This window comes from Cellulomonas sp. 73-92, assembly GCF_001898175.1.
Taxonomy (GTDB): domain Bacteria; phylum Actinomycetota; class Actinomycetes; order Actinomycetales; family Cellulomonadaceae; genus Cellulomonas.
Map to the genome: position 1 here is coordinate 127,542 of NZ_MKTH01000018.1, position 55,911 is coordinate 183,452.

Annotated in this window: 56 protein-coding genes, 1 other RNA gene and 1 pseudogene; 26 read left to right on the forward strand and 32 right to left on the reverse strand. The window is 72.4% G+C overall.

Annotated features, from left to right (window positions below):
- Window positions 1–378 precede the first annotated feature (378 nt).
- Window positions 379–1,026 carry a TetR/AcrR family transcriptional regulator gene (locus BGO37_RS13340; RefSeq protein ID WP_291755603.1) on the reverse strand — a complete coding sequence of 216 codons (648 nt, stop codon included), beginning with the start codon at window positions 1,024–1,026 and terminating at the stop codon, window positions 379–381.
- 106 nt (window positions 1,027–1,132) lie between these two features.
- On the opposite strand from BGO37_RS13340, the gene BGO37_RS13345 reads away from it, so the two are divergent.
- From BGO37_RS13345 to BGO37_RS13370, 6 genes are all read left to right on the forward strand, one after another.
- Window positions 1,133–2,608, forward strand: coding sequence for an MFS transporter (locus tag BGO37_RS13345; RefSeq protein WP_291755604.1), 1,476 nt, complete (start codon window positions 1,133–1,135; stop codon window positions 2,606–2,608).
- A 226-nt stretch (window positions 2,609–2,834) separates the two neighbouring features.
- Window positions 2,835–4,985: an alkaline phosphatase family protein gene (locus BGO37_RS13350; protein ID WP_291755605.1), complete on the forward strand. Its 2,151-nt coding sequence runs from the start codon at window positions 2,835–2,837 to the stop codon at window positions 4,983–4,985.
- Between the two features lie 70 nt (window positions 4,986–5,055).
- A complete protein-coding gene (locus tag BGO37_RS13355) occupies window positions 5,056–5,607 on the forward strand; it encodes a hypothetical protein (RefSeq protein WP_291755606.1) in 552 nt (183 codons plus the stop codon).
- An 87-nt stretch (window positions 5,608–5,694) separates the two neighbouring features.
- Window positions 5,695–6,933 carry a hypothetical protein gene (locus BGO37_RS13360; protein WP_291755607.1) on the forward strand — a complete coding sequence of 413 codons (1,239 nt, stop codon included), beginning with the start codon at window positions 5,695–5,697 and terminating at the stop codon, window positions 6,931–6,933.
- Window positions 6,930–7,859 (forward strand): ATP-binding cassette domain-containing protein, encoded by a 930-nt coding sequence (locus BGO37_RS13365; protein WP_291755608.1) that lies wholly within the window; start codon window positions 6,930–6,932, stop codon window positions 7,857–7,859. The genes BGO37_RS13360 and BGO37_RS13365 overlap by 4 nt, the downstream gene beginning before the upstream one ends.
- The gene (locus BGO37_RS13370; protein ID WP_291755609.1) at window positions 7,846–8,787 is read left to right on the forward strand and encodes an ABC transporter permease; all 942 of its coding nucleotides are present in this window, start codon (window positions 7,846–7,848) and stop codon (window positions 8,785–8,787) included. Before BGO37_RS13365 ends, BGO37_RS13370 begins: the two co-directional genes overlap by 14 nt.
- Here BGO37_RS13370 and BGO37_RS13375 read toward each other — a convergent pair.
- The 10 genes from BGO37_RS13375 to BGO37_RS13420 all read right to left on the reverse strand — a co-directional run bounded on the left by BGO37_RS13375 (window position 8,724) and on the right by BGO37_RS13420 (window position 18,760).
- Window positions 8,724–10,016 (reverse strand): sigma-70 family RNA polymerase sigma factor, encoded by a 1,293-nt coding sequence (locus tag BGO37_RS13375; protein ID WP_291755610.1) that lies wholly within the window; start codon window positions 10,014–10,016, stop codon window positions 8,724–8,726. The two genes, BGO37_RS13370 and BGO37_RS13375, sit on opposite strands and share 64 nt — an antisense overlap.
- The gene (locus BGO37_RS13380) at window positions 10,017–10,367 is read right to left on the reverse strand and encodes a YciI family protein (protein WP_291755611.1); all 351 of its coding nucleotides are present in this window, start codon (window positions 10,365–10,367) and stop codon (window positions 10,017–10,019) included.
- Window position 10,368: 1 nt separating this feature from the next.
- Window positions 10,369–10,710, reverse strand: a complete 342-nt coding sequence (locus BGO37_RS13385) for a YciI family protein (RefSeq protein ID WP_291755612.1) — start codon at window positions 10,708–10,710, stop codon at window positions 10,369–10,371.
- Window positions 10,711–10,788: 78 nt separating this feature from the next.
- Window positions 10,789–11,739, reverse strand: coding sequence for a DMT family transporter (locus BGO37_RS13390; protein WP_291755613.1), 951 nt, complete (start codon window positions 11,737–11,739; stop codon window positions 10,789–10,791).
- A gap of 33 nt (window positions 11,740–11,772) precedes the next feature.
- A complete protein-coding gene (locus tag BGO37_RS13395) occupies window positions 11,773–12,276 on the reverse strand; it encodes an FBP domain-containing protein (RefSeq protein WP_291755614.1) in 504 nt (167 codons plus the stop codon).
- Window positions 12,277–12,361: 85 nt separating this feature from the next.
- Window positions 12,362–13,441 (reverse strand): hypothetical protein, encoded by a 1,080-nt coding sequence (locus tag BGO37_RS13400; protein WP_291755615.1) that lies wholly within the window; start codon window positions 13,439–13,441, stop codon window positions 12,362–12,364.
- Between the two features lie 23 nt (window positions 13,442–13,464).
- Window positions 13,465–16,302, reverse strand: a complete 2,838-nt coding sequence (locus BGO37_RS13405) for a hypothetical protein (protein ID WP_291755616.1) — start codon at window positions 16,300–16,302, stop codon at window positions 13,465–13,467.
- Window positions 16,303–16,530: 228 nt separating this feature from the next.
- Window positions 16,531–17,184: an alpha/beta fold hydrolase gene (locus BGO37_RS13410; protein ID WP_291755617.1), complete on the reverse strand. Its 654-nt coding sequence runs from the start codon at window positions 17,182–17,184 to the stop codon at window positions 16,531–16,533.
- 155 nt (window positions 17,185–17,339) lie between these two features.
- Complete coding sequence (locus BGO37_RS13415) at window positions 17,340–18,215, reverse strand: LLM class F420-dependent oxidoreductase (protein WP_291755618.1); 876 nt, start codon at window positions 18,213–18,215, stop codon at window positions 17,340–17,342.
- Window positions 18,216–18,253: 38 nt separating this feature from the next.
- Window positions 18,254–18,760 (reverse strand): ASCH domain-containing protein, encoded by a 507-nt coding sequence (locus tag BGO37_RS13420; protein ID WP_291755619.1) that lies wholly within the window; start codon window positions 18,758–18,760, stop codon window positions 18,254–18,256.
- A gap of 95 nt (window positions 18,761–18,855) precedes the next feature.
- Between BGO37_RS13420 and BGO37_RS13425 the strand changes: the two genes are divergently transcribed.
- The 3 genes from BGO37_RS13425 to BGO37_RS13435 all read left to right on the forward strand — a co-directional run bounded on the left by BGO37_RS13425 (window position 18,856) and on the right by BGO37_RS13435 (window position 21,417).
- Window positions 18,856–19,527: a cation transporter gene (locus BGO37_RS13425; protein ID WP_291755621.1), complete on the forward strand. Its 672-nt coding sequence runs from the start codon at window positions 18,856–18,858 to the stop codon at window positions 19,525–19,527.
- Between the two features lie 78 nt (window positions 19,528–19,605).
- On the forward strand, window positions 19,606–20,445 hold the full coding sequence (locus tag BGO37_RS13430) for an HAD family acid phosphatase (RefSeq protein WP_291755622.1): 840 nt from the start codon (window positions 19,606–19,608) through the stop codon (window positions 20,443–20,445).
- A 162-nt stretch (window positions 20,446–20,607) separates the two neighbouring features.
- Window positions 20,608–21,417, forward strand: a complete 810-nt coding sequence (locus BGO37_RS13435; RefSeq protein ID WP_291755624.1) for an oxaloacetate decarboxylase — start codon at window positions 20,608–20,610, stop codon at window positions 21,415–21,417.
- Here BGO37_RS13435 and BGO37_RS13440 read toward each other — a convergent pair.
- The gene (locus BGO37_RS13440) at window positions 21,392–23,794 is read right to left on the reverse strand and encodes an HAD-IC family P-type ATPase (protein ID WP_291755627.1); all 2,403 of its coding nucleotides are present in this window, start codon (window positions 23,792–23,794) and stop codon (window positions 21,392–21,394) included. The genes BGO37_RS13435 and BGO37_RS13440 overlap by 26 nt on opposite strands.
- A 27-nt stretch (window positions 23,795–23,821) precedes the next feature.
- Window positions 23,822–24,784 carry an oxygenase MpaB family protein gene (locus tag BGO37_RS13445; RefSeq protein WP_291755629.1) on the reverse strand — a complete coding sequence of 321 codons (963 nt, stop codon included), beginning with the start codon at window positions 24,782–24,784 and terminating at the stop codon, window positions 23,822–23,824.
- 141 nt (window positions 24,785–24,925) lie between these two features.
- Between BGO37_RS13445 and BGO37_RS13450 the strand changes: the two genes are divergently transcribed.
- From BGO37_RS13450 to BGO37_RS13460, 3 genes are read left to right on the forward strand one after another with little or no spacing between them, the layout of a single operon-like run.
- On the forward strand, window positions 24,926–25,285 hold the full coding sequence (locus BGO37_RS13450; protein WP_291755631.1) for a YciI family protein: 360 nt from the start codon (window positions 24,926–24,928) through the stop codon (window positions 25,283–25,285).
- 36 nt (window positions 25,286–25,321) lie between these two features.
- A complete protein-coding gene (locus BGO37_RS13455) occupies window positions 25,322–25,708 on the forward strand; it encodes a YciI family protein (protein WP_291755633.1) in 387 nt (128 codons plus the stop codon).
- A complete protein-coding gene (locus BGO37_RS13460) occupies window positions 25,705–26,952 on the forward strand; it encodes an RNA polymerase sigma factor (RefSeq protein ID WP_291755635.1) in 1,248 nt (415 codons plus the stop codon). The genes BGO37_RS13455 and BGO37_RS13460 overlap by 4 nt, the downstream gene beginning before the upstream one ends.
- On the opposite strand, the gene BGO37_RS13465 is transcribed toward BGO37_RS13460, so the two are convergent.
- On the reverse strand, window positions 26,930–27,970 hold the full coding sequence (locus tag BGO37_RS13465; protein ID WP_291755637.1) for a glycosyltransferase family 4 protein: 1,041 nt from the start codon (window positions 27,968–27,970) through the stop codon (window positions 26,930–26,932). The genes BGO37_RS13460 and BGO37_RS13465 overlap by 23 nt on opposite strands.
- Window positions 27,971–28,190: 220 nt before the next feature.
- On the opposite strand from BGO37_RS13465, the gene BGO37_RS13470 reads away from it, so the two are divergent.
- From BGO37_RS13470 to BGO37_RS13515, 10 genes are all read left to right on the forward strand, one after another.
- On the forward strand, window positions 28,191–29,324 hold the full coding sequence (locus tag BGO37_RS13470; RefSeq protein WP_291755638.1) for a glycosyltransferase: 1,134 nt from the start codon (window positions 28,191–28,193) through the stop codon (window positions 29,322–29,324).
- On the forward strand, window positions 29,324–30,355 hold the full coding sequence (locus BGO37_RS13475; RefSeq protein WP_291755639.1) for a glycosyltransferase: 1,032 nt from the start codon (window positions 29,324–29,326) through the stop codon (window positions 30,353–30,355). The genes BGO37_RS13470 and BGO37_RS13475 overlap by 1 nt, the downstream gene beginning before the upstream one ends.
- Window positions 30,352–31,839: a glycoside hydrolase family 130 protein gene (locus BGO37_RS13480; RefSeq protein WP_291755640.1), complete on the forward strand. Its 1,488-nt coding sequence runs from the start codon at window positions 30,352–30,354 to the stop codon at window positions 31,837–31,839. The genes BGO37_RS13475 and BGO37_RS13480 overlap by 4 nt, the downstream gene beginning before the upstream one ends.
- Window positions 31,836–32,261, forward strand: coding sequence for a cupin domain-containing protein (locus BGO37_RS13485; RefSeq protein ID WP_291755642.1), 426 nt, complete (start codon window positions 31,836–31,838; stop codon window positions 32,259–32,261). Before BGO37_RS13480 ends, BGO37_RS13485 begins: the two co-directional genes overlap by 4 nt.
- Before the next feature lie 79 nt (window positions 32,262–32,340).
- Window positions 32,341–32,691, forward strand: a complete 351-nt coding sequence (locus tag BGO37_RS13490) for a LapA family protein (RefSeq protein WP_291755643.1) — start codon at window positions 32,341–32,343, stop codon at window positions 32,689–32,691.
- A gap of 5 nt (window positions 32,692–32,696) precedes the next feature.
- Window positions 32,697–33,140, forward strand: coding sequence for a hypothetical protein (locus BGO37_RS13495; protein ID WP_291755644.1), 444 nt, complete (start codon window positions 32,697–32,699; stop codon window positions 33,138–33,140).
- Window positions 33,141–33,299: 159 nt separating this feature from the next.
- Window positions 33,300–34,427 (forward strand): acyl-CoA desaturase, encoded by a 1,128-nt coding sequence (locus BGO37_RS13500; RefSeq protein WP_291755645.1) that lies wholly within the window; start codon window positions 33,300–33,302, stop codon window positions 34,425–34,427.
- Window positions 34,428–34,861: 434 nt separating this feature from the next.
- A complete protein-coding gene (locus BGO37_RS13505) occupies window positions 34,862–35,488 on the forward strand; it encodes a DUF2510 domain-containing protein (RefSeq protein WP_291755646.1) in 627 nt (208 codons plus the stop codon).
- A 231-nt stretch (window positions 35,489–35,719) separates the two neighbouring features.
- Window positions 35,720–36,709 (forward strand): patatin-like phospholipase family protein, encoded by a 990-nt coding sequence (locus BGO37_RS13510; RefSeq protein WP_291755648.1) that lies wholly within the window; start codon window positions 35,720–35,722, stop codon window positions 36,707–36,709.
- A gap of 203 nt (window positions 36,710–36,912) precedes the next feature.
- Window positions 36,913–37,509 carry a DUF1684 domain-containing protein gene (locus tag BGO37_RS13515; RefSeq protein WP_291755649.1) on the forward strand — a complete coding sequence of 199 codons (597 nt, stop codon included), beginning with the start codon at window positions 36,913–36,915 and terminating at the stop codon, window positions 37,507–37,509.
- A gap of 18 nt (window positions 37,510–37,527) precedes the next feature.
- Here the strand turns inward: BGO37_RS13515 and BGO37_RS13520 are convergent, their stop codons facing one another.
- The 9 genes from BGO37_RS13520 to BGO37_RS13555 all read right to left on the reverse strand — a co-directional run bounded on the left by BGO37_RS13520 (window position 37,528) and on the right by BGO37_RS13555 (window position 44,565).
- The gene (locus BGO37_RS13520) at window positions 37,528–37,851 is read right to left on the reverse strand and encodes a DUF2277 domain-containing protein (protein ID WP_291755650.1); all 324 of its coding nucleotides are present in this window, start codon (window positions 37,849–37,851) and stop codon (window positions 37,528–37,530) included.
- A gap of 38 nt (window positions 37,852–37,889) precedes the next feature.
- Window positions 37,890–38,318, reverse strand: a complete 429-nt coding sequence (locus BGO37_RS13525; RefSeq protein ID WP_291755652.1) for a DUF1801 domain-containing protein — start codon at window positions 38,316–38,318, stop codon at window positions 37,890–37,892.
- An 85-nt stretch (window positions 38,319–38,403) separates the two neighbouring features.
- Window positions 38,404–39,051, reverse strand: coding sequence for a signal peptidase I (locus BGO37_RS13530; protein WP_367188116.1), 648 nt, complete (start codon window positions 39,049–39,051; stop codon window positions 38,404–38,406).
- Between the two features lie 770 nt (window positions 39,052–39,821).
- Entirely contained in the window at window positions 39,822–40,589 is a 768-nt protein-coding gene (locus BGO37_RS13535; RefSeq protein WP_291755654.1) for a hypothetical protein, read from the reverse strand.
- A gap of 1 nt (window position 40,590) precedes the next feature.
- Window positions 40,591–41,013, reverse strand: coding sequence for a hypothetical protein (locus BGO37_RS13540; protein WP_291755655.1), 423 nt, complete (start codon window positions 41,011–41,013; stop codon window positions 40,591–40,593).
- Between the two features lie 145 nt (window positions 41,014–41,158).
- Window positions 41,159–41,971 carry a CBASS oligonucleotide cyclase gene (locus BGO37_RS13545; RefSeq protein WP_291755656.1) on the reverse strand — a complete coding sequence of 271 codons (813 nt, stop codon included), beginning with the start codon at window positions 41,969–41,971 and terminating at the stop codon, window positions 41,159–41,161.
- A gap of 98 nt (window positions 41,972–42,069) precedes the next feature.
- Entirely contained in the window at window positions 42,070–43,131 is a 1,062-nt protein-coding gene (locus tag BGO37_RS13550) for a hypothetical protein (protein ID WP_291755658.1), read from the reverse strand.
- Window positions 43,088–43,651, reverse strand: a complete 564-nt coding sequence (locus tag BGO37_RS17865) for a 7-cyano-7-deazaguanine synthase (protein WP_367188113.1) — start codon at window positions 43,649–43,651, stop codon at window positions 43,088–43,090. Before BGO37_RS17865 ends, BGO37_RS13550 begins: the two co-directional genes overlap by 44 nt.
- Before the next feature lie 665 nt (window positions 43,652–44,316).
- Window positions 44,317–44,565 carry a hypothetical protein gene (locus tag BGO37_RS13555; RefSeq protein ID WP_291755660.1) on the reverse strand — a complete coding sequence of 83 codons (249 nt, stop codon included), beginning with the start codon at window positions 44,563–44,565 and terminating at the stop codon, window positions 44,317–44,319.
- A gap of 101 nt (window positions 44,566–44,666) precedes the next feature.
- Here BGO37_RS13555 and BGO37_RS13560 point away from each other — a divergent pair, with 101 nt between their 5' ends.
- Window positions 44,667–44,954, forward strand: a complete 288-nt coding sequence (locus tag BGO37_RS13560) for a helix-turn-helix domain-containing protein (RefSeq protein ID WP_291755662.1) — start codon at window positions 44,667–44,669, stop codon at window positions 44,952–44,954.
- Window positions 44,955–45,083: 129 nt separating this feature from the next.
- Here the strand turns inward: BGO37_RS13560 and BGO37_RS17870 are convergent.
- The 4 genes and pseudogenes from BGO37_RS17870 to BGO37_RS13575 form a co-directional block, all read right to left on the reverse strand.
- Window positions 45,084–45,218: pseudogene (locus tag BGO37_RS17870) on the reverse strand (helix-turn-helix domain-containing protein); the annotation flags it as partial.
- A gap of 58 nt (window positions 45,219–45,276) precedes the next feature.
- Window positions 45,277–46,035, reverse strand: coding sequence for a nucleotidyl transferase AbiEii/AbiGii toxin family protein (locus BGO37_RS13565; RefSeq protein ID WP_291755663.1), 759 nt, complete (start codon window positions 46,033–46,035; stop codon window positions 45,277–45,279).
- On the reverse strand, window positions 46,032–46,658 hold the full coding sequence (locus tag BGO37_RS13570; RefSeq protein WP_291755665.1) for a type IV toxin-antitoxin system AbiEi family antitoxin: 627 nt from the start codon (window positions 46,656–46,658) through the stop codon (window positions 46,032–46,034). Before BGO37_RS13570 ends, BGO37_RS13565 begins: the two co-directional genes overlap by 4 nt.
- 40 nt (window positions 46,659–46,698) lie before the next feature.
- Complete coding sequence (locus BGO37_RS13575; protein ID WP_291755667.1) at window positions 46,699–47,661, reverse strand: site-specific integrase; 963 nt, start codon at window positions 47,659–47,661, stop codon at window positions 46,699–46,701.
- Here BGO37_RS13575 and BGO37_RS13580 point away from each other — a divergent pair.
- Window positions 47,648–48,055: a hypothetical protein gene (locus BGO37_RS13580; RefSeq protein WP_291755668.1), complete on the forward strand. Its 408-nt coding sequence runs from the start codon at window positions 47,648–47,650 to the stop codon at window positions 48,053–48,055. The genes BGO37_RS13575 and BGO37_RS13580 overlap by 14 nt on opposite strands.
- 193 nt (window positions 48,056–48,248) lie before the next feature.
- Here BGO37_RS13580 and ssrA read toward each other — a convergent pair.
- The 3 genes from ssrA to BGO37_RS13595 all read right to left on the reverse strand — a co-directional run bounded on the left by ssrA (window position 48,249) and on the right by BGO37_RS13595 (window position 51,219).
- Window positions 48,249–48,615: a transfer-messenger RNA gene (ssrA, locus tag BGO37_RS13585) on the reverse strand.
- A 76-nt stretch (window positions 48,616–48,691) separates the two neighbouring features.
- Entirely contained in the window at window positions 48,692–50,350 is a 1,659-nt protein-coding gene (locus BGO37_RS13590) for a trypsin-like peptidase domain-containing protein (RefSeq protein WP_291755669.1), read from the reverse strand.
- Window positions 50,351–50,454: 104 nt separating this feature from the next.
- Window positions 50,455–51,219, reverse strand: a complete 765-nt coding sequence (locus tag BGO37_RS13595; protein WP_291755671.1) for a TetR/AcrR family transcriptional regulator — start codon at window positions 51,217–51,219, stop codon at window positions 50,455–50,457.
- 98 nt (window positions 51,220–51,317) lie between these two features.
- On the opposite strand from BGO37_RS13595, the gene BGO37_RS13600 reads away from it, so the two are divergent.
- Both BGO37_RS13600 and BGO37_RS13605 read left to right on the forward strand, forming a co-directional pair.
- A complete protein-coding gene (locus BGO37_RS13600; RefSeq protein WP_291755673.1) occupies window positions 51,318–52,094 on the forward strand; it encodes an ABC transporter ATP-binding protein in 777 nt (258 codons plus the stop codon).
- On the forward strand, window positions 52,091–52,849 hold the full coding sequence (locus tag BGO37_RS13605) for an ABC transporter permease (RefSeq protein ID WP_291755675.1): 759 nt from the start codon (window positions 52,091–52,093) through the stop codon (window positions 52,847–52,849). Before BGO37_RS13600 ends, BGO37_RS13605 begins: the two co-directional genes overlap by 4 nt.
- 4 nt (window positions 52,850–52,853) lie before the next feature.
- Here the strand turns inward: BGO37_RS13605 and BGO37_RS13610 are convergent, their stop codons facing one another.
- Together BGO37_RS13610 and BGO37_RS13615 are read right to left on the reverse strand one after the other, a co-directional pair.
- Window positions 52,854–53,912, reverse strand: coding sequence for an ATP-dependent DNA ligase (locus BGO37_RS13610; RefSeq protein ID WP_291755676.1), 1,059 nt, complete (start codon window positions 53,910–53,912; stop codon window positions 52,854–52,856).
- Window positions 53,913–53,963: 51 nt separating this feature from the next.
- Window positions 53,964–55,898: a DUF2207 domain-containing protein gene (locus tag BGO37_RS13615; RefSeq protein WP_291755677.1), complete on the reverse strand. Its 1,935-nt coding sequence runs from the start codon at window positions 55,896–55,898 to the stop codon at window positions 53,964–53,966.
- Between the last annotated feature and the right edge of the window lie 13 nt (window positions 55,899–55,911).

The following is a 55,911-nucleotide window of genomic DNA, read 5'->3' on the forward strand; positions in this document are numbered from 1 at the left end:
AGGGAGCGATCGCCGCCAGGCACTCCGCCGACAACCACGCCGGCACCAGGCCCGCGGCGTCGGGGCGGACCCCTGGACCAGGCGTCCCGGAGGCAGGCATCCGAGCCAGCCGGTCACCCTCGACATCGGGCGCCCCGGACAGCAGCGCCTCCAGCTCCGGGGCCACCTCGATGCCGGGTTCGTCACCGGGGTCGGCCGGGTCCCACCACGCATCACCGAGCGGATCGAACAGCCGCGCCCACTCGTCCGCCCGTGGCTCGTCGGGCACCACGACGCTGCCCTCGTCGAGCAAGGCCAGTGCGAACATGTGTTCGAGTCTACGCCCAACAGGCAACGTTTGTCCAGGTCAGCGGCGAGATTTCCCGCCGCTGAGAGACATCACCCGACGGCGACCGGCGTCTTCGTCGAGACCCGGTCGCCTGCCGGCCGGCCCGTCGCCAGGGGCACGAAGATCTCGTCGGACACCTTGACGAGGAAGTCGGAGTCCAGCGGCTCGCCCGAGACGAGCAGCCGGTAGGAGATCATCGCCGAGGGCACGCTGGCGACGAGGTCGAGGTCGAGGCCGGGCCGCACCTCTCCCCGCGCGGCGGCCCGTTCGAGCAGGGCCCGGACCAGGCCCACGCGGGGCCGGACCATGCGCTCGTGCACGACCGACGCGAGCTCGGGGGCGTGCGGCAGCTCGGAGACGAGCCCGGCGAGCGCCTGCCACACCCCCTCGTCGTGGTGCTTGAGGGCCCGCAGCGCCGCGAGGTCGCCGGCCAGCGACCCCGTGTCCGGCACCCGGTCGATCGTCAGCGCGGTGTCGGCGGTGCACATCGCGGCGTCGAGGACCAGCTCGGCCTTCGATGCCCACCGCCGGTACACGGTGGCCTTGCCGGCGCCGGCGCGGGCGGCCACGGCCGCCACCGTCATGCGCTCGTAGCCCCGCTCGGCCAGCTCGTCGCGGGCGGCCTGCAGGATCTCCGCGTCGCGCGTCATGTCGCGCGGCCTGCCGAGACGTCGCGGCTCCATCGTCGGCGTCGTCATCGTGGTCAACCTCCTCCGGTATTCCCCGGATCCTTTCGCGTCGGGCGAACAAAGTTACGGAACTATCGGGTTCCAGAACCTGCCGGTTCCGATTAGCGTAACCCGCATGCCCCAAGAACCTCGCCGCTGGTGGATCCTTGCCACCGTCGCGCTCGCGCAGCTGATGGTGGTCCTCGACGCCACCATCGTGAACATCGCCATGCCTTCCGCCCAGCACGATCTCGGTTTCTCGGACAACGACCGGCAGTGGATCGTCACCGCCTACGCCCTCGCCTTCGGCAGCCTGCTGCTGCTCGGCGGGCGGCTGTCCGACCTCATCGGCCGGCGCACCACCTTCATCATCGGCCTCGTCGGCTTCGCCGGGGCCTCCGCCCTCGGCGGCGCGGCGCAGAGCTTCGACTGGCTCGTCGGCGCCCGGGCGCTGCAGGGCGCCTTCGGCGCGGTGCTCGCCCCCGCTGCCCTGTCCGTGCTGACCACGACCTTCACCGAGCCGCGCGAGCGCTCGCGGGCCTTCGGCGTCTTCGGTGGCCTCGCCGGGGCCGGCGGCGCCATCGGCCTGCTCCTCGGCGGCTTCCTCACCGAGCACTTCAACTGGCGCTGGACGCTCTACATCAACCTGTTCTTCGCGATCCTCGCGGTGATCGGCGCCATGACCTTCCTGCACTCCGCACGCGGCGAGAAGCAGAAGCTCGACATCGTCGGCGCGGTGCTCGCCGGAGCCGGCCTGTTCGCCCTCGTCTTCGGCTTCAGCCGGGCCGAACCCGCGGGCTGGAGCTCGCTGCAGACCTGGGGCCCGCTGGTCGCCTCGGGCGTGCTGCTCTCGCTCTTCGTCGTGCGCCAGCTGGTGGCCGGTCACGACGCGCTGCTCCCGCTCCCCGTGATCCTCGACCGCAACCGGGGCGCGGCCTTCCTCGGCATCCTCATCGCCGGGGCGGGCATGTTCGGCGCCTTCCTCTTCGGCACGTACTACATGCAGACGCAGCTGCACTACTCGCCGTGGCAGACCGGCCTGGCGTTCCTGCCGCAGATCGTGCTCCTGGCCGGCTTCGCGCAGCTGTCGACGAACGTGCTGCTCCCCCGGCTCGGCCCCAAGGTCATGGTGCCGATCGGGCTTGCCCTCGCCGGCCTCGGCATCCTCTCCCTCGCCCGGATCGGCGTCGGCAGCACCTACGCGGCGGACCTGCTGCCCGGCCTGGCCGTCATGGGCATCGGCATGGGCCTCGCGATGCCGGCGGCGATCCAGACCGCCACGCTCGGCGTCCGCCAGGACCACGCCGGCGTCGCGTCCGCGGTCGTGTCGACGGCCCAGCAGGTCGGCGGCGCGATCGGCACCGCGGTGCTGAACACCCTGGCGACCACCGCGGCCACCCGGTACGTCACCACGCACGCGACGAGCCGGCCACCGTCGCCCGACGTGCTGCTCCACGGCTCCCTGACGGCCTACACCACCGCCTTCGCGTGGTCCGGGTCGATCTTCCTGGTGGGCGCGCTCGTCACGGCGCTCGTCTTCCGACGCCGGTCGGCCACCATCGCCCAGCGGGTCGCGGCCCCGGTGCCGGCATCGGTCCCCGAGCCGGTCTAGCCCGTTCCTCCCCGGGCACGACGAACCCGGACGGACCCACGAGCACGGCAGCTGGTCCGAGCACGGCAGTCCCACCTGCCGTCCTCGGCGCCGGCTGCCGTGCTCGGCGTCGCGGGCGGTCCTCGGCGTCCGGGACGGTGCGCCGCCACCCAGAGTTGGCGGTGCGGTCGGACAGCGTTCACGCGGCCAGGACGGGGCGTTCAGCCTGCCCGCATAGACCGCTGCCATGCAGATCCGCAGACGCCTGGTGGGGCTCACCACCGTTGCCGCAGCCGGCCTCGCCACGGCGGGCCTCATCGCCGCGCCGAGCGGCGCCTTCGCCGCCTCCCACGGCGACTCCCGCCCGGAGACGACGATCACCACGACCGGGCTCCAGCCCGGCCAGGTCAAGCACGTGTGGCTGATCATCCTGGAGAACAAGTCGTACGACGCGACGTTCACCGGGCTGAACCAGAACAGCTACCTCTGGAAGACCCTCCCGTCCCAGGGCGCGCTGCTGCAGGACTACTACGGCACCGGCCACTACTCCCAGGACAACTACACGTCGATGGTGTCGGGCCAGTCGGCCTCGCTCGACCTGCAGTCCGACTGCGACGTGTCCGCCAGGAACCTGGGCTCGAACGCGAACATCGTCACCACGCACACCGGCGCGACGTTCGGACGCACCGACAACTTCGGCCAGGTGTTCTCCCCCGCCGGCGCCAACGCCGCCGACGGCCAGAACGGCTGCGTCTACCCCTCCGACGTCCCCACGCTGTTCAACCAGCTCGACGCCGCCAAGGTCAGCTGGAAGGGCTACGCGCAGGACCTGCACAACCAGCCCGGGCGTGAGGACGCGACGGCGGGTGGCCCCGGCACCGCGGCCAACAACCCGACGACGAACCCGACGAGCATGAAGGCGCCGTTCCAGCCGGGCGTCACGTCGCTGACGGGCGCGCAGGCGAACGACCAGTACGTCGCCAAGCACTTCCCGTTCCCGTGGTTCCACGCGATCCTCGACAACCCGGCCGACACCGACGCCGCGCACATCGCCAACCTCGACGACGGGGCGAACGGCCTGGTCGCCGACCTGCAGAAGCCGGCCGACCAGGTCCCGGCGTTCTCGTGGATCACGCCGAACAACTGCTCCGACGCGCACGACGCCACCTGCGTCGGCAACAACCTCTCCGGGGCGTTCCTCGCCAACGGGCAGCCGGACTACACGGCCGCCGGCTACCACGGCACCGACGACCCGCGGGCGACGACGCCGACGAACCACACCGGCGGCCTCTACGCCTCCGACCTGTTCCTGCAGTACTACATCCCGCTCATCGAGCGGTCGGCCGCCTTCAAGGACGGCGGGCTCATCGACATCACCTTCGACGAGGCGAACCCGCCCTTCACGAACATGTCGTTCAACAACGCCACCGACGCCACGAGCGTGGCCAAGGCCGCCTCGAAGAACGAGCTGTACCGGTACACCTCGCCGACGTCGAGGGACGTCGCGGCCGCGTCCCGGCCCTCCCCGGCCCACCAGTTCCCGGCGCCCGGCCCCCTCGCCAAGGACTACGTCAAGGCCGACCTGGCGGGCCAGAACATCGACGGAAATAACGTCACCTGGGAGCCGACCGGCCCGAACTCGACGCTGGCCACCGACGCGTTCGGCAACCAGCTGTACCCGGGTCCCGGCAACAACGCCTTCATCACCCGGCCGCCGTCGTGCGAGCAGGACACCGCGCTGGTGAACGCCGACGCCTCCAACTGCGTCTCCGGCGAGAAGGCCAGCGGCGCCGGCTACGGCTACTCGGGCGCCAAGACGATCACGGCGAGCGCCACGGCCGACAGCACGACGATCGTCGGCCCGGTCACCGCGACGGACACCGGCCGGGCGGTCTCGGGCGCCGGCATCCCGGCGGGCGCCCACATCGGCTCGGTGATCAACTCCGGCCCGGTGCTGGTCCCGGCCGCCAACCAGCCGGTGACGGTCTCGTCGTTCACGCTGGTCGACGCCAAGGGCAGGCAGCTGACGACGACCGGTCCCGTGACCGGCGTGACGCTCTCCGCCACGGGCGTGCCGGGGCACCTGGCCGCCGGCCAGACGCCGGTGGCGACGTTCGACGCCCAGGACGCCACGCCCGGCGGCGGCATCACCGGCTCGGTGCTCATCTCGCCGCTCATCAAGCCCGGCACCGTGTCCACCACGAGCTACAACCACTACTCGTGGCTGCGGACCATGGAGGACATCTTCCAGGTGTCCGAGGGCACGGCCACCGCGCCGCTGGCCGCCGGCACCGTCTCGGGCGGCCTCGACGGGCTGGGTCACCTGGGCTTCGCCGCCCAGGCGGGGCTGCGCCCGTTCGGCCCGGACGTGTTCACCAACGCGAGCCCGAAGCACTGAGCGCGACCGGTGGCGCCGCCCGGCTCCGGCCCGGCGGCGCCACCGCCGCACGACGATCGGACCTGACACCATGAATCGCCGCACCGCCGCCGCCGTGCTGCTCCTGGCCGTCGCGACAGCGCTCGCCGGCTGCTCGTCGGCCACCCCGTCCCCCGCCGCGTCCCCGGCGGGCATCGGCGCGTGGCCCTCCTTCCTCCCCTCGCCGACCGCAGCGGGCGCCGCCCACGGCAGCGCCACCGACCCGGCGCTGTCGTTCGCGGGCAGCCCCGTCGTGGTGGACGTGGCCGGCGCGACCCTGACGGTCGACGTCCAGGGCCCGTCCTACCCGGCCGGGACGCCGCTCAACGCGACGCAGGTGGCGTGCACCTTCACGGTGGTGCTGCGCGACGCGAGCGCGCCCGTCGCGCTGGGCGCCGCGCACTTCGACGTCCTCGACCACACCGGCGCGGTGCACGACCTGGCACCGGTGGCCGGGCAGCCCCTCCCGGCCACCGTCGAACCCGGCGCCACGGCCACGCTCGAGCTCGTCGCCACCGTGCCCGCCGGGGAGGGCATGCTGCGCTACGCGCCGGACGGCACGGGCACCGCCGCCGCGTGGGACTACGTCGCCGAGACGGACTGAGCCCTCCACCCACGGGCGGATGTGGAGGCTTCGAACAGGGTCCCGAGGGCCGATGCACATCACAGGCAAAGGGCGCACCATCGACGTATGGCTAGGGTCACCGGATTGATCAAGCGTCACCCCGCGCTGCGATGGGTCGCCCCCACCGCGGCCGTCGCCGTCGCCGCCGCCGTCGCGGTCGCGACCACCGCCGCGGCGCGCGCCGACGACCATCCCGTCCTGCCGGCGGTCACCGCCGAGCAGCTGCTGACCGACACGATGTCGACCACGACGCAGAGCCTGTCCGGGACCGCCAAGGTCACCGCGAACCTCGGGCTCCCGCAGATCCCCGGGATCAGCGGCGCCGTGAGCGGCACCGGCGTGGTGCCGGGTGGCGCCGCGTCGCTCGCGGCCGGCTCGTCCAGCGCGTCACCCGCCCTCACCGGCCTCACCACGCTCCTGACCGGCAGCCACACGCTGCGCGTCTGGGCCGACGGCCCGCAGCGCTCGCGCGTCGCGATCATCACCGACGGCGGCGAGTCGGACGTGATCCGCAACGGCACCGACCTGTGGCTGTGGCAGAGCGCCGGCAAGCAGGCGCTGCACGCGACGCTCCCCGCGACGTCGGCGGCCGACAAGGCCAAGCAGCTGACGCCCGCCGAGCAGCAGCAGCTCCAGAAGGTCCTCGGCCAGCTGCCCAGCACGCCGCAGCAGGCGGCGCAGCAGCTCCTCGCCGCGGCCGGTACCAGCACCGACGTCTCCGTCGGCGCGACGACCAGGGTCGCCGGGCACCCCGCCTACCAGCTGGTCGCCACGCCGAAGGACAAGGGCACGCTCGTGTCCCGCATCGTCGTGGCCATCGACTCCACCACGTACGTGCCGCTGAAGACCGACGTCTACTCGACGCAGCTCAGCGCCCCGGCCGTCTCCGTGGGCTTCACCGACGTCAGCTTCACCGCGCCGTCCGCCGACACCTTCACGTTCACGCCGCCGGCCGGCACCACGGTGCAGCAGTGGACGGCGCCCACGGGCACGCCTGAGAAGCCCTCCGGCACCACCGGCACCAAGCCCGACGTCGCCGTCACCGGCACGGGCTGGGCCACCGTGGTCGTCGCGCACCTGCCGGCCGGGTCGCCCGTCGCCGGGTTGTCCGAGGGCACGGCCAACGGCAAGGGCGCCGGCGCGCTCGGGATGCTCCCGGCCGTCAGCGGCAGCTGGGGCAGCGGGCACGCCCTGACCGGGACGCTGTTCTCCGCCATCGTCACCACCGACGGCCGGGTCGCGATCGGCGCGGTGCCCGTGGAGACGCTGGAGAGCGCCCTGGCCCACGCCGGAACCGGGCAGTGACGCCGGCCCTCGCCACGGCGGGGCTGACCAAGCGCTTCGGGGCGCAGACCGCGGTCGACGGGATCGACCTCGACGTCCCAGCCGGGGCCGTCTACGGCTTCCTCGGGCCCAACGGCTCGGGCAAGACGACGACGATCCGGATGGCGCTCGGCCTGATCCGGCCCACGGCGGGCACGGTCACGCTCCTCGGCCGGCCGATGCCGGGTGACCTCGGCGAGGTGCTCCCCCGCGTGGGGGCCCTCGTCGAGGGCCCGGCGTTCCACCCCTACCTGTCGGGGCGCGCCAACCTCGAGCGGCTCGACGCCGCCGACCGGTTCGCCGACCCGCGGACCGCGCGCCGCCGCATCGACGCCGCCCTCGACCGGGTCGGCCTGCTGCACGCGGCCGCCAAGCGCTACCGCGCCTACTCCCTCGGGATGCGGCAGCGGCTCGGGATCGCCGCGGCGCTCCTGATGCCCCGCGAGATGCTCGTGCTCGACGAGCCGACGAACGGCCTCGACCCGCAGGGCACCCGCGAGGTGCGCCAGCTCATCGCCTCCCTCGGCGCCGAGGGCGTGACGATCCTCGTCTCCAGCCACCTGCTGTCGGAGGTCGAGCAGATCTGCACGCACCTCGGCGTCATGCGCACCGGCACGCTCGTCGCGCAGGGGCGGGCCGACGAGCTGCGCGCGTCGCGGCAGGCGACGGTGCGGCTGGCGACACCGGACGTCGCGGCCGCCGCCGGCGTCATGGAGCGGATGGGCCTGTCCGACGTGGCGACCGCCGACCAGTCGGTCACCGCGGTGCTGGGCGACGTGGCGTCCGAGGACGTGGTCGCCGCCCTCGTCGGGGCGGGCGTCGCGGTGCGCGAGCTCGTCGTCAACCGCGCCCGCCTCGAGGACCTGTTCATCGAGCTGACCGGGGAGGGCTTCGATGCCGGCCGCTGAACCCGTCGGCCTCCCGGCGACCGCGATCTCCGCGCCCGACGAGGCGGCCTCGGACCTGCAGGGCGCCGCGCTCGCCGCGCCCGCACCCGCCGCCGTGGCCCAGCCCGCCGTCGCCGCGTGGCTGCGCCTGCTGCGCTCGGAGATGCGCCTCATGCTGAGCCGGCGGCGCAACCAGGCGGGCCTGGGCGTGCTGGCCGCCATCCCGATCGTCATGGCGATCGCCGTGAAGATCGCCGACCCGAGCAACCAGCACCAGGGCGAGAGCTTCCTCGCGTCGATCGTCGGCAACGGCTTCTTCGTGGCGCTCGCCGCCCTCGTCGTCGAGATCGGCCTGTTCCTGCCCCTGGCGATCGCCATGCTGTCCGGCGACGCCGTCGCCGGCGAGGCGCAGATCGGCACGCTGCGCGGCCTGCTCGTCGTGCCCGTGCCCCGCACCCGCCTGCTCGCGACGAAGTACGTCGCGCTCGTCCTCGGCTCGTTCCTCGGCGTGCTCGTCGTCGCCGTCGCGGGGCTCGTCGCGGGCGGCGCGCTGTTCGGGCTGCACCCCGTCGCCACGCTCTCGGGCACCACCCTCGCGCTGCCCGTCGCCCTGTGGCGGCTGCTGCTCGTCGTGCTCTACGTCACCGCGTTCCTCGCGGCCCTGTCGGCGCTCGGGTTGTTCGTGTCGACGCTGACCGAGCAGCCGCTGGGCGCGACCGTGGCGGTCGCCCTCATCAGCACCACGATGTGGATCCTCGACTCCATCCCCCAGCTCGGCTGGCTGCACCCGTGGCTGCTCGTCGACAAGCAGGTGGCGCTCGCCGACATGCTGCGCGACCCCATCTACTGGCCGACGATGCGGCTCGGCCTCCTGACCGACCTCGCCTACGTCGTCGTCTTCCTGCTCGCCGCCTGGGCGCGGTTCGCGGACAAGGACGTCTCCGGCTGAGCCGTCCCGGCCAGCTCCGAGATCCGCCGGTCGAGCAGCCGCGCCTCCGCCGGTGAGCGGACGAGCTCGCGCGCGGCCCGCGTCGCGCGCAGCGCCTCGTCGCGCCGACCGGCCCGCCGCAGCAGCTCGCCGCGTACCGCGCTGAGCAGGTGCGACCCGTCCAGCTCCTTCGGCCGGCCCAGGTCGTCGAGCGCCGCCAGCCCGGCCTCCGGCCCGTCGCGCATCGCCATCGCGACCGCCCGGTTGAGCCGGACCACGGGCGAGGGGCGCACGGCCAGCAGCCGGTCGTAGAGGTGCACCACCATCGCCCAGTCGGTGTCGGCCGCCGTCGCCGCGCGTGCGTGCTGCGCGGCGAGCGCCGCCTGCAGCGCGTACCAGCCGTCGCCCTCACTCAGCGCCGAGCGCGCCAGCGCCTGCCCCTCCTCGATCGCGGCACGGTCCCACGCCGACCGGTCCTGGTCCTCGAGCAGCACCGTGTCCCAGTGCTCGTCGAACCGGGCGGCCCGGCGCGACCACTGCAGCAGGAGCAGCGCCAGCAGCCCGCGCGCCTCCGCGTCCGCGGGGTGCTCGGCGACCAGCAGGCGGGCCAGCCGGATCGCCTCGCCCGCGAGATCGTCGCGCACCACCGCGCCGTTGGACGGCGCGTAGGCCTCGGTGAACACGAGGTACACCACCGCCAGCACGCCGCCCAGCCGCTCCTCGCGCAGCCCCGGCGGCGGCACGCGGTACGGGATGCCGGCGTGGGCGATCTTCTGCTTCGCGCGCAGGATCCGCTGCGACACCGTCGCCTCGCTGACGAGGAACAGGCGGGCGATCTCGGCGGTGGTCAGCCCCATCACCGCGCGCAGCGTCAGGGCGATCCGGCCCTCCATCGGCAGTGCCGGGTGGCAGCAGGTGAACACCAGCCGCAGCCGCTCGTCGTCCTCCGCGGTCTCCGGCACCACGAGGCGCCCGGCCTCCTCGACCCGGGACTGCTCGGTGCGCCGGCGGCGCAGCACGTCGATCGCGCGGTTGCGGGCCGCGGTGACGAGCCACGCCCCGGGGTTGCGCGGCAGGCCGTCGCGCTGCCACGCGCGCAGCGCGAGGACGAACGCGTCCTGGGCGCAGTCCTCGGCCAGCGACCAGTCCCCCGTCAGCCGCACCATCGTGCCGAACACGACCGCCCACTCGTCGCGGTGCGCGCGCTCCAGGGCGGCACGCACCGCGACGAGATCGGTGGGCTCGGCCATCTACCGCTCGTCGGCCTGCAGGTCGAGCGGCCACACGGGCCGGAGCTCGATCGCCCCGAAGCGCGCCATCGGGTGGCGCGACACGTAGTCGATCGCCTCGTCGAGGTCGGCGCACTCCAGCACGTCGTAGCCGGCGATCAGCTCGGTGACCTCGGCGAACGGCCCGTCCGTCACGAGCGTGCCGCCACCGACCCTCCGCACGGTCTTCGTCTCGGCCACGGGCCGCAGCCGGTCGCCGCGGACGTTGAACCCGCGCTCGATGCCTTCGCGGACCCACTCCGCGATGTGGTCCTCCGCCGGGTCGTACGGCTCGGCGGTCGGGTCCTCGTGCACGATCGAGACGAACTGCATGTCAGGCCTCCTCGTCGAAGGGCCACGAGGCCCGGACCTCGACCCGGCCGCCCTCGGCCCCGGGATGGTGGGCGGCCAGCTCGACAGCCTGGTCGATGTCCGGCACGTCCAGCACGTCGAACCCGCCGATCCACTCGTCGGCCTCGGCGAACGGGCCGCTGGTGACGACCACGTCGCCGCCGCGCACCCGCACCACGGTCGAGTCCGCGGGCGGCCGCAGCCGCGCCCCGTAGCGGCGCACCGGCGCCACCTCGTCGAGCCACTCCTTGAGCGCGTCCCGCTCCGGCCGGGCCGGGGTGTCCTGCTCGGGCGCGTTGTTGATGACGAACATCACATGCTCCACGGCGTCCTCCTTCTGTCGCACCGTACGCAGGCACGACGAACGAGGGCATCCCGAATCCGACAACCGCCGGCGGCGGCTTCAGCGGGCGACGGCCACGAGGCGGCGCGGGAGCACCACGAGCACGGTCGCGCCGGTGATCATCGCCACCGCGAGGTAGGTGGTCCACCGCCCGCCGACGCCCGTGGCCAGGTCCACGAGCACCGCCGTGGCCATCTGCCCGACGACGACGCCGAGGGTCAGCGCGAACGTGCCGAGGTGCCGGATCGCCCACGCGGCGCAGCCGGTGATCGCCGCCCCGAGCGGACCGCCGAGGTACAGCCACCACTGCCCGGGCCCCGGCCACTGGACCGTGCCGAGGTGGCCCGTCGCCCACACGACCGCGACCAGGGCGCTGATGCCCACCGTGCCGCCGCCCGACGAGGTCAGCACGGGCAGCACCGGGTCGCCGGTGACGAGGTTGACGCGGCCGTTGCCGGCCTGCTGGCCGGCGAGGATCGCGCCGCTGACGAACATCGCGACCCCGAGGCCGACGACCTTGCCCAGGCTCGTCGTCGGCGCCGACCCGACGGCGACCACGAGGCCGGCCACGGCGACCGTCGCGGCGGCGAGACGGCGGCCGGACAGCCGCAGCGGCGCCGGCACGCCCACACCACGCGCGTCGAGGCCCAGCCCGGCCAGCGTCTGGCCGGCGACGGAGCACACCGACGCGATCGCGACGCCCACCACGGGGATGCCGAGCGCGAACATGACGACGATCGGCACGCCGCACAGGCCGACCGCGTACCACCACCACTGCGCCTCGTGCGCGAGGACGTGCGCGGTGCGGCGGGTGCGCCCCTGCAGGACGATGACGATCGCCGTCGTGAGGAACGTGCCGACGTAGCTGGTCCACGTGGCGACGAGCGCGCCCGCCCCGGCGGTCGTCAGGTCGCCGTTGAACCGCCCCTGCGCGGCGATGAGGGCGCCGCCGAGGGCCGCCACGAGGACCGCAGGGATCACCAGGGTCCGCTGCGCCTCGCTCGTCGTCACGCCTGGACACTACCGGCGCCGACGACCCGGGCCTCAGCGGGTGCTGCGGACCTCCTCGACGAACCTGGCGGACCGCTCGCGCAGCTCGGCGATGCGGCGCTCGACGATGAGCTCGCGCATCGCCTCGGCGTCGTCGCCCACCTCGGAGCGCGTCGGCGGGCGGCGCACGTTCTGGCTGCAGCGGAAGTCGGTGCAGATGAGCGTGCCGATGGTGTTGCCGGCCTTGCCCGAGGCGCCGCCTCGTCGGGCGACGTAGAGCGTGACGTCGTCGGTCACGACGATGTCCGCGCACCACTGGCACACGGCCTTCTTCCGCCGGCCGCCCTTGTCGGTGGCGCGCAGCAGGACGCCCACGGGCTCGTCGTCCAGCTCGACCACGACGTAGGCCGCCAGCGGGGCCTTGCGGTCGCGCCAGCCGAGGTAGTCGAGGCGGTCCCACGCCACGGCGTCGAGGTCCGGCAGTGTCGCATCGGCGGCCTCGCGCCTGGAGGCGTTGACGAAGGAGGCGCGGATCTGCTTCTCGGTGAGCGGGCGCATGGCTGTCTCTCGGAGGCGGCGTCGGGGGCCCGGCGATGCTACGTGTCGACCGTCGCGGCGTGCCTGCGATTTCCCGGGGCACCCGTCACGGTGACGGGCAGCTGAGGCCGGCGGCCTTGTACACGGCGTAGCGGCGACCCTCGGGGTCGAACGTGAACCCGAGGTAGTTCTTGTAGAACGTGAAGTGCGCCGTGAAGCCGGAGTACACGTTCATCAACCGGTCGCCGGCGGTGTCGTACTCCGCGTAGGTGCCGAGCGCGGCGGCACGGACGTCCACGCCGGCCGCCGTCGCCAGGGCGAAGGCGTAGCAGGCCTGGTTGGCCACGCAGAACGCCCACTTGAGGTACTTGAACTTCACGGAGATCGACGTCCGGGAGGGGAAGGCACCGAGCTTCGGCGCCAGGATCTGCTCGAGGAAGTCCACGTCCTCGGCGGTCACCGCCGGCATGTCCAGCACCGTGTCGTCCCCGACGCCGGAGCTCTTGTACGCCTTGGAGCCCTCCATCGCCCACAGCGTGTGGTGGATCACCCGCGGGAACGCGCAGCCCCACAGCCACGCGAAGCCGTCGGAGGCGAAGGCGTCCTTGAACTGCTTGAGCGCCGCCGCGTCCATCGTGGGCGCGATGAAGTCGAGCCGAGGCCGGGCGTCCTTGTCGTCGGGATCGCGCAACGTGCCGTTCACCGGCACCGTCACGACGATCGGTGTACCGCCCGGCACCGGCACGGTGATCTCGATCTGCCGGTCGTCGGTGCTGTTCACCAGGATCGGGCCGCCCATCCAGCCGTGGCTGAAGATGCTGAGCTCCACCAGCGACCCCGGGTCGGTGGCGCCGATGTCGCGGACCTTCGCGTAGACGTCGGTGATGGACATGACGGTGTACTGCCCCGGCTTGAACCGGGTGTGGCCGCCGGCCGTGGTGTAGCTCGTGCGGTCCACCGCCGTGAACGGCGTCGTCGTCGTGACGCTCTCGGTGCGCTTGCCGCCGGGGAACGTGATCTCCCGCACCTCCACCTGGCCGGCGCGGACGTCCATGGTGATGAACCGCAGGTCGTCGTGCTTGGTGTTCTTGCGGTCCAGGAGCTTGCGACGGTTGTCGGCCAGCGACCGGAAGTCGACTCCGCTGAACTCGTAGTCGACCCCGGCCACCAGCAGGATCTGCTTCACGGGGACTCACCTCCGCCGCGGCGTCAGTTGGCCGGCTGCCAGTCCTCGCCGACCTTCTGCCACTCCGGCAGCGCGTCGTCGGGCCGCAGCTTGACCAGGGTGGTCGGCAGCCGCACCAGCCACGGGTCGCCCTGCGCGACCTCGTCGCCGGGGGCGCCCTGCGCCTCCTGGATCTCCTTGACGATCGGGACGTACATGGAGCTGCTGATGTCCGGCGGCGGCCCGCCGTTCCAGATCTCGCCGGTCTCCAGGTAGTGGACCACCGCGGCCTCGAAGCCGGGGCGGACGGGGAAGACGACCCGCCCGGCACCCGCCCGCAGGAAGTCCGCGAAGTCGGGGTCCACGTCGTCGAGCAGCATCCGGTGCTGCCACGCCGGCTTCCAGCCCCAGAAGTACGGGTAGAAGAAGTAGACGAGGTGCTCCCACTCGAAGGCCTGCTCGAAGAAGCGCACGTACGGCATCTGCGCGTCGGCGCGGGCGAGGTTCGGCTGCGGGTAGCCCTGCGACGAGACCTCGAGCGCGCCGAAGGCGTCGAACTGCTGCGCGGTCAGCAGCGTCAGGCACTGCTTGCGCAGCTCGGTCGTCGTGATGCGCTGGTTCCACATCGGGTTGCGCCCGCTGATGACGACGCCGGTGGCGGCGGCGGCCTCGGCCAGCTTGTTCTCGTAGTCCTGCAGCTTCGCCTGGTAGCCCTGCGTGATCGCGTCGTGCGCCTTGAGCTGCCACGCCTTGAAGGCGCGCGTCGTCCGCTCGCAGAACACCTCGACGGTCGCGGCGAAGTCACGCACCTGGAAGGTGATCGACGAGAAGCCGACCGACCCGACCTCGCCGCTCATGTCGACGTAGCCGACCGAGCCGAGCATGTCGTTGTAGTTGCTGCCGATGACCAGCGCCCAGTACGCCTTGTCGTAGGCCTCCCACGCGCACTGGATCAGCGCGTACTTGGCCTGGTAGCCGTCGTCGATCGCCAGCTCCTCGGACTTCGACGACTCGTGCGGGTCCTCCGGCATGACGCCGTCGAACGACTTGGTCACGGTCTTGTAGGGCGGCGGCGGCGCCTCGAGGCCCGTGACGTCGTACTTGGCGCCCCAGAGCGCGTAGTTCGACTCGGTGATCTGGTCGGCGCTCAAGGTGAACGGCGCCGGCTTGACGAGCTGCTGGCCCTCCTCCGTGGTGACCTGCTGGGCGACGATGAACGCCGTCCCCGGCTCGGGCACCGTGACGTCGAAGAGCATCCGCTTGCCGTAGTTGTAGACCTGCGCCTGCAGCACCTTGTCGACCCACTGGTAGACGCCGCTGATGTTGCCCGCGCCGGCCGTGTTGTCGAAGCCGTGGCTGTAGGTCTCCTCGAACTCCGTCAGCGTCGTCGTGGTGCGCCGTTCCAGGACGCGCTCGACGACCTTGCTGACCGAGCGGGCGACGACGTCCTTGCTGAACTCGGCCGACTGCTTCGTCGACTCCTCGCTCGAGCTGTTCGTCGCGAAGTCCGCGTTGGCCTTGACCTCGACGAACGGGCCGTACTTCGCGTCGACCGAGACGCCCGCCTTGAACTGCGTGTCGTCCTTGATGGTGCTGCTGGTCTCGCGCGCCAGCGAGAAGCGGTCGGTCGACTGCGTGTCCCGCTCGTCCTCCTTCGTCGTCTCCGTCTCGGTGAGGACGCTGGTCTCGGTGCGCTCGAGGTGGCGCGTGCGGCGCTCCAGGTGCTCCGACTTCAGCACGTTCTCCACGTGGGCGAGCTCGCCGCCCTCGTAGCGCAGCACGTGCTGCTTGACCATGAGCAGGTCGCCGACCCCGACGGGACGGATGCTGCCGTGGCCCGACGGCATGCCCGTCGCGGGGCTGCCGACGTAGTCGCCCGCCTGGCCGGCCGGCGCGAACACGCTGCCGACCTGCGCGATGATCGCGGCGTTCAGCGCCTTGGCCGCCTCGACGGGCAGCAGCGCCTCGGTCTTGGCGTCGTTCAGCGCGAGCATCACCTCGGGCAGCGCGGTGGTCGCCGGGTCGATGCCGAGGGTCCCGAGGGTCGCCCGCACGCCGTCCGGCAGCTGGGCGATCCGGTCGGCGGCCAGCCGCCACGGCGTGCCCACCTGGGTGGCGCCGCGCACGGTGCCCGCCGGTGGTTCGCCGAGCTGGCGCTCGAGGTCGGCCACCCGGCCGGCCAGGCTGTCGACGGCCGGCGTCAAGGTGACGCCCTCGGCCGGCGCCGTGTGGAAGTCGCCCGCGCGCACCGCACCCAGGGCCGCGATCGCGGCGTCGATCTGGGCGGCCAGCTGCTCGCCCGGCGGGGTCGGGGCGGGCGGTGGCGGCGCGGCGGGTCCCTGCGCACCGGGCGCCTGCACGAGCCGACGGTCGGGCAGGTCCGCGCCCTTGGCGTCGGTGGCGAACTCCGGCATCTGCAGCGGGCGCAGGGCCACCGGGTCGGCCCCGCCGGCGGCCCTCCGGACGGCGTCGTAGCCCTGGGCGACCGCGGCCAGTCCGCGCGCGTCGGTCTGCGCCGAGTCGGACACCAGCTTCGTGGCCACCAGCGTGTCGGCCAGGTGCAGCTCGTCGGCCTGGAAGCCGGCACCGCCGACGAGCTTGGCCAACGTGCCGCTCTCGAACGTCCCGACGAGCGCGCGCACGTCGGCCAGCGGCCGCGGCCCCTGCGCGAGGGCGGCGTGCACCGCGACGGCCATCGCGCCGTGGGCGAGGTCCTCGACCTTCGCCACCGGCGGCCCGCCCCGCAGCAGCTCCACGGCCTGCCTACGCGCGACGGCCTTCGTGGCGCCGACGTCGATCTTGTCCGGCGCGAGCACCTGGACGTCGCCCGGCGCGGGCAGGTCGGCCGGCCGGAGCATGAGGAATCGGAACAGCTCGTCCATCGGAGCCACCTCCAGGAACGGCGCGATGCGGCCGGCTGCGCCGGCGCATCTGGGTTGCCGTGGAGGAGCCCGGCGCCGGTGGTCAGATACGCCCGCCGCGGGCTCGCCGATCCGCTGGCTCACCCGGTGCGCTGACCAGTGACGACGTCGGCGGACTTCACCCGGCCCGGCACCAGCCGGACCGCTCACCCCCGACCAGGGGCGTGCGTCGAGGGCGCGTCGCGCAGGTCACCACACGGCGCGGAGGAACTCGTCGACGACGGCCGCCGCCTCGGCCGGCCGTTCCAGGAGCAGAAAGTGGCCGGCCTCCGCGATGAGTCGCAGCGTGGCGCCCGGGACGGCCGCGGCGATCTCCTCCCCCGCGGCCACGGGAATCAGGCGGTCCTCGGCCCCGTGGACAACGAACGTCGGGCAGGCGACGCCGGCGAGGATGTCGAGCGAGTCGGAGCGGCCCATCGTCGCGGTCTGCTGCCGGAGGAATCGGTCCGGTCCCACCGTTGCGGCCATGCTCCGCCAGGCCTGGAGGAGCCCGGGGTCCGACTCGTTCCGCTCGGCGACCACGCCGCGGAAGGCGGCATCGACGAGCTCGTCGAAGTGGCCCTGCTCCACGAGCTGGGACTGCTTGCGGCGGGCTGCGAGCTGCTCGTTGGAATCCGCCCGGGCGGACGTGCTGACCAGCGCGAGCCCGGCCACCCGCCCGGGCGCCTGCCGGGCGACCTCGAGCGCGACGTAGCCGCCCATGCTCGTGCCGAGCAACGCGAACCGAGCCGGCGCGTCCCGCAGGATGCGCTCCGCCATCCCCGCGACCGTGTCGTCATGAAGCGTGTCGGCCACGGTGACCGCGCCGTGCGACCACGCCGTGTCCAGGACCGACGCGTACACCCGCGCAGAGCACAGCAGGGGCGGGACGAGAACCGTTTCCACACGAACAACCTCGCACGGGCCACCCACATCAGCTCCCGGCCGGCCATTCATCTCCAATTGCGCGAGACAAGTCACGCGGCCGCTGGCACCCGGGACGATCCGCGATGTCGCGCTCACCCCTTGGCGGGGATCCCCGCCTCGGCGAATCGCTCCAGGGCGGCGAGGTGCTCGGCCGGGGTTGTCAGGCCGCTGTCGGTGGCGACGAGCGACGCGTGCGTCGCGCCCACCGCGCGCCAGCCGTCGAGCAGCGCGCGCCACTCGTCGGCGTCCCCGCGGCCGTAGGGGATGCGGGCCTCGAGGCCGAACGACGAGCGGTCGCGGCCGTTCTCCGCGAGCGCCTCGTCGAGCACAGCCAGGGCCGGCGCGGCCGCGGCCGGCGTGAGGAACAGCGGCATCCAGCCGTCGCCCACGCGGGCGGCGCGGCGGATGGCCACCGGGGCGTGGCCGCCGAACCACAAGGGGATCGGTCGCTGCACCGGCGGCGGGCAGATGCCGGCGTCCGGGATCGAGTGCCACGTGCCCTCGAACGCGACCGACGGACCCGTCCACAGCGCGCGCAGCACCTCGATCTGCTCGTCGAGCCGCCGGCCCCGCGTGGCGAAGTCCTCCCCCAGCGACTGGTACTCGATGTGGTTCCAGCCGACGCCGAGACCCAGCCGCAGCCGCCCGCCGCTCAGCTGGTCCAGCCCGGCGGCCTGCTTGGCGACGAGCACCGTCTGCCGCTGCGGCAGCAGCAGCACGCAGGTGGCGAACTCCAGGCCCGAGGTGGCGCCGGCCATGAAGGAGAACAGGACGAACGGCTCGACGAACGGCGTCGCGTTCGTCACCCACTCGGTCCAGCCGCCCGGCCGGTCCGGGTTGGGCCCGATGACGTGGTCGTCGGCCCCGACGTGCGCGTAGCCCAGGGCCTCGGCCGCCCGTGCATAGTCGCGGATCGCGGCGGGGTCGGCCGGGAACTCGGTGTGGGGGTAGATGGCTCCGATGCGCACGTCCGCATCCTGGCAGCGGACGGCCGTCCCGCCGAACGTCAGGGCTTCGGGTACAGGACCTTGAACCGCTCGCACACCACCGGCGACTCCTCGGAGAAGACGAACCCGTCGGGCACGGTCCGGCGGAAGTAGCGCTCGTGATCGGCACGCCACGTCGCCAGCGTTCGGTCACCCTCGCCCTCGAGCCGCGCGTGCTCGGCGGTGACGGCCGCGAACGGCACGATGTCGACCCTCGTCGTGCGGAGCAGCGCGCGCGGAGCGCCCGCGCCGTCCAGGACGATCGACAGGTCCCCGACCCGCGGGATGGGCTCGCCGGCCGCCTCGTAGCTGCGCGCGAGGTCCGCGGTGGCGGTCTTCGCACCCGAGAGCACGAGCGCGAGCAGCTCGTCGGCCAGCTCGGGGCTGTCGCCGAAGGCCCACGCCGGCGGCGGCACCGTCGCGGCCGGGGTCTCACCCAGCACACCGCCGAGGGTGGACAGCCGTGCACGCCCCCGGACCAGCTGCCAGAAGTCGTCGATCGCCTTGGCGGCCTCGTCGTCGGTCACGGCGCCCATCCTGCCCGGCGGTGTCCGCCTGGTGTGCGCCCAGCGGGCGGCCGCTCGCGAGGAGGACCGCCTCCGGCGCGCCGTATCGTCGTGCCGTGCCCGGCCACGACCTGTCCGACGAGCCCGACGCGACCCGCGCGTCCGACCGGCCCGCCGCGCCCCCGGCGACGGCTCCGGCCGTCGCGCCCTTCCGGCGCGCCGTGCTGATCGTCGCGCTCCTGAACCTCGCCTACTTCGTCGTCGAGTTCGTCGTCGCGCTGCTCATCGGCTCGGTGTCGCTCTTCGCCGACGGCGTCGACTTCCTCGAGGACGCCGCGATCAACCTGCTCGTGTTCGTCGCCGCCGCCTGGGCGCCGCGCGCCCGCGCGCTCGTCGGCCGCGGGCTGGCCCTGGTCATCCTCGTGCCGGCGGTCGCGGCCCTCGTCGCAGCCGTGGTGAAGATCCTCGACCCGGTGCCGCCGGACTTCGCGCCCCTGTCGGTCACGGCCGTCGGGGCGCTGGTGGTCAACATCGTGTGCGCGCTGATCCTCGTGCGGCACCGGAACCATCCCGGCAGCCTGGCCCGCGGTGCCTGGCTCGCGGCGCGCAACGACTCCTTCGCCAACCTCGGCATCCTCGCCGCAGGCCTGCTCTCGATCCCGCTGCGCTCGGGTTGGCCGGACATCGTCGTCGGCATCGCCATCGGCCTCCTCAACGCCGGAGCGGCGCGCGAGGTGTGGCAGGAGGCCTCGGAGGAGCACCTCGGCGTGCTCGACGCCGAGGCCTGACGCCTCGACGCGCGGGGCCTGCCCTCAGCACCTACCTTGGCGACGTCCAGCAAGTACCTCTCCAAGGAGATGCGTGAGATGAACCTCCGTGCACACCGCTGGTCCCGCCGCTCCACCATCGTGGCGGCCATCGTCGCGGCCACCGTGGTCGGCGGGGGCGTCGCCTACGCCGCGACCGCCCAGCCGGCCATCCACACATGGACGCCGAAGAGCGCCGACCAGGTGACGAACCTGGACGTGCTTCGCCAGCAGATCCGCAACTACTACGGCGACCCGCTGGGGACCGGCACGTTCGCCGCCAACGGCAACTACGCCAAGGAGGCCACGAAGGTCGCGCACGAGGGAGCGCGCTGGCTCAAGGCCAAGGAGCCGACCGGCCACCAGAAGAAGGCGATCGTCCTCGACGTCGACGACACCACGCTCACCACCTGGAACTACGAGCTCGTGAGCAACTGGGCGTACAACCCGACGACGAACGCGACCTACGTCAACGGCCAGCTGTTCCCCGCGACCCCCGGCATGGTCGACATGGTCACCCAGGCCGCGCACGAGGGCTACGCGATCTTCTGGATCACCGGCAGGCCGGTGACGCAGGCGGCCGCGACGCTCGGCAACCTCGGCGCGGACGGGATCGGCGTCGACGCCGGCTACCCCGCCCCGACGACGCTGCCCGACGGCAGCAGCGGCCTGTTCACCAAGCCGGCCGTCGCCAACTACCCCGACTACCTCAAGGCCGCGTGCGCCAACGACCCGAACGGCGCGTGCACGACGATCCACTACAAGTCGGCCACCCGGGCGTACATCGAGTCGCTGGGGTACGACATCGTCGCCAGCTTCGGCGACCAGTACAGCGACCTGACCGGCGGGTTCGCGGACCGCACCTTCAAGATGCCGAACCCGAACTACTACCTGCCGTAAGGCGAACGACGAGGCCCGCCCCGGCGCGGTGGCGACGGGGCGGGCCTCGCCTCGTATGCGCCTCGCACGCTCGTCCAGGCAGCCCGACGACCGGTCGCCGTCCTCGGCGGCACGGCCGAAGATGGGCGCGACCGTTGCCGCGCCACGACCCGAGGTGGGGACATGATCGCCAGCGCCGACCGCATCACCGAGTTCCGCCGGCTGCACGAGTCCGGGTGCTTCGTCATGCCGAACCCCTGGGACGTCGGCAGCGCGCGGGCGCTCGCGGGCATGGGTTTCAAGGCCCTCGCGACGACGAGCGCGGGCTTCGCCTGGAGCATCGGCCAGCCCGACAACACGGTGGACCTCGAGACCACCCTCGAGCACCTGCGCGTCATGGCCGCCGCGGTCGACGTGCCCCTCAACGCCGACTTCCAGGGCGGCTACGCCACGGCGTCCGACGAGGTCGCCGTGCACGTCGGCTGGGCCGTGCGCACCGGGGTCGCCGGGCTGTCGATCGAGGACTACTCCGGCGACCCCGCCGAGCCGCTGCTCGGGCTGGACCTGGCCGTCGACCGCGTGCGGGCCGCCCGGGCCGCGATCGACGAGAGCGGCACCGGAGTCGTGCTGACCGCCCGCTCGGAGGGGTTCGTCTGGGGCCTCCCGGACCTGGACGAGACCGTGCGTCGCCTCGCCGCCTACGCGCAGGCCGGGGCCGACTGCCTGTACGCACCCTTCCTCACGTCGATCGACCAGGCGGCCGAGATCGTCGCCGCGGTGGCCCCCAAGCCCGTGAACCTGCTGATCAACAGCCCCTTCGCCACCGTGGCCCAGGCCGCGGCCGTCGGCGTGCGGCGGATCAGCGTCGGCGGCCAGCTCGCCAAGACCGCCTGGCGCGGCTTCCTCGCCGCGGCGCACGAGATCGCCGACGACGGCACGTTCTCCCAGCTCGCCGGCCTGCCGGACCTCAACGCCCTGCTCGAGCCTCGCTGAGCGCGGGCCGGCGAGGCCTCAGCGAGCGGCCGCTGAGGTACCAGGCGATCTCCACCAGGACGATGCCGGCCGCGGCGCACACCGCGGCGACCACCAGGTGGTGGCCGTTGCCGGGATCGAGCAGGAACAGCCGCTGGGTGAGCGGCAGGACGAACATCAGCGCCGACGCCGCCGCCATGACGACGACGAGCGCGACCTTCCACGGCGCGAACGGCCGCGCGACGAGCGCCAGCACCCACAGCGCGATCGCGGTCAGCGTGATCAGCGCCGCCGTGCTGGCCTGCGTCCGGGCGACCTGGTCGGCCCCCGCCCCCGGGTACGTCAGCACGTAGGAGACCAGGCACGCCACCGCGACGATGACGCCGGCGGGGATCGCGGTGCGCATGACGCGGGCGACGAACCCCGGCCGGGCGCGTTCGTTGTTCGGCGCCAGCGACAGGACGAAGGCCGGCACGCCGATGGTGAACCACCCGGTGATGGTCACGTGCCGCGGGTAGAACGGGTACGGCAGCGCGTCGAACCCGATGAGCCCGGGGATGCCGACCATGAGGGCCAGCAGCACCGAGTAGACGGTCTTGGTGAGGAACAGCGTCGAGACGCGCTCGATGTTGCCGATCACCCGCCGCCCCTCGGCGACGACGTAGGGCAGCGTGGCGAACTTGTTGTCGAGCAGCACGATCTGCGCCACGGCACGGGTCGCGGGGCTGCCCGCGCCCATGGCCACGCCGATGTCGGCGTCCTTGAGGGCCAGCACGTCGTTGACGCCGTCGCCCGTCATCGCCACGGTGTGGCCCGCCGACTGCAGGGCCCCGACCATCGCGCGCTTCTGGTCCGGCGTCACGCGGCCGAAGATCGTGGAGCGCTCGAGCTCGCCGGCGAGGGCCGCCTGCTCGTCGGGCAGCGTGCGCGCGTCGACCGGCTCGGCCGCCCCGGGCAGCCCGAGCGACGCGGCGACCGCGCCCACGGAGGTGGCGCTGTCGCCGCTGATCACCTTGACCGCGACGCGCTGCGCGGCGAAGTAGTCGAGCGTGTCGCGGGCGTCCGGCCGCACCTTCTGGTCGAGCACGACCAGCGCGACGGGGTCAACCGCGCCGGGGGCGTCCGGCCCGTCCAGCGGCCGCTCGGCGCGGCCGAGGAGCAGCACCCGCAGCCCGCGGGCGGCCAGCGCCTCGGCCTCGCCGCGCCGCTCGTCGTCCGCGGGCAGCAGCACGTCCGGCGCGCCGAGCACCCAGCGCCCCTGCCCGTCGAACTCGGCGCCGCTCCACTTGCGCGCCGAGGAGAACGCCGCCGTCGACGTGACCGGCCAGCCCGGGTCGTCCGGGAAGGCCTCCGCGATCGCCTGGAGGCTGGCGTTCGGCCGGGGGTCGGCCGCGGCCAGCGCCGCCAGCGCCGTCCCGGGCAGGCCGGCCGCGACCCCGCCGAGCGGGCGCACCTCCCCCAGCCGCATCGCGTTCTCGGTGAGCGTGCCGGTCTTGTCGGCGCAGACGACGTCGACCCGGGCCAGGCCCTCGATCGCGGGCAGCTCGTTGACCAGGCACTGCCGCCGGCCGAGGCGGACCACGCCGACGGCGAACGCGATCGACGTCATGAGCACCAGACCCTCGGGCACCATCGGGACCAGGGCGGCCACCATCCCGCGCAGCGCCTCGGACAGCGGCTGGGACCCCGAGAGCTGGTTGTAGATCGACAGCACCCCGGCCGGCACCAGCAGCCACGTGATGAGGGTGAGGATCCGGTTGATGCCGTTGCGCAGGTCGGACTTCACGAGCGTGAAGCGGCTCGCCTCGTCGGCCAGCCGGGCGGCGTACGCCTCGCGGCCCACCTTCGTCGCGCGGTAGGCACCGTTCCCGGCGACGACGAAGCTGCCGGACATCACCGGGTCGCCCGGCTGCTTGTGCAGCGCGTCCGCCTCGCCGGTGAGCAGCGACTCGTCGACCTCGAGCCCCTGGGCGTCGACGACCTCGCCGTCGACGATGAGCTGGTCGCCGGCGCCGACCTCGATGACGTCGTCGGCCACCACCTCGCCGGGCGTCAGCTCGACGACGGCGCCGTCGCGGCGCACCCGGGGCCGGGCCTGCCCGACGATCGTCAGCCGGTCCAGGGTCCGCTTCGCCCGCAGCTCCTGGATCATCCCGACCACGGAGTTGGCGACGATCATCCCGCCGAACAGGCCGTCCAAGAAGTAGCCCGTCGACATGACGATCGCGAAGAGCACGGCCAGGATCGCGTTGATCCGCGTGAAGACGTTGGCCCGGACGATCTCCCAGACGCTGCGGCTCGCGCGCACCGGCATGTCGTTCACGCGGCCGGCGGCCACCCGCTCCGCGACCTGCGCGGAGGTCAGCCCGCGCGCCGCCACGACCTCGTCCGTCACCATCGCGCCGTCGTCCTCCCCCGGTGGGTGCTAGGTGCCCCCCAGCGTACGGAGCGGTCGCCGCGGGCCGTCGGGAATCCCGTGCCTCCCGGGTGCCGGTTCCGCACCGTTCTCCCGAGCCGCGCCGTTCTCCCGGGCCGCGCCGGGCGCCTTCGAGTCGAGCGTCCACCGGATCGTCGCGGTGATCGCCGTCCCGCCCACACGGCGGAGCGGGTCGAAGGCGGCCGGGGCTCGGACGCCGAGCTCGCGCCGCGCCCACACCGGCAGCAGCGCGAGCGCGCCGGACGCGACCAGCGCATATCCGGGGCGGGCCACCCAGGGCACGGGCGGCGTGTGGAGCAGGAACGTCGCGACGCCCCGCGCGGCGTCGGTGCTGGCCAGCTCGCCGCGGAAGCCGGCCAGCTGCGCCCGCAGGCCTGCCACCGTCACCGGCGGGTCCTCGACGCCGAGGGCGCGGGCCACCACGGCGGTCTGCGCCACGTACTCGTCGCAGCCGGCGTCGTCCAGCGGGTGGCGGCCGAAGCGCTGGTGCGCGAGGAGGAAGCTCTCCGTCTCGCCGAGGTGCACCCAGGACAGCAGGTGAGGGTCGGACGCGGTGTAGCCGGCGCCGTCGGGCATGGTGCCGTACACCCGCTTGTGCACGGCCTTGACGATGGCCACCGCCCGCTCGCTGGCCTCGGTCGTCCCGAACGTGGTGGCCGCGATGAACTCGGCGGTGTTCCGCAGCCGCCCCCACGGATCCATCCGGTAGGCGGAGTGCTCCGCGACCGCGGTCATCACCCGGGGGTGCAACGACTGCAGCAGCAGGGCACGCACGCCGCCGACGAACATCGAGGCATCCGCGTGGACCCGGCCGATCGGGCTGTCCGGGTCGAACCAGCGGGGACCTGGCGCGAGGTGGATGCGGGCCCTGGCCTCGTCGGGGTCCGGGCCGGCGACGCGGCGCAGCAGGGCGTCGGCGAGGGCGAGGCGCACGCGCGGGACGGGACTCACCCCCTGATCGTCACACGCGCCACGCCGGGTGCCGTCGCCCGCTCCATGAGAGAAATGTCGGTGACGATGTCGGATCGGCGTGAGGCCGTTCGTTGCACGGGTGAGAGGCGGCCACCGGGGCCGCCCGAGCGAGGAGTCGAGATGGCGCGCTACCTGATCTCCTTCGACCGCGGGTGGATGCAGTTCCCGCAGGAGGACCTGGCGGCCGTGGCCGCCGCTGCCCACGCGGTGGTCCAGGAGGCCGGAGAGGCCGGGGTGCTCGTGTTCACCGGCGGCATCGCGGACGACGAGCCGACGACGCTGGTCGGTGTCGACGGCACGGTCACCGACGGGCCCTACCCGGAGACGAAGGAGATGGTCGGCGGCTTCATCGTCGTCGACGTGCCCACGCGGGCGGACGCCGTGGCGTGGGCGGCCAAGACCGCGGTCGCCTGCCGGTGCGCGCAGGAGGTCCGCGAGTTCCTGCCCGACCCCATCGTCGACGCGCTGCTGGCGCGCTGACCGACGACCTCGCTCAACGACGAAGGAGGACCAGAGATGCCCAGGTACCTGATGTCCGTGTACGGACCGGCCGTGCGCAACCAGTTCGGCGACTACCCCGACAAGGAGTCGATGCTCCAGGCGTTCAAGGACACCGGAGCCTTCAACGACAAGCTCGTCGCCGACGGCTACTTCGTCTTCGCCGACGGGCTGGAGCAGGTCAGCACCGCGACCGTCGTCGACGGCCGGGGGGCCGAGCCCGTGCTCACCGACGGGCCCTACCTGGAGGCCAAGGAGCACCTCGGCGGCTTCTGGGTGATCGACGCGCCGGACCTCGACGTGGCGCTGCGGCTCGCCGCCGAGGGCTCGAAGGCCTGCCGCGGGAAGGTCGAGGTCCGGCCCTTCCAGACCGAGGAGTCCTTCAAGGCGCTGCTCGAGTCGTGACGGAGCTCGTCGACGAGGCGATCACCCGGGCCCACCGATCGGAGTGGGCCCGGGTGGTCGCCTCCCTGGCCAGGCGCTTCGGCGACCTCGACGTCGCCGAGGAGGCGGCCGCGGAGGCGTTCGCCACCGCGGTCGAGCGCTGGCCGCGCGACGGCGTCCCGCCCAACCCCGGCGCCTGGCTGACGACGACCGGGGCCCGCAAGGCGATCGACCGCCTCCGCCGCGAGTCGCACCGCGACGAGAAGCACCAGGAGGCCGCGTTGCTGTACGACGAACCTCCCGAACCGCTCGGAGCCGTCGACGACGACCGCCTGCGGCTGGTGTTCACGTGCTGCCACCCCGCGCTCTCGTCGGACGCCCGGGTGGCGCTGACCCTGCGGATGGTGGGCGGGCTGACCGTCCCGGAGATCGCCCGTGCCTTCCTGGTGCAGGAGGTGGCGATGGGCCAGCGCATCACCCGCGCCAAGGCCAAGATCAAGGCCGCGCACATCCCCTACCGGGTCCCCCTCACCGAGGACCTGCCGGGCCGGCTCGACGCGGTGCTGACCGTGCTGTTCCTCGTGTTCAACGAGGGGTACCTCGCCACCGGTGCGGGGACCGACCCGGTCCGCGCCGACCTCACCGCCGAGGCGATCCGCCTGGCCCGCCTGGTGCACGAGCTCATGCCCGACGACGGCGAGGTCACCGGGCTGCTCGCCCTCATGCTCCTGACGGAGGCCCGCCGCGCCGCCCGCGTCTCGGCGACGGGCGAGCTGATCACGCTCGACGAGCAGGACCGCGGCGCCTGGGACCGCGCCCTGATCGAGGAGGGTCACGCCCTGGTCCGGTCCCGGCTGGCCGCCGTGGCCGCGGGCGGCCCGCCGCCCGGCCGCTACCAGCTCCTCGCCGCGGTCAACGCCGTCCACACCGACGGCCGCGACGCGCGGGACACGGACTGGTCGCAGGTCGTGGCCCTCTACGACCGGCTGGTCCGCCTGGACCCCTCCCCCGTGGTCGCCCTCAACCGCGCGGTCGCCGTCGCGGAGGTCGACGGGCCCGACGTCGCGCTCGCCCTGATCGACCGCCTGCCGCTGGACGGCTACCACGCCTTCCACGCCGCCCGCGCCGACCTGCTGCGCCGCCTGGGCCGCAGCGGGGAGGCGCGGCTCGCCTACGACCGGGCCGTCGCCCTGGCCGGCAACACGGCCGAGGCGGCCTACCTCAGCCGCCGCCGCGGCCAGCTCAGGTCGGCGGGCGGCACGTAGCGGCGGCACGGCGCGCGCCATCGGCCTCGACGATGCGGCGGAAGAGGCGTTCGTAGTCGTCGACCATGCGGTCGGAGGAGAAGCGGGCGAGCGCGTCGGCGCGGCACGCGGCCCGGTCCAGGTCGGCCGCGGCCGCGACAGCGGTGACGGCGGCGGTCGAGCTGTCGACCAGGAAGCCCGAGACGCCGGGGCGGACGATCTCCGGCATCGAGCCACGGGGAAAGGCCACGACCGGTGTGCCGGTGGCCATCGCCTCCACCACCGACAGCCCGAAGGGCTCGTCGAACGCGATGAGGTGAAGGAGCGCCCGCGCGCCGCCCAGGAGCCTGTCGCGCTCGTCGGGTCCGACGGGCCCGACGTAGGCGACGGACCCGCCGTCGAGGTGCGGCTCGACCTCGCGTCGGTAGTACTCGGCGTCCTGGATCACGCCCGCGATGACCAGCGGGAGGCCCGCGCGTCGCGCGACCTCGATCGCCCACGCGGTGCCCTTGTCGGGGTGGATGCGGCCCAGGAACAGCAGGTAGCCGCCGTCGCCGGAGCCGAGGTGGAACGCGGTGGTGTCGATGCCGTGGTGGATCGTCGCGGCGTACGTGAGGTCGGCACGGCGGTCGGCCTCGCTGATCGCGACGTAGTGCGCGACGTCGTCGTAGGCGCGGTAGACGGGCACGATGCGTTCCGACGAGAACCCGTGGATCGTGGTGACCACGGGCGTGGACGTCAGCCGACAGAACACGAGCGGCAGGAAGTCGAACTGGTTGCTGATGACGTCGAACTCGTCGGCACGCTCGAACACCGCGGCGATGTGCAGGGCCTCGGAGACCTTGGCGTCGACCGAGGGGTCCTCCTCGTAGCCCGCGGGGGCCTCGGCGTGGAGCCGGCCGGACGTGACGGAGTCGGCGGTGGCGAAGAGGGTGACGTCGTGACCCCGGGCGACGAGCCCCTCCGCGATCGTGGCGGCGACCTGCTCCCACGGCCCGTAGGACCGCGGCGGGACGCGGTGGGCGATCGAGGCGAGCACGGCGACTCTGACGGTGGCCTCCCCGGGTTGCGCTCGAGCGTACCCCGGGCCGAGGACACATCTGCGGTACGGTGGACGGGCATCATCACACAGGGCCGGACGCCCCTTTTCCCGGCACTGGCCCCGCCGTCGCGGCGGGACACCCAGGGACGCGGCCTTCTCCCCCTCTCCGTGCAGGGCAGCATCTTCGCTGCGGCAGGCAATGCGGAAGAGGTCCCTCATGGGCGTCCGACTCGGCTTCGTGTCCACCTACCCGCCCACGCAGTGCGGCATCGCGACCTTCAGCGAGGCGCTGATCTCGCACCTGGCGGCGGCCGGGGCCGATGTCGGCCTTGTGCGGCTCGTGGACGAGCCGCAGCCCCAGGCGGGGCCCGTGGTGCACCAATGGGTGACCGCAGCGCCCGGGGGCGCCACGGCGGCGGCGCGCGTGCTGGACGGCTACGACGTCGCCGTGGTGCAGCACGAGTACGGCATCTACGGCGGCCCGGACGGCCAGGACGTGCTCGACCTCGTCGCCCAGCTGCACGTCCCGGTCGTCGTGGTGCTCCACACCGTCCTGGTGCGCCCCACGGCCAACCAGTACCGGGTGCTCGCCGAGCTCGTCGACCGCGCGGCGGCGCTGGTCACCATGACGGCCACCGCCCGCGAGCGCCTCATCGCGGGCTGGGACGTCGACCCGGCGCGCGTGTCCGTCATCGCCCACGGCGCCGAGGACAACCGCTCCGCCGTCACCCCGTTGCCGAACGAGGCGACCAGGCGGCGCCGGGTGCTGACATGGGGCCTGCTGTCGGAGGGCAAGGGCATCGAGTGGGCGCTGCTCGGCCTCGCCGAGCTCCGGCGCCGGATGCCGCTGCCGGACTATCGCGTGGTCGGCCAGACGCACCCGCGCGTCCTGGAGCGCGACGGCGAGGCGTACCGAGACCGCCTCGTCGGGATGACCGGCAGCCTGCGGCTGGGCGACCGGGTGCGCTTCGACAGCCGCTACCTGTCGAGCCCCGACCTGCGCGAGGTGGTCCGGCGCGCGGACCTGATCCTGCTGCCCTACGACTCGCCCCAGCAGGTGACGTCCGGCGTGCTGACGGAGGCCGTCGCGGCCGGCAAGCCCGTGGTGTCGACGAACTTCCCGCACGCGGTGGAGCTGCTCTCAGGTGGCGCCGGCGTGCTCGTGCCCCCGCGCGACCCGATGGCGATCGCGAGCGCGCTCGAGCGGGTGCTCACCGTGCACGGGCTGGCCGACCAGATGGCCGCCGTGTCGCGGCGGTTGGCCGCTTCGGTGCTGTGGCCGGCCGTGGCCGCGCGCTACCTCGAGCTCGCGTCCGCCACGCACCTCCGCTCGGTGCCGGCGGCCGTCTGATGGCCGCTGCGGTGGTCCGGGACCGCCCGGTCCCCCTCGGGCACCTGCTCCGGTTGACGACTCCGTCCGGGCTCTACGAGCACGCGTTGGGTGCCACGCCTCGGGTCGCGAACGGCATGTGCGTCGACGACGCGGCCCGGGCGCTGGTGGTGGTGGCGCGGATGCCAGGCGCCAGCACGACCGTGATGCTGCTGGCGGCGACCTACCTGGAGTTCCTGCTGGACGGTCAGCGCGCCGGTGGGCTGATGCACAACCGGCGGACCGCCGGTCGCACCTGGGTCGACGCGCCGTCCGCCGACGACCACTGGGGCCGGGCCCTGTGGGCGTTCGGGACGGCAGCCGCCCGGCTGGGCGACGACGCGCTCGCCGCCGCCGCTCGGCAGGGTGCCGCGAGGGCGCTGGCGGCGCGCTCCGGCCACCCGCGCGCCATGGCTTACGCGGCGCTGGGTGCCGCCCAGCTGCTCCGGGTCCGCCCGGACGACGCGGCGGCGCTCCACCTGCTCCACGACGCACGACGGGTACTGCCCCGCCCGCGCCCCGAGGCGTCGTGGCCGTGGCCCGAGGCCCGCCTGAGCTACGCCAACGCGGTGATCCCCGAGGCGATGGTCACCGTTGGCACGCAGCTGGGTGACGACGGTCTGCAGCGCGACGGCCTGCGCCTGCTGCGCTGGCTCGTCGAGCAGCAGACCGCGGGCGGGCACCTGTCCCTCGTCCCCGCCGGTGGACGCGGGCCGGGCGACGCCCGTCCCGGCTTCGACCAGCAGCCGATCGAGGCCGCCGCGCTGGCAGAGGCCGCCTCGACCGCCTTCCTGGCGACGGGCGACGATGCCTGGCGCGACGTCCTCGACGCGTGCGTCGCGTGGTTCGAGGGCGACAACGACGTTCACGTCCCCGTGCGCGACGCCGAGACCGGGGGCGGCTTCGACGGGCTGGAGCCGGCGGGCGTCAACCAGAACCAGGGCGCCGAGTCCACCCTCGCCTGGCTCGCCTGCCTGCAGCTGTCGCGGGCTCTGCCTGGCATCGCCCGATGAGCGCTGAGGCCATGGCCCGCGACCCGGCCTGGGTGCGCCGCACCGACGTACGGCTGCGCCCCGACCCGACCCGCGTCGTGCGCACGGTCTTCCTGCCCGGCCAGGAGCTGCTCGCCTCCGGCGAGTCACGCTCGTCCGCCGTGCTCGGCCGCGTTCTCGGTCTGGGCGAGGCCGAGGTCGACGCTGAGCTGGCGGGGCTCGCGGCGTCCTTCACGCACCGCCATCGGGGCCTCGAGGAGACGTGGGACGCCCACTTCGCGCTCATTCGCCACCGTCTCGGCGCCTCCCAACCGTCGGCGAACCGGCGGCGGCTCATCGGCGCGTACTTCACCCAGGAGTACGCGGTGGAGGCCACCGCCCTCTTCAACCCCTCGATGGTCCCCCACCCGGACCAGACCGGTCTCCCGGCGGGCTCCACCCGCTTCGTCATGACGGTGCGCGCCGTCGGGGACGGCCACCTGTCGAGCATGGAGCTGCGGACCGGGGTCGTCGACGTCGACGAGTCCGTCACGCTGGACGATGCACCGTCGGTCGGCGTGCTGCCCGTCGCCCGCCCGGCCGTCTACTCGCGCGAGGCCTTCGGGCACCGGCTCGACGACCTGGGCGGCGACCGCACCAACGCCGACTTCGTGCTCGGCGGCCTGCCGCCGACCTTCGGCCGGCCGGACCTCGACCGGGCCCTCGACGAGCTGCACGCCCAGCGGCTGACGCGGGGCGCCGCCGTCCGGACGGTCGACCGCTTCGAGTGGATCGCGGACTGCACGTACCAGGTCGAGTTCCCGCCCGGCTCCGCCATCGGCGAGCGGGTGCTGATGCCGCGCGGCCCGTCGGAGAGCCGCGGCCTGGAGGACGTGCGGATGGTGCGCTTCACGGGGGCGGACGACGAGGCGGAGTACCTCGGCACCTACACGGCCTTCGACGGGCGCGACGTGTCGATGCAGCTGCTGCGCACCCGCGACTTCGCCCGGTTCTCGGCGACGCCGCTGTCGGGGCCCGGCGCGCGGAACAAGGGCCTCGCGCTGTTCCCGCGGCAGATCGACGGGCGGTACGTGGCGATGTCGCGCGCCGACCGCGAGAACAACTCGGTCACCATGTCCGACGACCTGGTCCGGTGGGACGAGCCGGTCACCGTCCAGCGCCCGGAGCACGCCTGGGAGCTCGTCCAGCTCGGCAACTGCGGGCCGCCGATCGAGACCGACCGCGGCTGGCTCGTGCTGACCCACGGCGTCGGTCCGATGCGGACCTACGGGATCGGCGCGCTGCTGCTGGACCTCGACGACCCGCTGCGGGTCGTCGGACGGCTCGCCGCGCCGATGCTCACGCCCGCGGCCGACGAGCGCTCCGGCTACGTGCCGAACGTCGTCTACTCGTGCGGGGCGATGCGCCACGGGCGCACGCTCGTGCTCCCGTACGGCTGCAGCGACTCCACCGCGCGCATCGCGCTGGTCGACCTGGAGTCCCTGCTCGAGGAGCTGCTCCCGTGACCGCGGCCGACGACGTCGACGCCGCCGCCGCGCCCCACGCCTGCGTCACTCGCGCCGTCGACGTGCCCAAGCCGTGGGGGCACGAGGCCGTCTTCGCCGACGGCGAGCACGGCTACGTCGGCAAGCTCATCACGGTGCGTGCCGGCGAGGCGCTGAGCCTGCAGCTGCACGCCGAGAAGGACGAGACGCTCGTCGTCGTCTCTGGTCGGGCCCGGCTCGACGAGGGCCCGGCGGCCGACCGCCTCACCTCCCACCTGCTGCGGCCGGGCGACGTGGTGCACCTGCCCGCCACGGTCCTCCACCGCGTCACCGCGCTGTCCGACCTGCTCTTCGCCGAGGCGTCGACCGCCGCGACCGGCTGGCGCGAGGACGTCGTCAGGTTCGCCGACCGCTACGGCCGGGCCGGGACGACGCACCCCTGACGCGTAGACTCGTCACAGCTCCGGGACGAAGGACTCCGACCTCGGTCGTCCGCCACCCGGCACCTTCGAGGAGGGCCTCGTGCCCGTCCGCTCCCGCCCCCGTCCCCCGGCGCCACCGCCGGCCGCCGTCGAGCGCCGGCCCCAGCTGTCGGTGTCCCGCACCCGGGCGGGCAGCGTGTGGACCGTCGTCGGCGTGGCCGTCGTCGTCCTCGCCCTGCTCGTCGTCTTCCTGCTGCAGAACACCGAGCCGGTCGCGGTCTCCTTCCTCGGCGCGCACGGCACGGCCCCCCTGGCCCTCATGCTGCTCATCGCCGGCGTCGGGGTCGCCGTGATCGCGCTGACGATCGGCTTCCTGCGCAGCGAGTCGCAGCGACGCCGTCGCGACGGGGCGCACCGCCGCGTGGCACCGACGTCCCGGCGGGTGCTGTGATGGCGATGACGCCCGACCAGCCGCTCACCGAGACCGGTGAGCTCGAACCGCTGCGCCTCGTCTCCATCCTGGTCTCGGGCCTGCCCGTCGAGCTCGGCACGCCCGACGAGCCCGCGACGTACACCGTGCCCGCGGTCTTCTCGCGGCAGGTGACGGCGGCCGAACGCGCGCGGATCGAGGACCCGGACACCGCGCGCCGCCTGTCGCAGCCCGGCCGGCCGGCCCTGGCGCTGACGGTCTCCGACCGCCGGCTGCTCATCCAGAACACCACGCTGGCGCAGCTGCGCGACGGCCTGGCCGCGGCGCTGGCTGCCATGCTCCGCGCGGTCGACCGCGACCTCGAGGTGCTGCGCGCCGTCGAGTCCGCCCAGGCCGAGGCCGCCGACGCCGACGAACGGGCCCGGGTGGCCGCGGTGGCGGCGGCCGCCGCGGCGGTGCGCTTCGAGTAGGCCGCACCGCACCCGCGCTCCCGTGCTGGTCAGGCGCCCTGTCTCCGGCGCCGGTCGCCGCCGCGGGATGGTGGCGTACCGTGGGTCATGCGACGGGCACCTGCCCCTGGCACAACGGCACAGCGCCTCGCGCGGCTGCAACGACCAGGACGGTGCGTGATGACCTCGATCCCCACTTCCCCAGCACCCACGTCGTCGGCCGCGCCACCGCCCGGCTTCCGTCCCACGCGCGCGGGGGGCACGTCGTTCCCGCCGCTGACGCAGGCGTACACCGCCGTCGCCGACACGATCCGCCGCACGGGTCTGCTGAACCGGGCCTACGGCTTCTACGCGCTGGTCGGTGCGGCCATCGCCGTCGCGTTCGCCGCCTGCCTGGCCGGGTTCGTGCTGCTGGGCAGCAGCTGGTTCCAGCTGCTCGTCGCCGGCGCCCTCGGCCTGGTCCTCACCCAGACCGCGTTCCTGGCCCACGAGGCGGGGCACCGCCAGGTGCTTGCCTCCGGTCCGGCGAGCGACCGGCTCGCCCGGGTCCTGGCGTGCGGGGTGGTGGGCATCAGCTACTCGTGGTGGACCACCAAGCACAACCGGCACCACGGCAACCCCAACCAGATGGGCCGTGACCCCGACATCGAAGCCGACACCATCTCGTTCGTCCCCGAGGACGCCGCCGCCGCGCGCGGCCTGCACCGGCTCATCACCCGCCGGCAGGGCTGGCTGTTCTTCCCGCTGCTGACCCTCGAGGGCCTCAACCTGCACCGGCTCGGGTTCGGGCACCTGTTCGGCCGCGGCCCGGTCAAGGCCCGGCGCACCGAGCTAGCGTTGGTCGCGCTGCGGTTCGCGGCCTTCTGGACGCCCGTGTTCGTCGTGCTCCCGCTGGGGATGGCGTTCGCCTTCCTCGGCGTGCAGCTCGCCGTCTTCGGCGTCTACATGGGGGCCTCGTTCGCCCCCAACCACAAGGGCATGCCGATCATCGCGCGCGACGCCAGGCTGGACTTCTTCACCAAGCAGGTGCGCACCTCGCGCAACGTGTCGGGCGGCTGGTGGGCCACCTGGCTGATGGGCGGCCTGAACTACCAGGTGGAGCACCACCTGTTCCCGAGCATGCCGCGCCCGCACCTGTCGCGGGCCCGCACCATTGTGCGCGAGCACTGCCGGGCGCTCGACGTGCCGTACACCGAGACCAGCCTGTGGCGCTCCTACCGGATCGTCATCCGCTACCTCAACGAGGTGGGGCTGGCGGCCCGCGACCCGTTCGCGTGCCCCATGGTCTCGACGTACCGGCCGGCCTGACCGGCCCGGACCTAGCCCGTACGACGAAGGCGGAATGCGGTTGCGCACCGCACCGCGGCCGAGACCCATGACTGCACGACCTGCTCTGGGTGCTCCCCCGCTGTCCATGATCGCGCGCGGCTGACGTAGCCGCGGCCGGGAGCGCCCGCCACGCACCTCGCGAAGGGCGACTCCCATGAACGCAACCTCTTCCTCCCTGCCCCAGGCCACTCCCGCGGGAGCCTCCGGGCACCCGGCGGCCGACGACGAGACCACGGTCGACGCCACCCGGCGGATCCCAGCTCACCGCGCGGGACGCCACGTAGGGGCCCCGGCCCGACGGGAGGCGCCGGACGGCCGGTCCTGCGGGGATTTCACCCGGCGGGGCACAGGTCCGGCATCTGCCGACCAGCCGAACCGGCAACCCGCGCGCGGCCGGTCGCTAGCCTGCCGGGGTGAGCAGCGCGACGCCCCCCGGTTGGTACCCCGACCCCTGGGGCCGCGCCGCCCGGCGGTACTGGGACGGAACGCAGTGGACACCGCAGCTGTCCGGCGAGGGCGGCGCAGGCCGCCCGCGGCTTCCCGGCAGTGCCCGCATCTACGGCGACAGCATCTGGCTGCTGGCGCTGCTGCCCATCCTCAGCACGGCGACCATCTGGCTGATGCACGTGGACGTGTCGTCGCTGACCGCGTACATCAGGGCGAACGAGCAGCTGCAGGCGAGCGGCGGCACGCCCACCACCTTCTACAACCCGTACTCGATGTTCGGGCCCGGCTACACCGTGGCGGTGCTCCTCGGACTGCTGCTTCAGGCCACGCTCATCGTCCTGGCGTACCGCGATCGGCAGTACCTCGGCCGCCTCGGCGTGCAGCGCCCCTTCCACTGGGCGTGGGCGTTCCTGGGCGCCATCGTCTACGTCGTCGGCCGCAGCGTCGTCGTGCACAAGGTCGCCGCGCCCCGCGGCTACGCCCCGATGTGGGCGGCCATTGCCACCTACGCCGTGGCGCTCGTCTCGGGGGGCATCTGGGCGGCGGTCCTCATCGTGTCGCTCACCCAGCAGTTCTCGACGCAGCTGGGCTGATCCTCGGACCACCGGCCGGGCCGGGGCGCCATCGGCCGGCCGTTGCACGATTTCGTTTGCGCGCCGCTTCGCCCGTGTGCGAGGGTTCCGGCGATCGTGATCCGTCGGTTGGAGGTGAGACCCATGAACGCACTGCCCGCTCTGGGTGCTCCCCCGCTGTCCACGATCGCGCGCGGCTGACGTAGCCGCGGCCGGGAGCGCCCGCCACGCACCTCGCGAAAGGCGACTCCCATGAACGCAACCTCTTCCTCCCTGCCCCAGGCCACTCCCGCGGGGGCCCCCGGGCACCCGGCGGGCGACGACGAGACCACGATCGACGCCACCCGGCGGATCCCGCCCCACGGCGAGCGGGCCCTGGTCCTCGGTGGCGGCGGATCGTCGGGCAACGCATGGCTGATCGGCGTCCTCGCCGGCCTGGCCGACGCCGGGCTCGACGTCACGCAGGCCGACCTGACCATCGGCACGTCGGCCGGTGCCACGGCGGCCGCCCAGCTCGTCGGCGCCACGCCGGCGGAGCTGTACGCGGCGATCCTCGCCGCCACGCCGCCGCAGCGGCCGGCCTCGGCCGGTCCCACCGGCGGCCCTCGGCCGGCGGCGAACCACATGGAGCGGCTGACCGGCATCATCGCCTCGGCGACGGACCCCGCCGACATGCGCCGCCGGCTCGGCGCCGCGACGCTCGAGGCGGACGCCCCGTCGGACGGCTCCGGGTCGGCGAAGTGGCGGGCCACCGTCGCCGCCCGGTTCCCTGCCCATGAGTGGCCGGAGCGGACCATCCTGCTCACCGCGGTCGACGCCGAGTCCGGGCAGCCGACGGTTTTCGACCGCCACAGCGGGGTCGACCTCGTCGACGCCGTCGCCGCCAGCACGTCCAACGGCTTCGGGGTCGGTCCGTACGGCATCGGCGGCCACCGGTACCTCGACGGCGGCTACCGCCGCAACGAGAACGCCGACCTGGCCGCCGGGTACCGGCGGGTGCTGGTGCTCTCGCCGCTGGGCGGCCGGACGCTGACCCCGCTGGAGTGGGGCCAGCAGCTCGCGGTGCAGGCCGACGAGCTGCGTGCCGCCGGCAGCGAGGTGGAGACGGTCCTGCCGGACGCCGAGTCCCTCGAGGCGTTCGGCGACAACATGATGGACCTGACCAGGCGCGTGCCCGCCGCACAGGCCGGCTACCGCCAGGGGCAGGGCATCGCCGGGCGGGTGGCCGAGCTCTGGCGGTGACGTCCAGGCCCGGCCCGGACGTGCCGAGAGGGTGCCGGCAGGTCGCGTCCTGCTCTGGGGCGGGCCTGCCGGGCCTTCTCGGGTTCGTCGTCCGACGGAGATCAGCGGCTGCTGCTTCGTCGTGCGGCGACGGGGTGACCGGGAACGCTCGAGGCGCGCCCGGAAGGTGATTACTCTCGAACGATGTCGCCCCGGACGCACCGATGATCGAGCTCGAGCTGGCCGAGTGGCGCCGCGCCGTCGCCGAGCTGTACGCCTCCGTCCGCCGGGAGGCCGACCCCGCCGCGGCCCACCAGCTGTGGCGCACGGGCCGCGACAGCCTCTTCCGCAGCCACCCGCAGAGCCCGCTGCTGCCCGACGATCCGCTGCGCACCACCGGGGTGCCGTACTGGCCGTACGACCCGGACCTGCGCTTCGCGCTCCCCCTGGAACCGGCCGAGCCGCGGGAGCTGGCCCTGCCGACGGACGGGGACAGCCTGACGGGCATGCGGCGCATCGGCCGGGTGAGGCTGCCCGCGCCGTTCGACGCCACCCTGGACGTCTGGTGGCTGCACCAGTACGGAGGCGGCCTGTTCCTGCCGGTGCGCGACGCGACCGCGGGCACCGCGAGCTACGGCGGCGGCCGCTACCTGCTCGACTCCGCCAAGGGGGCGGACCTCGGCGGCGAGGGCGACCGGATCGTCGTCGACCTCAACTTCCTGTACCACCCCTCGTGCCGCTACGACCCGGCGTGGCAGTGCCCGCTCGCCCAGCCGGGGAACACGATCGCCGCCGAGATCCGCGCCGGCGAGCGGCTCTGACGCGCCCGGCGGGGGCCGTCAGTGGGTGTGAGCGATCCCGAGCTCGTGCAGGCGCTCGTGCTCCTCGCGCGCGAGCTGGCGGGCCGCCACCCGGGCGGCGACATCCTCGCGGCGCAGCGGCGGCAGCTTCGTCGGCGGGTTGCGGCGCTCGGGCAGGTCGACGAGCACCTGAGCGGTCGCGGCGGTGACCGCGGCGACGGCGGCGTCGAACGCCTCCCGGGTCACGTCCGTCACCTTGGTGATCCCGGTGACCTTGCGGACGTACTGGACCGCGGCGGCCTGGATCTCGTCAGCGGTGGCGGGCGGCTCCAGCCCGCGCAGCATGGTGATGTTGCGGCACATCCCTCGACGGTACGTGAGCGGAGCCCGGATCGACCGGTTCAGAGCCCGGCGGCCCGCTTCACCAGCTCGGCGACCTTCTTCTCGTCGGCCGGCGAGAGCTCGGTGATGGCGAACGCGGTGCTCCACATGGTGCCGTCGTCGAGCTGGGCGCCGTCGAAGAACGCGAGGTTGCCGTAGCGGGCCTTGAACTTCGCGCGCTCCTGGTAGAAGAACAGCACCTTGCCCTCGGCGTTGGCGTACGCGGGGCTGCCGTAGAAGAGGCGGGGCTGCAGCGAGGGCGCCACCTCCCGGACGATGGCGTGGATGCGCTCGGCGTTCGTCTTGTCCGGCTCGTCCAGCGAGGCGATCTTCTCGACCACCGCCTGCAGCGCCTCGGCCGCCGACTCCTGGGCCTTGAGCTCCTTGGCGCGCTGGCGCATGGCGGCGCGCTCGTCGGCGCTGAACCCGGACTTCGTGGTGTCGCTCATGCGGCGAATCTACGGTCCGACGGTGGCGGCGGGCTTCTCCAGAACTGCTCGATCGCCGCGTTCCCGAAGCGACCCGCTCATCAGTTCAACTCAGTCGTGGCGCAGCCGTGGTGGACGACGGTCGGGCCCCCCACTCGGCGTCACCCGACCCGTAGCGCTGACGGGTCTTGGTCCGCTTGGGCCACACCAACTCCAGGATGAGGCCGATGAATGGGGCAGCCAGGAACGCCGGTGTCCGCAGAACGCGAAGCACATGCCCCACCCACGGGACGTGGAGCTTCACCACCCCGATGACGTCGTCTCGCGTGGGGTGCGATGGGTCGTCGGCCGGGTTGTGGTCGCCCCGCATGACCAGCCCGCCGTCGAGGCTGCCGCCCGCGACGCGGTGGACGACATCGACGCCGCTGTGCGGGTAGCCCGGCGGGACCTTGTAGACGACGATGTCGCCGACGTTCACGGTGTTGGTCTTGCGGGCGATGATCATGTCGCCTTCGTGGTACGTCGGGTCCATCGAGTGACCCTGGACGTCGGCGCAGGTCGTGGCGCCCCCCAGGACGGCGGGCCACCCGGCCAGCACCAGGCCGGCGGCCACAAGCCCAGCCAGCACCGGACCGGCATGGCGGCGCCAGGTGAACCTGGGACCGGGGACGCGCGCACGAGCGGCGGCGCTGTGGTCCGTGATGGCGGGCCTCGACTCCGTGGGGCCCATCGCCACCCGTTCCAGGCCAACCATGGGCGGTCGCTCCACTTCATGCTCCTGGGGGCGCGCCGCCCCACCGAGCAAATCGGCCGACGGACGCCGCCTCGAAGACTTCTGAGCCACCCACACGCAAGAAGGCCGCCGCCCCGGTAGGGGACGACGGCCTGCTTGGGCTCGTCGGGCTCGTCGCACGACGAACCCGAAAGGCGAAGGTGGCGGGAATCGAAGTGTCCGACATGTGAGACGCAATCGGTCGATCTGCGGATACGTCCGGATCCGGTGGCCGCTCTCGTGATCGAGCTGCCTCCGCGGACTCCCTTCGTTGACAAACGCGACCTCCGAGCGCCGGCCTGAACTACACGATCCCGCCGGCTCGGACTTGGACTCGGAGTGCACCAGATCGTCGTCCGCAGAAGGCGGCGGAAACGAGCCACAAGGTCACAGGAGCCGGTCCACACTGAGAGTCATCCGTCACTAGGGGGGTGATGAACATGTACGACATCGGCGAGAAGCCAGGCAAGGGCACCTACCAGGACGCCTATGGTCACCGCGTGACGCTGGACCAGGACAGCGATGCCCTTCCACCGTGCCCATCCTGCGGCCCTGGACAGAACACCAAGTGGAGCCGGATTTGGTAAGACCGTGCCGCGGGTCCGAATCTGACACGAAGACTCATCTGCCAGGTCCCGTTGGACCCGACACCGACCGCCAATGATCAGCGATGTGGGGCGGGTCCCTGCTGGCCGGAAGAAGCGACGACCAGCGGGGACCCGCCGGCTGCTTCCGCACAGACGTGGAGGCGCTCAGTCCGATCGGCTCGCCCCCGGTGTCGAACGGCACACCGGATCATCGACGGTCGCCCCCGACTCGTCTGCGCCCGACCCGTCACTCCACACGGACTCCCGTGACTTCGTGCGCTCAACCGACCAGCGCCAGAGGACCACGTCCACGACCGCGACTGGGTCACCGATGAACTCGGCGATCTCACGGCAGAGCCCTTCGCAGTCGTCCCACCCGAGGGAGTGCGAGAGCCTCACCATGTGACGGTCGGGTTTTGAGATCTGGACGCCTACATTCTTCGCAAGGTGCCGCCACGTCACCGGTCCAACATATGGCAGACCCCGTAGGAACCCTTCGGCATCTCCCACCAGCCGACGACGCAGATCCTCATCCGTCAATGCCGCAACCTGCTGCGCTATCTGCAGGATCGCATCAACCTTCCCCACATGACCAAACACGCTCAGAGCGGCGGACCGCGCATCGTCACAGTATCTCGTCAATTCAGGCAGACGAAACTCGAACATCGCGGAGGCAAAACGCGGAAACACCCGTCTGACCACGAAGTCGCTCATGCCGGCGGCCAACACAACCCACGCTGCCTCACGAACAAACTGCCGCCTTGACAGCGACGTCAGGCCCGCCGACGCCTGCCACACGATCTCGTCGACGAATCCGGCATCCACCACCGCACGCTTGGCGTGCACGTACCATCGAATCAGACTATGCGGGTCCCCGGCGAATCCGGACTTGGTTGCCGCAATCGGGAGCGAATCAATCAGCTGCTCAGTCATTTCACCCCTTCGTCGCACGCAGCGCCACGCGGATACGGGCACGGAGGCTCGATATGCCGGGATGGGCCGACAACTCCTTGCTCACCTCGACCTTCAGGAGATGCTTCGCTTTGAGTCGGTTGAACAGCCGTTCCGGGATTTCCGGGATCCGCGTCACAATATCGATATAGCGTCCCTCAAGCCGCGCCGCCTCAGGTTCGCCTAGTCCTTGCGCCGCCGCCCTGTACTCGGCCTTCAGCGCGCTCAGGAGTGCAACCGCCTCACCCCTGCGTCGAGCTGCGCCACGTCGGTCGATGATGAGATCGATCGTACTCAGAGCGCCGGCGACGACCGCAAGCCAACCGAGCCAAGTCGCACGCTGAGCGTCGAGTCCCGCGATCGTCACGACGTCATCATTAGTTGCGAATGCGAACGCGATGCCCACGATCGACACAATCGCCACGCACGACGTCAGCAGAGTCGCAATTCGCGAGTCCCGGTCCCGCAGTGCTGCTTGCATGGTGATCGACTGATCTATGAGCCGCGCTCTCCTCTCGATCTCTGGCCAGTTGCCCAGCCCCCCACCGTCGCTAGCCATTCAGAAGTCGACCGTAATCAGAAGCGTCACCACTATCCAGAATCCGACCGATACGACGAATGGCCAAACTGACGGCTCGCCGAGCCTCGCTGCCGCTTGCTCCCAGGTAGTCATCAACATGGACTGATTGGCCAGTAATGTCACCGGTGGGGCTCATAACCGCTTTCTCCGCGTGCGCTATAAGGTGTTGAAGCATTGACGCCCTGTCCCGCCTGCCCTGGTACGCCCGGAACGCGTCCACGGCTATCGCCTCCACGTGATAGCCCGAAAGTCTCTGATCCTCTGGCAGGTTAGCCAGCACCGCCTTCGCCAGCTTTATCGTAGGAATTACGGCTCCGCTATTGGCGGCGTTAACTTCAGTCAGTTTTTCGGCGAACTTGTGCGGCCTAATCTGCCTCCACGAACCACCGTCTTCTGACGCGATTGATGTACGCCCGTTCCGCTCAACGGCTGGCAGCAGCTGAATCTCGGAGCCATCCAAGTAGTGAACGGTCACTGCAAGCCGGCCCGCAGTGATCTCTCGCACATCGCCCAACGGCAACCGGCTCTGGAGTGCGCGCTCGAACCGCGCGACAAGATCCTCGGGCGTCGCATCGCCCTCGTTTACAACCACCAGAGCGTCTGTGTCACTGAGTCCGTCAACGTACGTGTGCTTCGCCACGCTCCCGCCGAACAGGAGGCGGTCTACGTCGACCAGGAGATCGCCGAGGGCGGCGACGATCTCGTCGAGCCGTTGCCGAGTCGCGTCAACATCACGGTCGTTGAGCGAAGCGAGCGCTCCCGCCAGAACGTCGTTGATCGCCACGCTCCGCTCCTGCACGGCAAGCGCCTCGAGCGCCTCACGTCGGAGAGCATCAAGCCGATCGGGTGAGGTTGGGTATGACGAGCCGCCGCTGCCACCCATTACGTGCCCCCTTCCCTGGCGCGCACCAGTTCGTAGATTTCACGCAGGCGCTCGTGGTGCGCACCGAGAAGTTCGTACCGCCGCGGTTCCGCTGCCCACCGCTCCAGCCGATGCTGAAAGTCGCGCAGATACGCCAAGTTGGTCAGGTGCCGCCTCGCGTCTCGACGATCGGCCCTGTCTTCTATCGCGTTCGCAAGAATTGCGAGCTCCGCTTCATGAATCGCCAACCCATCGACGTACGCATAACGCAACCAGCTGAGGCCGTCAAAGACCTCTGCGCCGCACATGAAGTAGAGCGTGGTCATCAACGGATCGAGCCCGCCAAAGACATGAATCGGAAGCGCCGAAAGACCCGACTCGTCGAGGCGCCTCCTGATCTTCGCCAAACTCACAAGGCGATCAAGAATTGTCTGCCCCAGTTCCTTCTCTGTGAATCCGATCACTGCAAACTGACGCGCGTCGGGCAGGGCGGGTGTCAACTTGTCGATGTTGATGTATTGGGCGGACTGGGCGGGTTTCACGAGGAAGTCGATCAGAAGGCGCGGATAATCGGTCGCCATGCTTCGCGCGGACTGAACCTGTTCGTCATATGAAGGCCGCAGCTTGCGTTGATCGTCGTACGTCACCGCCAGAATATCGCGGTCACTTGGCAGCAGCTCGAGGATCTGGGAGTGCTGCTCTCGTGTGAACGGCAACACCTCGCGCGGCCCCCTCCCCACCTCCCCGCTCTCATAAACGTCTGACAACTCGTATCCGCCACTATCGACAACAAGAAGGTCGGGATACGAGTAAATGCTCTCGTGGTGCTGGCCGTTGAGTAGAAGATCGACGTCCGGGAGTCTGCGGTGGTGTATGTCGTAGGCCGAGATCAAGAGCGAATGGGTCAGCTGCGGCGCGACAAGACGAAGCACATTTGCAGTCTCAGACTCCCCATTCTCCAGCAGCGGGAACCCCTTGCTCGAGATCGAAGGAATGAGAACTGGCGTGCGCAGGCCGGGGTTCGTGAGCGGGAGCGTCCTAGTTGTCAATGCCTGCCCCCGCTCGATCTTGACATGACGCACATACCCCGCATGGGCGGTTCGACGCCTCGCAGCTGTATGTTATCGCGAGCGGGATGGACAAATCGCGAGCGAGTCCAATGACATCGGTCTTGTACATCTCGACCAACGGTGCAAGAAGCCGAGCCGACCCCCCGTACTGCGTATCGGCCAAAGCGTTCCAAGCGCTTAGCCATCCCGGCGAGTTGTCGGAGTACGGCGTACCCGCGTGGATGCCAATCGCCACGGATTCGCGAGGGGCAGCCGCCATCCCGATACCCACCAAGAGGTCGTTCCTGCCGGGTATCTCGCCAGACGCTGGCACTTGGATCCCGCGAGCCGAGCACGGTCTCCAGACAATGCCCAGGTATTCGGCGATTTCAACGCTTGCTGCACGCTCGCTGGTCGCGGCCGGTTGGCCTATGTCGATCCACAGCGCACTCGCCCTCCAGCCCCCCTCGAGGAGCAGTGCCGCAACCACTGCGCTGTCGATGCCGCCGCTCAGAAGCACCGTGCAAGGTTCGCCCCCAACCACCACGGTCATGAGAATGCCACCGATGCCGGCGCAGCAGGCACGTTTCACAACGTGTCCCTTCCCTCGCAGTACCTCAGGACCGCCCAGAGCTGCCGCGCTCCGCTCGGGGACCTCGGTGGCCGGCCTTTCACCATCCCAAGGGGACCCACACCCAGGAGTCCCGACAACTTCGGTTTCGGCGAATGCCAGAGGCGTCCCGATGTGGATGAGGGCGATGGGGCAAGCTGGGTTGTCGGGAGGGGGCTTGGGGCGATGACGGTGTGGGAGGGACGTCGAGATGGTGAGGGTGCCGGGGATGCCGGGCGGGATGCGGGGGTGATGGCGAGGCGAGGTGCGGGGGGCGTCGCGTGTTCGTCGGCCGCTGCATACCTGTTGGCAGGGAAGCGATCGCTCGCCGCCGGTCGCGAACCGTCGGAGACGGTCGCGTCGTAGACGGTCGCTCCCCTGCCGGAGTCGCCATCAGCCGCGGCGTCGGCATCTCGTCGCTCGAGCCGCTCAGTCACGCCGGTGGGCGGGAGGGGACCACCATGGGCAAGGCGCCGCGTCGCTACCGGCCACGGAAGGTCGTCAAGCGCTCGTCGTACACCAGGTCGGCGGGCACCGCTCCGATGACGACACCGTCGAACGTCGCACAGCAAGTCGAGGCGCGGCTTTTCGCTCCGTATCGCCCAGAGTCAGCGCAAGGTGCCGAGACCACGTTCGCAGATGTGCGTGCGCTTCAGGCGGGACTCCGCGCCCTCGCCGAGTTCGCCGCGGTGCGCGACGAGGCACGGCGAGTCGTCGTCGGGTACGACGACCAGATCCGCAGTGCCGTCGTGCACCTGCGCGTCGACGGCGCCAGCTGGGGTCAGATCGGCGGCGCGCTGGGCATCAGCCGGCAAGGCGCGCGCCAGCGGTTCGACCGCGCTGCGCGAGCTGCCCACAGGTCCCGACCGATCCACGCGCGATCCACGGATCTCCCCGTCGACGTCACACCGCCCGCCGAGCGACGCACACCAGCAGACGACGAACAGGAGGGTTCACGATGGACAAGGTGGAAACCCTGAGCCCCGAGGAGGTCGCGACGGCGATCGGGGCGTCGCCATGGTGGGTCCGCGAGCAGGCACGCCGCGGGCGCATCCCGCACCTGCGCCTCGGCCGCGGCCGCATCCGATTCCTGCCAGAGCACGTCGACGCGCTCATCCGCCGCGCCACCGTGCGCGAGCACGAGACGCAGCCCGAGCCGGTGGACCTGACGCCGCTCGGGGCGACCGACCGCTCGGTGCGCGCCCACCTCAGGCCGCGGCGAGTGGAAGCGGACGGCCTCTTCTGACACACCGCGTCCGTGCAGTCGAGGGAGAGCATCCAGCCAGGGCGCCTCACGCCCGGAGAGCATCCACAGGGCGCCCCACGCGATCTCGGTCGACCATGGCCGCCCACGCGAGGGCCGCGACCTGGCCAGCGCGTTCACGGCCAGCGCATCGAGCACCCATGCGTCCCCGGCTGTCCGGCGAGCCGGCACTTCGCCCGCTCGGATCAGACGCTGGACCTGCCGCTGCGACACGCCAAGTCGCTCCGAGGCTTCAGCCGTCGTCATCTCGCTCACGCCATGAATAGTCGCCAATACGACTCAATATGTCCGGCGAGTACCCGTGCTACACAGAAGCCGACAGCCAGGTTGCCCGCACGGCTGCCAGCGCGTCGGCCGCGGTGACGGTGAGCCGGGTCTGGTGGCCGAGTGCGTGCCGCCACGTCTGTTCGTCGGGACCGGTCGCGAACACCCACCCCGCCGGGGGCTTGCCCGTCGGCCCATGGTGGACGAACACGTCGAGCGCCGCATCGTCGATGAGGCCGCGCTCGCTCAAGGCCCACTGGTCGTAGAGATCGCGTGGTGCGCGCCGATCGATCCACGCGGCCAGCTTGGCGGCCGCGAAGCCGGGGGCAGTCAGCGTCCGGAGCCTGGCCGGCCACGCGTCGCTGTAGCGCTGCTCGACGTCGCGGACCTCGGTGGGCCAGGTGTAGCCGTCACCGGCGACCAGCTGGACCTGGATGCCGTCCACACCCTCGACCGACAGTGTCGCCGGCTGGCTGCCCGACGTCGCAGACAGCGCTGGGCGCCAGGAGACGCGCCCATGGGACCGAGCCAGACCATGCGCGACGGCGGTCTCGATCCCGGTTGCGACCCGGGCGCGTGGCGCGAGGGCGATCAGATCGATGTCCTCGCTGAGTCGCGCGTCCGCGAGATAGGTGCGTGACAGCGCTGTCCCCCCGAAGAACACGACATCGTCCGTCGAGACGCCATCCGAGATCGCCGCGAGGATGTGCGAGAGCAGATGGTCGCGTCGGACCTGTTCGATGTCGACGCCGAACCGCTCGGCGACGGCCTCGAACTCGTCGTACCGACTGAAGCTCACCGGCCGGCCGCCACGCGCGCGTAGGTCGCCTTCATCCGCTGCCGGCCCGCGATCTCATCGAGCCTGCTCGGATCGCACAATGGCCAGAGGGCATCGATCGCCTCCCTCGCGTCGAGGTCCTCCCCACGCGGGTCCAGGCGAGCCAGGTCGAGGACCGTCTGTTCGGGCGTCGTCGCCAGCGCCTGTCCGAGGTCGGTAGCCACGGCGACGGCGTCCAGCGCGCCGACCGCTCGCATGACGAACCGGATCTCCCCGTCGCGGCCGGCCAGACGCAATGGGCGGCGCTGGGTCGGCACGGCCACGTAGCCGACGCCGATGGCGCGGGGCATCGCACGGTGCACGCGCGCGGCGGTCAGCCCGGTGAGCACCGGAACGCGGTCGCCGTACATCGCCGTCGCCACCGCGGCGGTCGCCGCCTCGATCGTCGGCCGCCACGTGCCACCGACGAATTCCGCGGGGACCGCGCAGTAGAAGCCGTACGCGAGCCGCAGGACCACGCCACGCCGCTCGAGGATCGCGAGCTGCGGCCCGGGGTAGGCGTAGATGTGTGCGAGGTCGGTCGCGCGCACGGTCCGCATCGGAGCGCGCGTGATGAGCCGCTGGACTTCGCGTTCATCGTTCACTATGCAGAGTTTAGTCAGCACAACTAAACTTTGCATAGTGTTATCGCCCTGGCGCTCGCGGGACCAGCCCGCTGAGCGCCTTCGCGGCCGCGGCGGCGGCGGCCTTCTGCTGGTCGGGCATCAGGTGCGCGTACGTCTCGGTCGTCGTCGTGATCGACTCGTGGCCCAGGCGGCGCTGCAGCACGAACAGGTCGGTGCCGGCCGCGAGCATCCATGACGCATGCGTGTGCCGCAGGTCGTGCACGCGCGGGCGCTTCGTCAAACGCGGCACATCCGGGTCCGGCGTGCCGTCAGGCCTCACCGGGTGGCACGCGGCGTCGAGCGCCGGCGTCCACGTCGAGGTCCAGAAGCGGGACGACGAGAGCCACTGCCCCGTCGTGTTGGTGAACAGGAGCTCGTCGGGCCGCTTGGCGGCCAGCAGCGGCAGCAGCACGTCGACGAGATCGTCGGGCAGCGAGACGGTCCGACGAGCCCGCTTCGTCTTCGGCGGCCCGACGTAGTACCGCGAGTCCTCATCACGCTTCCACGCCTTCGTGACGCGGATGGTCGCGGGTCGTGTGGACACGTCGACGTCCGACGCCGTCAGCGCCGTCGCCTCGCCGAAGCGCAGGCCGGTGGCGACGAGCGTGAGCACGAACGGCTGGTAGAACGGCGCGACCTTGCTCAGCAGCAGTGCAAACTCGTCGCGCGTCAGCACCGTCATCTCGTCGTGGGTCAGCTGGGACTTCGGGAGCGAGACGCCGACGCAGGGGTTATCGGGCCGGTAGCCGAGCCGCACCGCCGTCGTCATCGACGCCGACAGCAGCCCGTGGATGTTGGCGATTGTCTTGGGCGACAGCCCCTTGGCCGACAGCCCGCGGATGAAGCCGGCGACCTCGCGGTAGCCGATCGAGCTCACCGGCGCCGTGCCGAGCAGCGGGCCGATGTGGTGCTTGAGGTAGCGCCCGTAGGACGCGCGGGCGTTCGGCCCGATCCCCGTCAGAAGGTCGATGTGCTCGCGCACCAGCGCCGCGATCGTCGGGCCGAAGGGGGCCAACGACGAGGGGACAGGCGAATCGCGCTCCAGTCCCGCCACTGGCTGCCAGACGGGCATCCGAGATCCGTCTGTCGATCCCGGCGTCGATCTCGCGGTGGCGACCGGTGATCCGACTGTCGATCGCACGCCGGCCAGAGTTGACCCGCTTGTCGATCGCACGCCGGCCAGAGTTGACCCGCTTGTCGATCGCACGCCGGCCGCCGGTGACCGATTCGTCGATCGCTTCGTCGATCTCGGCATGGACAATGCGCCCTCGTCGCGCGACGAAACCGACGCCGCAATCCGCGCAGCATCCTTTGCCTCGCCGTGCGCCGCCTCGAGCAATTCCAGCGCGACGCGCGCCTCGTTCTTCGACGAGTAGGTCATAGACGACTGGCGGCCCGTGCGAGGGTCGCGCCACAGCACCGCGTACGCGGTGGAACCGTCCGCCCGACGGCGCTCACGAAGGGACGCCACGGGCCTGAGAGTCACCCCACACGGCGCAACGTGTCAACAGAACAGCGTTCCGTGTCAACGAAATCAGCGCAGCGAGGGATGACCTCGCAGGTCAGACATGGTGGAGGTGGCGGGAATCGAACCCGCGTCCGATGACGGGGAACCAGGGCTTCTCCGGGCGCATTCTGCTGTGATTTTCTCGGCCCCCACGATCACGCAGACAAGTCGTGGACGGGCTCAGTCACCTAAAAGTCCCCGGATCCCCGATGACGAGGGATACGAGCAGTGGCTCTCTAGATGACGTCAGCTACCGGGTCGAGAGCGACCCCGGGCTGGCGGACTACGCAGCTCGCTCAGGCGGCGAGGGCGAAGTCGGTGCTGTTGTTATTGGCACCTATGGGTTTGCGCGGATCGTTAACGAGATAACCGTGCATCCTCGGCCCGCTTCTCCTGGCTCGACGACCACCGTCGAAACCGATCACCCCCATGTTCAGTTGTCAACGCACGCCCGCAGGCGCCCCACCAGTCTACGTGCCAACCGGTGGGGCGCCCACGGCATTCCTCAGTTCGCCGGGCCCGCCACCAGGGTGACGGTCGCGGAGTGGGTGGTGCCCGTGGTGCCGGACACCCAGGTGATCGTCACGCGGTCGCCCGGCTTGTGGGCGCCGAGGGCGCTCGAGAGGCCGTCGGCCGAGGTGACGGCCTTGCCGTCGACCGCGGTGATCGTGTCACCGGCCGCCAGGCCCGCCGAGGCCGCCGGGGTCCCGGTGACGACGCCGGCGATGGTCGCCCCGCTCGTCGTGCCGCTGCCCGTGCCGGAGCCGCCTGCGGCCTGGCTGCGCGGCGTCGACAGCGAGACCCCGAGGAAGGCGGGGTAGCCGAGGGTGATGGTGCCGTTCGCGGTGTCGCCGGCCTGGATCTCGTGGACCACCGTCAGCGCGCTGTCGATGGTGATGGCGTAGGCGTCCGTCAGGCCCATGCCGTTGGAGGCGGCCGTCGTCATGCCGACGACCTCGCCCTGGGAGTCGAGCACCGGGCCGCCGGAGTCGCCGGAGACGACCGCCGCCTGGAACTCGATGAGCCCGCTGAGGGTCTCGGCGCTGCCGCCGAGCTCCGTCTGCGCGGTCATCGTCTGGTTGGTGTTGGTCACCGACCCGGCCGCGGCGACGAGGTTGCCCGTGCCCTCGGCGTTCCCGATCGCCGTGATGCTGGTGCCGGTGGTGACGCCGTTCTTGTCCAGCGTGATCGGGGTGAGCCCGCTCGCGCCCTTGAGCTGCAGCAGCGCGACGTCCGCGGTCGGGTCGGTGCCGACGACCGTGGCCGTGTACTGCTGGCCGGTGGACTCGTCGGTCACCTGGATCGCGGTGGCGCCGTCGATGACGTGGTTGTTCGTCAGCACCAGGCCGTCGGCGGACAGGATCATGCCGGTGCCGGCCGACGACGCGCCCTGGTAGGCGAGCTGGGAGTCGATCGTGACCACGCCCTTCTGCTGCGCGGCGGTGGCGGCGACCGCGCCGGCGGCCGCCCCGCTGCCCGACGAGCCCGCGCCGTTGCCGAAGCGGTCCCCGTCACCGTCGCCGCCGAAGTTGGGGACGGCGTTCGGGTTGGCGGACGACGAGCCGCCCGAGCCCGCGGACCCGCCCGGGTTCGTGGACGACGAACCGCCCGAACCCGTCGATCCGCCCGGCACCTGCCCCGCGGAGGACGACGAGCCGTTGTTCCCGCTGAACGCCGACGTCTCCCTCGTCGGCCCGACGCCGAACGCCACGCCCACCGCGAGGGTGACGGCCAGCACGGCCGCGGCTCCGACGCTGATGGCGAGCCGCCGCACGTGCCGGCGGCGGGGGTCGATCGCGATCGCCCCGATCGGCTGGTCGGGCAGCGGGTAGTAGGGCATCGCGCCGTACATCCGGGGCGGCTCGCGGTAGGGCTGGGCGGCGTACGGGTGCTGCTGCCAGGCGTAGGGCTGGGCGTACGGCTGCTGCCCGGGGTAGCCCTGCTGGCCGGGGTACGCCTGCTGCCCCGGGTACGGCTGCTGGCCGGGGACCTGCTGCGTCGGGTACGGCTGCTGGCCCGGGTTCGGCTGCGCCGGGGACGGCTGCTGGCCGGGGTGCTGCTGCGGCGGCACCTGGCGCGCGGGCCCGGTGTACGGCTGAGCGCCCTGCGCGCCATCAGCCGGTGGCTGGGTCCACGGCTCGTGCTGCGGCTGCTGCTCGGACATCTCTGCACCTCCTCGCCGACGTCACCCTGACGCCGACGAGATCTATGACAGACCCCGTGCCAGGAAGAGTGCTGGACCGTTCCTGTGAGGACCAGAAGAGACCGTCAGTCGGCCAGCAGCCGGTCGACGAGGCGCGTCACGGCGCCTCGCGCGTCGTCGGGGTCCGGCAGCAGGGGCGCGAGGACCGCCCCGAACGTGTGCACCGCGACGAGCCCGAGCATCGTGTCGCGCTCCCTGCGCGTCGGCTGGAGACCGTCGTCTCCAGACTGCGCGCGGTGCACCAGGGCGGCAAGTCCGTCGTACGCCTGCACGACGAGCGGCGACAGGTCGGCACGTGCCTCGGCATGCCGGATGGCGTAGAGGTAGAGCTCCAGCCCCAGCAGCGTCCCGCGCACCGACTCGTCGGACGCCGCGTGCGCCCCGAACGCCGTTCGCACGTCCTCCCCGGGGACGGGCTGGGCGAACGCCGCATCGAGGCCGGTCAGCTCCTTCGCCAGCTCGAGGAACAGCTCTTCCTTGGAGCCGAAGTTCGCGTAGACGGCGCCCTTCGTGTAGCCCGCGGCCGCGGCCACGTCCCCGACGGACGCGCCCTCGTAGCCCTTCTCGGCGAAGACGCGGCGCGCGGCGTCGAGGAGGTCCGCGCGCGTGCGCTCGGCCTTCGGGCTCCGGCGGGTCTCGGTGGGGTCGACGCCCAGCCGCACGGCGGCGTCGTTGAGGTCCTTGGTCGCCTGCCGCAGCTCGTCGGCCAGCTCGCGTCCGGCCACGACGCTCGCCTCGGCCACCGTCTGCCCCAGCGCGCGGCTGAAGGCGGCCGCCGCGTCCCGCAGGGCCCGCGAGGCGGAGCGGACGTCGTCGTTCTCGGCTGCCATGACCAGATGGTACATCCCGGTCGGTATCCCCTTGTCAATACCCATTGGTATGTTCTAGGTTCTCGCCGATACCAACCGGTACGGATGAGAGGTGAACGATGGACGACGTCCTCGTGATCGAGGGCCTGCGCAAGCGCTACGGCACACCGCCGAAGGGCGTGCAGGCGAATGACGGGGTCGACCTGCGCATCGGCGCGGGCCAGGTGGTCGGGCTGCTCGGCCACAACGGCGCCGGCAAGACGACGCTGGTCAACCAGGTCGTCGGCCTGGTGCTGCCCGACGAGGGCTCGATCACCCTCGGCGGCTTCGACGCCGTCGCACGGCCCGAGGAGGCGCGGCGCCTCGCGTCGGTCCAGGCGCAGGCGAACGTGCCCATCACCGGCCTGACCCCGCGGCGCGCCATCGACCTCGTCGGCCGCCTGCGTGGCGGCGGCCGGGCCGACGTCCGCCGGCGGACCGAGCACCTGCTCGACGCCCTCGACCTCGGCCCGTGGGCCGACGTCACCGCGGAGAAGGTGTCCGGCGGCGTCGCCCGCCTCACCGCCTTCGCGATGGCCGCGGTGGCGCCCGGCGCGCTCGTCGTGCTCGACGAGCCCACCAACGACGTCGACCCGGTGCGCCGCCGCCTGCTGTGGACCGAGATCCGGCGGATCGCCGACGAGGGCGCGGCCGTGCTGCTCGTCACGCACAACGTGCGGGAGGCGGAGACCGTCGTCGACCGCGTCACGATCCTCGACCACGGCCACGTGCTGGCCGACGAGACGCCGGCCGGGCTCGTCGGCTTCTACGGCAGCGAGGGCCTGGAGGACGTGTACATCGACCTGGTCGGTTCCGGCGAGCACGGCAGCGAGAACGCAGAGGAGAACGTCGCATGAGCGCCCTGGCCATCCACCCGGCGCCGGTGGCCCGGCAGGCCGGCCTGCTGCTGCAGTGGCAGTTCCGGCGGATGTCGCGGTTCCTGCCGCTGCTCGTCGTCGTCCAGATCCTGCTGGCCATGACGACCGTGCTGGGGTACGGGCTGCTGGTGGGTACTCCCCCGCCCGAGCAGGCGTTGTACCTGGCCACGGGCGCCTCGACCGTCACGCTCGTCATGGTGGGGCTGGTCATGACGCCGCAGATGGTGGCGCAGGCGCGCACCGAGGGCAGCCTCGACTGGATGCGCACCCTGCCCGTACCGCGGCCCGTGTTCCTCGGCGCCGACCTGGCGCTGTGGACCCTCATCGCGCTGCCCGGCATGGTGCTCGGCGTGGTCTCCGGCGCGCTGAAGTTCCACGTCCACCTGTCGCTGAGCCCGTGGCTCCCGGTCGCGGCGATCGTCGTCTCGCTCACCGCGGCGTGCGTCGGCTACGCGATCGCCTGCCTGCTGCCGCCGCAGGTGGCCCAGCTCGTGTCGCAGGTGCTCGTCTTCGTCGTGCTCCTGTTCTCCCCGGTGAGCTTCCCGGCCTCTCGGCTGCCGGGCTGGCTGGCGCAGGCCCACCAGTGGCTGCCGGTGCAGCCGATGGCCGACGCGATGCGCGCCACCCTGGTGAGCGACACGTTCACCATGCCGACGCGGTCGACGATCGTGCTGGCCGTGTGGTGCGTGGCGTCCATCGCGGTCGCCACATGGTCCCTGCGCAAGCGGGCGTAGCCGGCTACCGCACGGACAAGACCTCGGCGAGGTCGTAGCTGACGGGCTCGTCGAGCTGGTCGTACCGGCAGGAGAGCGGGTCGCGGTCCGGCCGCCAGCGCAGCAGCTGCGTGACGTGCCGGAAGCGGTCGCCCTCGAGGTGGTCGTAGCCGACCTCGACGACCCGCTCCGGCCGCAGCGGCACGAACGAGAGGTCCCGGTTGGCCGCCCACCGGCTGTGCTCCGCCTCGCGCGGGGTGCGGCCGGTGGCCAGGGCCCCCCAGGGGTGGCCCTCGAGCGTCGTGACCAGGGGGGCGAGCTCCTCGAGCAGCTCGCGGCGGCGGGCCATGGTGAACGCGCCCGCCACCCCGACCGAGGCCAGCACGCCGTCGTCCGTGTACAGGCCCAGCAGGAGCGAGCCGACGGCGTCCGGGCCGGAGGTGTGCAGCCGGTAGCCGGCGACCACGCAGTCCGCGGTCCGCTGGTGCTTGACCTTGGTCATGACTCGCTTGCCCGCCTGGTAGGTGCTCGCCGGGTCCTTGGCGACGACGCCGTCGAGCCCGGCGCCCTCGAACTGGGAGAACCAGCGCTGCGCGGTGGCCAGGTCGCCGGTCTGCGGGGTGACGGTCACCGCGCCCGACGAGGTCCCGACGACCGCCTCGAGCCGCGACCGCCGCTCGGCCAGCGGCAGGCCCCGCAGGTCGTCGTCCCCCACCGCCAGCAGGTCCCAGAGCACCAGCTTCGCCGGCGTCTGCCCGGCCAGCAGCGTCACGCGGGAGGCCGCCGGGTGGATCCGCTGGAGCAGCGCCTCGAAGTCCAGGTGGGTGCCGTCGGCGGAGGGCACGACGATCTCGCCGTCCACGACGCAGCGCTCGGGCAGGTCCGCCAGCACCGCGGCCACCACGTCGGGGAAGTAGCGCTGCATCGGCTTGGTGTTGCGCGAACCCAGCTCCACCTCGTCGCCGTCGCGGAAGACGACGGTGCGGAACCCGTCCCACTTCGGCTCGTACAGCAGTCCGGGCGGGATCTGCGGGGCGACCTTGGCCAGCATGGGGTCGACGGGCGGCATCACGGGCAGGTGCACGGGCCCATCCTCACCGCCGGCGCCGCCGCCCGCTCGTCGTGCGCCCGCGGCCTACCAGCCGCCGCCGCCCCCGCCGCCGACGCCGCCGCCGGAGAAGCCGCCGCCGCCGAACCCCGAACCACCGGACGAGCCGGGCGTGGGCGCGGAGAGCGACTCCGTCGCGACCGACGAGAACCGCTCCATCGAGCCGGCGAACGCCTGCCCCCAGAACAGCCCGGGCACGGGGTTGTAGTAGCCGACGTACCAGCCGGGCTGCGCCACGGCGCGCCCGGACGCGGCGACCTCGGCGAAGACGCGGGCCCACCGGTCGGCCAGGCCGAACACGATCGCGTAGGGCAGGTATCGGCTGAAGATGTCCTGCCCCTCCTCGAACCGCAGCTGGTTCGCCTCGGCCGTCGCCAGGTACCGACGGAAGCCGAGGGTCTGGGCGAGGACGGCGGTGCCGTCGGGCGTGCGCGCCGGCGCGGCCTTGGCCAGCGCGGCGACGACGAGCCCGACGACGGCGACCGCCACACCGATCAGGGCCACGCCGCGTGCCTGCACCTGTGCCTTCAGCACGATCGCGGTGACGACACCCCCGACGACCACCAGGGCGATCCCCGCCGCCCGCCACCCGGCGCGCACCGTCCTCGGGTTGGCACGGAACCAGCCACGCTCGGTGACGTGCCGGTAGAGGCCGGTCTGCACGGCGGCCATCGAGGAGGCGAAGGTCGTCTTCAGCTCGGAGAGGGTGACCGTCTCGCGGCCCGCGAACAGCCGGTCGAGCAGCGTGCCCTCGAACTCCAGGAGCTCGCCGTCCGACGCCTTGAGCCGCACCAGGGTCCAGTCCTTCGGCTTCTTGCCCGGGTTGCTGCGCGGCACCTCCTCGATGCGCAGGTAGCCGCGCACCGCGAGGTCGACGAGCGTCGCGGTGACGTCCACCGGGTCGGCCTGCTCGTCGACGAGCGTGCCGATCTCCCCCGGGCGCGTGCCGTCCGGCGGGGCGAACTGGACCGAGACCGCCGCGCGGCGGCGCGGCCCGACGAGGCCACCTTGCCCGTCGGCGGGACGCAGGCCGGGCGTCAGGCCGAGGTACTCCTGGTCACGGCCGACCCGCCGCACGCGCACCGCCGCGAGCCCGACGCCCCCGAGCAGCACCACGGCCGCCGCGCCGCCGCCGACGCCGGCGGGATTGAGGGGCGCCGTGGCGGAGAACCGGGGGCCGAGGATCGGCGCGGTGCGGAACGTGCCGCCCGGCCAGCCCGTGACGGCCGTCCACTGGTCGCCCACCGCCAGCGCGTCCTGCGCGAAGTGCGCCCCGGTGCCGGCCACCGCGACCGAGGTGCACGGTGTCGTCGACCCGGTCGGGCCGGCGAAGCACACCGCGTCGTGCGCCGGCGCCGGGCCGGTCAGCGTGAGCGACAGCCGCGACAGCGGCACGGTCCAGCCGCTGCCGATGACGTTCCAGTTCAGCTCGTCCCCGCTGTGCTGGGCGTTGGCGGGGTTGACCCAGCCGTCGACCGTGTAGCTCACCACGTAGTGCTGCGTCCCGGAGATGCCGCCGTCGCGCGGGTCGCCGATCTTCAGCACGATCGCGGACGGGTCGTCCTGGCGGTTGACCTGGGCCGGGGCGCCCGACGGGCTCGAGGCCGTGATGTCCGAGTACCGGTACAGGCGGTCGCGGCTGTCGTCGTACCGCTGCCGCGTGACGAGCGACAGGTAAGGGCCGTGCCCGGGGTTGTTGCCGAAGTCGAAGTCGAAGTCGACCGTCACCCGCGCGACGCCGGAGGCATCGACGGCGGCGGTGACGTCGTACCGCGTGATCTCGCGCCCCGCGGTCTGGTCGCCGACCGCGCCGGGCGCGGCGGCCGCGGCAACCCCCGCCGGTCCGAGCACCAGGGCCGCGACCCCCGCCGCGAACGCGGCAACCCGAGCCCAGGACCCCGACCGCCGCGCTCGGCGCGCGCGGCCGTGCTCGAGGAGAGCGGAGCTGGAACGGGTCGGCACGGATGACCCGATC

Bases quoted from the DNA above. Each gene is read 5' to 3' on its own strand.
- BGO37_RS13495 (WP_291755644.1), top strand. From the start codon at position 32,697: ATGACGCCCGACCAGCCGCTCACCGAGACCGGTGAGCTCGAACCGCTG.
- BGO37_RS13590 (WP_291755669.1), bottom strand. From the start codon at position 50,350: ATGTCCGAGCAGCAGCCGCAGCACGAGCCGTGGACCCAGCCACCGGCT.
- BGO37_RS13340 (WP_291755603.1), bottom strand. From the start codon at position 1,026: ATGACGACGCCGACGATGGAGCCGCGACGTCTCGGCAGGCCGCGCGAC.
- BGO37_RS13375 (WP_291755610.1), bottom strand. From the start codon at position 10,016: ATGGCCGAGCCCACCGATCTCGTCGCGGTGCGTGCCGCCCTGGAGCGC.
- BGO37_RS13475 (WP_291755639.1), top strand. From the start codon at position 29,324: ATGGCCGCTGCGGTGGTCCGGGACCGCCCGGTCCCCCTCGGGCACCTG.
- BGO37_RS13380 (WP_291755611.1), bottom strand. From the start codon at position 10,367: ATGCAGTTCGTCTCGATCGTGCACGAGGACCCGACCGCCGAGCCGTAC.
- BGO37_RS13370 (WP_291755609.1), top strand. From the start codon at position 7,846: ATGCCGGCCGCTGAACCCGTCGGCCTCCCGGCGACCGCGATCTCCGCG.
- BGO37_RS13595 (WP_291755671.1), bottom strand. From the start codon at position 51,219: ATGGCAGCCGAGAACGACGACGTCCGCTCCGCCTCGCGGGCCCTGCGG.
- BGO37_RS13440 (WP_291755627.1), bottom strand. From the start codon at position 23,794: ATGGTGACGGACGAGGTCGTGGCGGCGCGCGGGCTGACCTCCGCGCAG.
- BGO37_RS13470 (WP_291755638.1), top strand. From the start codon at position 28,191: ATGGGCGTCCGACTCGGCTTCGTGTCCACCTACCCGCCCACGCAGTGC.
- BGO37_RS13520 (WP_291755650.1), bottom strand. From the start codon at position 37,851: ATGTGCCGCAACATCACCATGCTGCGCGGGCTGGAGCCGCCCGCCACC.
- BGO37_RS13355 (WP_291755606.1), top strand. From the start codon at position 5,056: ATGAATCGCCGCACCGCCGCCGCCGTGCTGCTCCTGGCCGTCGCGACA.
- BGO37_RS13455 (WP_291755633.1), top strand. From the start codon at position 25,322: ATGCCCAGGTACCTGATGTCCGTGTACGGACCGGCCGTGCGCAACCAG.
- BGO37_RS13605 (WP_291755675.1), top strand. From the start codon at position 52,091: ATGAGCGCCCTGGCCATCCACCCGGCGCCGGTGGCCCGGCAGGCCGGC.
- BGO37_RS13515 (WP_291755649.1), top strand. From the start codon at position 36,913: ATGATCGAGCTCGAGCTGGCCGAGTGGCGCCGCGCCGTCGCCGAGCTG.
- BGO37_RS13350 (WP_291755605.1), top strand. From the start codon at position 2,835: ATGCAGATCCGCAGACGCCTGGTGGGGCTCACCACCGTTGCCGCAGCC.
- BGO37_RS13430 (WP_291755622.1), top strand. From the start codon at position 19,606: ATGAACCTCCGTGCACACCGCTGGTCCCGCCGCTCCACCATCGTGGCG.
- BGO37_RS13500 (WP_291755645.1), top strand. From the start codon at position 33,300: ATGACCTCGATCCCCACTTCCCCAGCACCCACGTCGTCGGCCGCGCCA.
- BGO37_RS13395 (WP_291755614.1), bottom strand. From the start codon at position 12,276: ATGCGCCCGCTCACCGAGAAGCAGATCCGCGCCTCCTTCGTCAACGCC.
- BGO37_RS13560 (WP_291755662.1), top strand. From the start codon at position 44,667: ATGGACAAGGTGGAAACCCTGAGCCCCGAGGAGGTCGCGACGGCGATC.
- BGO37_RS13530 (WP_367188116.1), bottom strand. From the start codon at position 39,051: ATGGTTGGCCTGGAACGGGTGGCGATGGGCCCCACGGAGTCGAGGCCC.
- BGO37_RS13510 (WP_291755648.1), top strand. From the start codon at position 35,720: ATGAACGCAACCTCTTCCTCCCTGCCCCAGGCCACTCCCGCGGGGGCC.
- BGO37_RS13450 (WP_291755631.1), top strand. From the start codon at position 24,926: ATGGCGCGCTACCTGATCTCCTTCGACCGCGGGTGGATGCAGTTCCCG.
- BGO37_RS13600 (WP_291755673.1), top strand. From the start codon at position 51,318: ATGGACGACGTCCTCGTGATCGAGGGCCTGCGCAAGCGCTACGGCACA.
- BGO37_RS13535 (WP_291755654.1), bottom strand. From the start codon at position 40,589: ATGACTGAGCAGCTGATTGATTCGCTCCCGATTGCGGCAACCAAGTCC.
- BGO37_RS13405 (WP_291755616.1), bottom strand. From the start codon at position 16,302: ATGGACGAGCTGTTCCGATTCCTCATGCTCCGGCCGGCCGACCTGCCC.
- BGO37_RS13435 (WP_291755624.1), top strand. From the start codon at position 20,608: ATGATCGCCAGCGCCGACCGCATCACCGAGTTCCGCCGGCTGCACGAG.
- BGO37_RS13345 (WP_291755604.1), top strand. From the start codon at position 1,133: ATGCCCCAAGAACCTCGCCGCTGGTGGATCCTTGCCACCGTCGCGCTC.
- BGO37_RS13525 (WP_291755652.1), bottom strand. From the start codon at position 38,318: ATGAGCGACACCACGAAGTCCGGGTTCAGCGCCGACGAGCGCGCCGCC.
- BGO37_RS13360 (WP_291755607.1), top strand. From the start codon at position 5,695: ATGGCTAGGGTCACCGGATTGATCAAGCGTCACCCCGCGCTGCGATGG.
- BGO37_RS17865 (WP_367188113.1), bottom strand. From the start codon at position 43,651: ATGACCGTGGTGGTTGGGGGCGAACCTTGCACGGTGCTTCTGAGCGGC.
- BGO37_RS13580 (WP_291755668.1), top strand. From the start codon at position 47,648: ATGTGCTCGCGCACCAGCGCCGCGATCGTCGGGCCGAAGGGGGCCAAC.
- BGO37_RS13480 (WP_291755640.1), top strand. From the start codon at position 30,352: ATGAGCGCTGAGGCCATGGCCCGCGACCCGGCCTGGGTGCGCCGCACC.